The sequence below is a fragment of the Synechococcus sp. H70.2 genome (genome assembly GCF_047462275.1).
GTDB lineage: Bacteria > Cyanobacteriota > Cyanobacteriia > Thermostichales > Thermostichaceae > Thermostichus.
In genome coordinates, this window is sequence record NZ_JANSIU010000002.1 from 166,384 (window position 1) to 223,092 (window position 56,709).

Sequence of the window (56,709 nt, forward strand, 5' to 3'; positions counted from 1 at the left end):
CCAGAGCCACCAACACCCCTAGCGGTGCTGTGCGCGAGCGGCCATCGTAGGGGTGGCCAAAGATCACCAAGGGGTGGGGCAGATCCCGTTGGCGAAGGCGAGGGCCGTACTCGGCATAGGCATCCAACATACCAGCCAGCTCTTCGGCGGTGGGGCGCTTGATGCGGTGGGCAATCAAGAAGGCCCCAATCTGGGCCGGGGTGGCTTTGCCTGCAAGGAGCAGCCGAGTAGCCTGGGCGGCTTCGCCGCGGGTGAGATCCTCGTGGGTGTGGGTGCCACTGCCAATTTTCTTCAACAGCTCGCGAAACTCATGGCTCATAGCCTTGGCAGTCTGGAGCGGGGGAGGGTAAGTCTCCAACTAAGCCGACAGCACCTTGGCCGGGACCAACGCCTCGACGTCGGACCTCTTAGAAGGAGCAGGCGGGCGGAGCAGTTGGGCTGCCAACTGCAAAAAGCGGCGAATGGGTGGGATCTGATAGCGGTCACGGGTGGTAACTGCCACCACCTGTCGCTGCAACAAGGGGGGTTCAGTAGGCCGCACCTGGAGTTCTGGGTCGGCGTGGCAGTCCACCAGAGCCGATTCTGGCAGGAGGGCAATCAACTGCCCCTGGCGAACGACGCCGCGGAAGGCATCCAGCGTGTTCAGCTCCAGCGCTGCCTTGAGAGTTAACCCTTGGCGGGCCAGGTGGGATCCCACCCAAGCGCGCATAGCATAGCCATCTTTAAATACGGCCTGGGGGTACTCGGCCAACACTGGCCAAGGGATCCGCTCGTAGCGGCTAAGGGGATGGCTGGCGGCCATCAACACCTGAATGGGCTCCGAATACAGCGGCTCCACCACCAGTTCAGCCCCCCGCCTCAGCCAGGGATTTTCCATCACCAAAGCCACATCCACCAGCCCATCCTTGAGCACCTTCAAAGCGCGGTCGCTGCCCAGGGCCGTGACCCGCAACTGCACCTGCGGGTACTCTCGGCAGAACTCCTGGAGCACCGGCGGCAGTCGATAGGCAATCAGCGAGTGGATCCCGGCAACGCAGAGCTCGCTTTGCTCGCCCCGTAGCCATTCCCGAATGCTCTCTTGGGCCTGCTGCCACTCCTGACAGATGCGCCGGGCATGGGGTAGGAGCCGTTCCCCCGCCACCGTCAAAGCCAGCGGGCTCTTGCGATGCAGTAGCGGAGCGCCCACCTCTTCTTCCAAGGCCTGAATCCGACGGCTGATGGCAGACTGGGTCAAGCCACTGCAGCGGGCAGCAGCCAAAAAGCTGCCGCTTTCGACGACGTTCAGGAAAGCCTGCAACAGCTCCAAACGCACCGAGAACCTCTCCGGAGTGATGGCCCAACTGCTGTGGGATTTTAGCCAGGGATCCCTCGACTTGGTGTAGGTACCGCTACCAAACCGTGCTGTAAGACTCTGGTATTGGGGAGGAGCGCTGCTCGCCGTGCCGCCTTGACGAGACTGGCTCCCCCTCAATCCAAGACAAGGGCGGCGCGACGGTAGAGAAAGTCAAGGGCAGAGTTGCGCAATTCGTAAAATTCCGGCATTTCCATGATGCGCGCGCGGCTGCGCGGTCGCCCAAAGGGGATCGTCAAAATCTCGCCAATATGGGCAGCAGGGCCATTGGTCATCATCACCACCCGGTCTGCCAAGTAAAGAGCCTCGTCGATGTCGTGGGTAATCATCAAAACCGTGCAGCGGTGATCTCGCCAAATGGCCAGCAGCTCATCCTGCAGCTCTTGCTTGGTAATGGGATCCAAGGCCCCGAAGGGCTCATCCAGCAACAGTACTTCTGGGCGTACCGCCAGCGCGCGGGCAATGGCCACTCGCTGCTTCATCCCCCCGGAGAGCTGCTTGGGCCGCTTGTGGGCTGCTTCGGCCAAACCCACGAGTTCTAGGTGTTCTTGAACGATTTCCCTTTTCTCTCTGGGGGATTTATCGGGATAGACCTGGTCCACCACCAAATAAACATTTTCAAAAGCCGTCAGCCAGGGCAGAAGGGAATAGTTCTGGAACACCATCATCCGATCCGGCCCTGGGGCGGTGATGGGCTGGCCCTTGAGGGTAATGGATCCCGAAGTAGGAGCAGAAAACCCGGCCACCATGTTGATCAAGGTGGACTTGCCGCAGCCGGAGTGGCCGATGATGCAGACAAATTCGCCGGCGGCCACTTCCAAGTTGACATTTTCTAGCGCCACAAAGGCTCCCGCCGCCGTAAAGTAGGTCTTGCCCACATTCTGGAGGGAAAGAAGGGGCGGAACTGCAAGAGAAGAGGCTGAGGAAAAGGACAAAGAAGTTAAGCGAGAGTGGGTCATCATAAAGCCTTCCAGTTGAGTTCAGTAGAGCAAAAACTAGACCTTGCTGAGGGGGTATTCCTGCAGCTTCAGCTCCTGGCGAATGGCCACTGACTCCAGGTAGTCCAAGGGATCCTCGCCATCAAAGCGGGATCCGTCGGCAAAGAGCAAAGCCCCGCGATCGTGGGCCCGATCCGGCAGCCCCAGTTCTCTAGCAGCTAGGGCGTAGGTTTTGTCATCCAGCACTTGGTCGAGGACAGCAACCCAATTGCGAGGGAAGGGGCAGATGCCCCAGCGAGCCATCTGCGTCAGGATCCAGAGATGCTCCAAGCGTTCGGGGCAGGTGTTGCGCCCGTTGGCAAACTGGTGGAAACCGAGGATCACTTGCGACTCATCGGCGATGCCCCGCTGCAGGATGCCCCTCCACCCCGGCTCCAGATCGGCTGGGGCCACGCCCACATACTGGGGCTGGGCCAGCCACTCCAGGATCTGGGGACGGTGCTGCGGCTGATCGCAGTAGTGACAGGCCTCCAGCAGCGCCTTGACCAGGGCCACGTGGGTGCGGGGGTAGCTTTGGGCCCAGTCTTGGCGCACCGCTAGGACTTTCTCGATGTGGCTGGGCAAGAGTTCGGGAGTGGTGGCAACGATAACCCCCACCTGTTCCCGCACGGCGCGGGAGTTCCAGGGTTCGCCCACGCAGTAGCCGTCGATGTTGCCCGCCTTGAGGTGGGCCACCATCTGCGGCGGCGGGATCACCGTCAACCTCACCTCTCGATCCGGATCCACGCCGCCGCTGGCCAGCCAATGGCGCAAGAGGAAGTTGTGCATCGAGGCCGGGTGCACCACCCCCAGCGTATGAACCGTATCGGGAGTTTGGCGGAGGTACTGGCGGAGATCCCAGGGGCTCTGGAAGGCCTGCAGCAGGAGTCGGCGCCCAAAGGTGATGGCGTTGCCGCCGCGGGAAACGGTAAGTGCAGTTACCAAAGGCACTGGTACCCCACCCACCCCCAAGGTAGAGGCCAAGGGGATCCCGGCCACCACCAGGGCCGCATCCAGCCGACCGGAGCGGATCCCTTCCCAGAGGGTTTTCCAGCCCGGCTCCCTGACCAGCGTGACCTGTTCCAGGCCGTGCTTCTGAAACAGGCCCTTTTCTTGGGCCACCACCAGAGGGGCGCAGTCGTTGAGGGGCACAAAGCCAATTGCCAAGTTGACTTTTTCCAGCCCCCCCTTGGCGATGGCCACACGGGTAGGAGTTTTCTGGCGGGCCCGCTTTTGCTGGTTGAGAAAGTAGATCATCTCCCCCCGCAGGTTGTAGTACTCGGGGTGATTCACCACTTCCAACCGGTGGCGCGGCCGCGGAAACGGGATCCGCAAGATCTGGCCGATGCGGGCCTCCGGGCCATTGGTCAGCAGCACCACCCGATCCGAAAGCAGAAGCGCCTCATCCACATCGTGGGTAACCAAAATACAGGTGAGCTGCTCCGCCTGGGCAATCTCCATCAGTTGCTCCTGCAGGCTGCCGCGGGTGAGGGCGTCCAACGCCCCAAACGGCTCATCCAGCAGCAGCACCCGCGGGCGAATGGCCAAAGCCCGGGCAATGGCCACCCGCTGTTTCATCCCCCCCGACAGCTGGGCGGGCCGCTTGTCGGCTGCCCCCTGCAGACCCACGCGGCGGATGTGCTCTTCCACGATGCGGGCTCGCTCTGCTTGGGGAAGGGATCCCAGCACCTCGTCCACGGCCAGGGCGATGTTTTCCCGCACCGTCAGCCAGGGCAGCAGAGAATAGTTTTGGAACACCACCATGCGATCCGGGCCGGGCTCCGTCATCTGCCGGCCTTCCAGCAGCACGCCGCCGCGGGAGGGCTTTTCCAGGCCGGCAATGATGTTGAGGAGGGTGGACTTGCCGCAGCCGGAGTGGCCAATTAGCGAGACAAATTCCCCTTTTTGGATCTCCAGATGGATGTCTCTTAGAGCGGGATAAACCTCCCCATTGTCCAGGAAAAAGTCTTTGTCTACATGGTCAACTTCGATGTAGGGCTGAGTCTTCATGATGCCACCTAAGGGATCCCTTGAGCTTCATTTTTGAAAAGTGGGCAAACTGTCAGCAGCCAACTTCGGGCTCAGTCCAACCTAGTGATCCTCGGCAGCCACCAGCGAGCCAATCCAAGCCGTAACCCGATCCAACAAAAGCCCAACCAGGCCGACATAGATCAAAGCCACAATAATTTCGCTGATGCGGGAGCTATTCCAGGCATCCCAAATGAAGAACCCGATGCCCACCCCACCAACCAACATTTCTGCAGCCACAATCGCCAGCCAAGATAGGCCCACCCCAATGCGCAGGCCGGTAAAGATGTAGGGCACCGTGGCCGGAAAGACAATCTTAAAGAAATACTTCCAGCCGGACATGCGTAAAATTCTGGCCACATTGCGGTAGTCCTGTGGGATCCGCTGTACACCGGCAATGGTGTTGATCAAGATGGGCCAGAGGGCCGTGATGAAGATAACAAAAATGGCGGAGGGGTTGGCATCGCGAAAGGCGGCCAAAGAAATGGGCAGCCAAGCCAGAGGTGGCACCGTGCGCAACACTTGAAAAATGGGATCCAAAGCCTCGTACAGCCAGCGGTTGGCCCCGATCACCATACCGCCCAAAACCCCCACCAGACTGGCCAAGAAAAACCCAATGAACACCCGCTGCAGGCTGGCCCAGATTTGCCAGAACAGTCCTTTGGCGTTGCCGCCGTAGTCAAAAAAGGGATCTTTAATAAGGGGATCCCAGGTGTCCTGCCAAACTTGGAGCGGGGTGGGCAGGTTGGCGCCGGGCCGGCTGTAGAGGATTTGCCAGAGCAGGAGCACGATGAAAATTGCCGTAGCGGGCAAGAGAATGCGGCGCAGCGCTTGATGGATCCGGACTCGTTGCCTCCAAGCGGATCCAGAGCTCGTGGCAGAAGGGATCCCGGCCTGGGCCGGAAGAGAGGCACCTTGGCTCAGCAGCCAACGGCCTAAGCGGATGAGCAAAGGGAAGAGGTGGCAGCCCACCTTCAAGGCAAAGTGGAGAAGATGCATAGTTTGCTGAGAGTAGGGCTATGGTCAAAGTCAGCGTAGGGAAAGTGCAAGAGAGAAGAGGTTTAATTTGAACCTGTCTGGGGGCTCTTAGGGAAATCTCTCGGACAGGGGGCTTGCAGGTGTTCTGCAAGCCCTGGAAGGAGCAGGCTAGGCCAGCTTCTTGATGGCCAATTTCTCCAGATAGGCAGCCGGATTTTCGGGGTCGAACTTCACCCCATCGAAGAAGGTTTCCACGCCGCGAGAGGTGCTGGGGGGAATGGCGGCCTCTTGGCCAATGGCTTTGGCGGCCTCGCGCCAGAGATCTTCTCGGTTGACCTTGTCCACCAGGGCTTTGGTATCCGTGTCGGCGGGCAGATAGCCCCAGCGGATGTCTTCGGTCAGGAACCAAAGGTCGTGGCTCTTGAAGGGGTAGGAAGCATTGTCTTGCCAGAACTTCATCAGGTGGGGGCTGTTTTGCACCACTTTGCCGGTGCCGTAGTCAAAGGTGCCTTTGGCGCGACCCAGGATATCGGCCACAGGAACCCCCAGCCAGCGGCGGTTGCTGATGATCCGGCACATTTCCTCTTTGTTCTCCATTTGGTCGCACCAGATCTGGGCTTCTTGCACCGCCTTCAACAGCGCCAAGGTGGCTTTCGGGTGGGCATCCACCCAGTCGGCCCGCAGAGCAAAGGCTTTCTCGGGATGGCGGTTCCACAGCTCGCCGGTGGTGAGGGCGGTATACCCCTCTTTTTGGTTCACCAGTTGAGCATTCCAAGGCTCGCCCACACAGAAGGCTGCCATCGTTTTGGATTTCATGTTGGCCACCATCTGCGGGGGCGGCACCACAATGATAGAGACCTCGCTGTTGGGATCGATCCCGCCAGCGGCCAGCCAGTAGCGCATCCACAGGTCGTGGGTGCCGCCGGGGAAGGTTACCGCGCATTTGGGATCCCTGCCGGCAGCTCGCGCTTCCGCAAACTTGGCTTTGAGGGGGGAACTGTCCAGGCCAATTTGCAAATCCCGGTACTCGTTGGCAATGCTGATGCCCTGACCGTCCAAGTTCAGGCGGGCCAGAATGTACATCGGTACCGGCTTGCCATCGGTAACTTTGCCGGTGGTGATGAGATAGGGCATGGGGCTGAGAATGTGCGCCCCATCGATGCCGCCAGCAGCGGATCCCAGCACCAAGTTGTCGCGGGTGGTGCCCCAAGAGGCCTGCTTGACCACCTCCACGTCCTTCATGCCGTACTTGTCAAAAAACCCCTTCTCTTTGGCAATGATCAGGGGGGCGGCGTCGGTGAGAGCAATGAACCCCAGCTTGGCCCGCGTGGTCTCGGGAGTATCGGCCTGGGCCACCCAGTAGCCCTGACCCAAAGATCGCGATTGGGCGCGTGGGATCCCAGCCGCGGCTGCTCCTGCTGCCAGGGCGGCTGCCCCGGCCAAAAATTGGCGACGGGAGAACAGTTTAGACATCGGAACCTCCAAGATTTTGCACGACGCAGAGAGGAAACCTTCCCCAGACTTGGCCCCTACTTAGCAAGCCATCATGGGGGAAGCCGATGGACGCTGGCGCGGCCTGGCCCCGAAGTGCTCAATCAGCAGCTCCACCAAGACGGGCTTGAGGTCTTCGCAAGGGATCCCTCGACGCACACATTCGCCCAGCTTGGCGTCTTTGCCTACTTCTCCCCCCATGTAGATGTCCACCGCTTCCACCGGCTTGCCGTCCTTGCGGGCGGTGGTGCCCATGAGGCCGATATCGGCCACCTGGGGCTGGCCGCAGGAGTTGGGGCAGCCCGTCCAGTGGATGCGCACCGTCTGCGGGATCTCCAGCTCGGCTTCCAGCTCTTCCATTAGAGCCACAGCGCGGTTTTTGGTCTCGATGAGGGCAAAGTTGCAGAACTGGTTGCCCGTGCAGGACACCAGCCCCCGCTGCAAGGGCCCCGGGTTGGGGGAGAACTTTTTCAAGAGCGGCTCTTTAAGCAGCGGCGCCACCCGCGAATCGGGCACATTGGGGATGAGCACGTTCTGCTCCACCGTCAGCCGCAGCTCCCCGGAGCCGTATACCTCCGCTAGGCGGGCCAGCTCCATCATCTCCAGGGCATTCAGCCGTCCCACCGGCACGTGCAGGCCAACGAAGTTCAAGCCCAGCTGCTTCTGGGCATGCACCCCCAGGAGATCCCGCTTCTGCCAGACCACCTCATCTTTTTCCGCCGCCCTGGAGAGCGGATGGCCAATCTGCCGCTCCACAGCCGCCCGAAACTTCTCCAGGCCCCACTCGTCAATGAGCCACCTCAGCCGCGCCTTCTGCCGGTTGGCCCGCAGGCCGTGATCCCGGTAGACCAGCAGCACCGCCTCGCACAGAGGAACCACATCGCGGGGATCCACCCAGACATCCAGCCCGATGGCCTCGGCACAGCGGCGGGCCGAAAAAAAGCCCCCCACCAAGACGTTGAAGCCCAGCTTGCCCGCTTTGAAGGCCGGTACAAAGGCCAGGTCGTTGATCTCCGCATGAACGGAGTTGTCGCGACAACCGCAGATGGCGATGTTAAACTTACGCGGCAGATTGGTGAAGGAAGGGTTGCCCTCGCCGTTGTTGGTTACCATGTCCTGCACCTTGCGGGTGAGGCCGCGCACGTCAATCAGCTCATCTGGGTCAATGCCCGCAAGGGGGGATCCCGTAATGTTGCGCACATTGTCCATGCCCGACTGGATGCTGGTCAGGCCCACCTCCTTCAAGTAGCCCAAGATCTGGGGCATCTCCTCGATGGGGATGCCGCGCAGTTGCAGGTTCTGCCGGGTGGTGATGTCGGCTACGCCATCTTTTCCATAGGGATGGATGATCGCCGCCAACATCCGCATCTGGCCGCTGGTCAGGATCCCATTGGGCAGGCGCAGCCGCAGCATAAACTGGCCGGGCGTGCGCTTGCGAAAGAAGATCCCCAGCCACTTGAGGCGGTGATCCCGGTCGTCTTCAGGGATGTTCTCCCAGCCCATGCGGGCAAACGCTTCCAGCTCGGCTTTGACCGCTAGCCCGTCCTTTTCGCTTTTGAGGCGCTCAAATTGGTTCGCCATCGTCGCTGCCGTAGGGGAACACCGGCTACCTTAGCGATGGCCAACCGTTAACTTTGGTATTTGCCGTTACACTTCGTAACAAGTTATGCCGTTTTGTCATAACTCACTTGCGAGGAGCGCATAGCGGATCCGCCTGGCTTGCCCCCAGGGTGTCTCGGGGTCAACTCCCGATGACGGTGCTTGGCCCCCATCGCAAACCTCCTACTGTCCTTGGCCACAGGCAGTTTGCCCTCACCGCCCTGCCCAGGGAGAGGGGGAAGATCATAAATGGCCGAAGCCGACTAGCTTGGGTTGGAAGAGCCATCCTGAAGCATTGGCGCTATGACTTCTTCCGCTGCCCCTGAGCCCACTTGGGATGCCCTGCAGGTGGATCCCGCCCTGCTCACCCCCATGATGCAGCACTACGTAGAGCTGAAGCGGCAATACCCGCACGCCATCCTGCTCTACCGCCTGGGGGATTTCTACGAGATGTTTTTCCAGGACGCGCAACTGGTGTCGCGGGAGCTGGAGCTGGTGCTCACCGGGCGAGAGGCAGGGGCCATCGGGCGGGTGCCCATGTGCGGGATCCCTTACCACGCCTTTGACCGCTATGCCGCCCAGTTGGTGGCCAAAGGCTATGCCCTAGCCGTCTGCGACCAGATGGAGCCGGCGGATCAAGCCAAAGGCTTGGTGCGGCGGGAAGTGACGCGGGTCATCACCCCCGGCACGGTCATCGAAGAGGAGCTGCTGCAGGCGCGGCAAAATAACTACCTGGCGGCCATTGTCCGCCTGCGAGGCTCCAAGCAAACCGCCTGGGGCCTGGCCTACGCCGACATTTCCACTGGCGAGTTCTGGGTCTGCCAGAGTGAGGGGCAAGAGCAGCTAGAACAGGAGCTGGCCCGGCTGCAGCCGGCGGAGATCCTGCTGCCCACTGAGGAAGGGCTGGGCCTGGGCTTGATGCGGCCTGGAGATTCCCACGCTCCCCTGGGCCTACCCGGCCAGTACACCTATACCCTGCGCCCGGCGGAGCCCTTTGAGCTGGCGGTGGCGCGGGACAACCTACTGCAGACCTATGGCCTGCGCTCCCTGGAGGGCTTGGGCTGCGAGGGGCTGCCCCTGGCCATTCGGGCGGCGGGGGGATTGCTCCACTATCTGGAAGAAACGCAAAAGAACCTGGTGCAGCCTTCTCCCCAGGGAGGCCATCCGCTCCTGCGCCCGCCCCGCACCTACCAGCTCACCGACTACCTAATATTGGATGCCCAAACCCGCCGCAACCTGGAGCTGACCCAGACTATCCGCGAGGGGGCCTTTGTCGGATCCCTGCTCTGGGTCTTGGATCACAGCCGCACCGCCATGGGCGGGCGCACCCTGCGCCGCTGGCTGCTGCAGCCTTTGCGGGATCCAGAGCAAATCCGCCTTCGCCAGGACACCATCCAGGAGCTGTTGGAAAACCCCTCCCTGCGCACCCGCCTGGGATCCCTTCTAGACTCTCTGTACGACCTGGAGCGCTTGGCCAACCGCGTCGCCTCCGGCACCGCCAACCCGCGCGAGCTGGTGGCCCTGGGCTCCTCCCTGGGCAAACTGCCCCAACTGGCCGAGCTGGTGGCCGAAGCCCAAACTCCCCTTCTGCAGAGCCTACAGCAGGTGGATCCCGCTCTGGTTGACCTGGGCCGGCGCATCGAGCACACCCTCTTGCCCTCCCCGCCCCCTGTGCTCACCGAAGGGGGGCTGATCCGGCCTGGCGTAGATCCGGAGCTGGACAGGCTGCGGCAGCAGGTGGAGCAAGACCGCCAGTGGATTGCCCAGTTGGAGAAAACCGAGCGCGAGCGCACCGGCATCCCCACCCTCAAAGTCGGCTTCAACAAGGCCTTTGGCTACTACCTCAGCATCAGCCGCGCCAAGGCGCAGCAGGTGCCCAAGGAGTACATCCGCAAGCAGACGCTCACCAACGAAGAGCGCTTCATCACCCCTGAGCTTAAAGAAAAAGAAGCCCGCATCCTCACTGCCCAGACCGAGATCAACCAGCGGGAATACGAGCTGTTTGTGCAGTTGCGCCAGGAGGCGGGATCCCAGGCTGCCGCCATCCGCCAGGTGGCCCAGACCCTGGCCGCTGTCGACGCTCTGTTTGGCCTAGCCGAGGTGGCCGTGCAGCAGGGCTACACCCGCCCGGTGATTACTGCAGATCGCCGTTTAATCATCGAGGAGGGGCGCCACCCAGTGGTGGAGAAATCTTTGCCCCAGGGCTTGTTTGTCCCCAACTCGGTGCGGCTGGGATCCCCCCACGGCCCCGATCTCATTGTCCTCACTGGCCCCAACATGTCCGGCAAGTCCACCTACTTGCGCCAGATTGGGCTAATCCAGATCCTGGCCCAGATGGGCAGCTTTGTCCCGGCGCGGCGGGCGGAGTTGGGCCTGTGCGACCGCGTGTTTACCCGCATTGGCGCCGTGGATGATCTGGCCACAGGACAGTCCACCTTCATGGTGGAGATGAACGAGACGGCCAACATCCTCAACCACGCCGGCGAGCGATCCCTGGTGCTCTTGGACGAGATTGGCCGCGGCACCGCCACCTTCGACGGCCTCTCCATCGCCTGGGCCGTGGCCGAATACCTGGCCACCCACGTGCGCGCCCGCACCATCTTTGCCACCCACTACCACGAGCTCAACCAACTGGAGACGCTGCTGCCCAACGTGGCCAACTTCCAGGTGGTGGTCAAAGAGCTGCCGGATCGCATCATCTTTTTGCACCAGGTGCAGCCGGGGGGAGCCGACCGCTCCTATGGCATCGAGGTAGGGCGCATGGCCGGCCTGCCCCAGCCGGTCATCGAGCGGGCCAAACAGGTGCTGGCTCTGGTGGAAAAACACAGCCGCATTGGCCTGGGCCTGCGCAACCAAGGGAAAAGCCGCCCTTCTTCAAACAACCCCAAAAAACAGCCCAAGCAAGCATCCCATTCCAGCGGGATCCCCGACTGCGATGCCACAGCTGGGGATCAACTGTCCTTTTTCCCCAAAGAGCTCTAGGGCTACTCTCAACCTGGATCCCGTTCTTGCAGCCCCAAGGTAGTGGCCAGCACCTCCAGCTCCTCCCGCTGCCCCTCTACCCACAGGAGGGATCCGGGGGGCGGATCGGCCTCTTGCAACCTTAGGCGGAGCTGCTGCGGGCGGTGATTGCGCCGCCAGTAGTACCAGCCTGCCCAAGGGGAGACCAACAGCAGTGTCCAGGGCCAAACTCCCCAACCCGGCTCCAGCACCTGCAGCACCAAAGCCAGACAGGCCAGCCCCGCTCCCGCCAGCCCCGTCAAAAAAACGGCCAGTCCCACGCTAGGCCGCGCCTGACCCACAAAGGTGGCGATCCCCTCCGGGTCGGCAGATTGCAAGCGATAGGCGCGCCCCTCCAGGTGCTTGCGAAGGAGGGATCCCATTTCCTCCAGGTTGCGGCTGCTAGAATAGAAGCGGGTTTCAATGCGAGCTCTACCTGAGGCTCGTAGGAAGAAGAATAGGCCAATCCCGAGGATCAGCGTCAGCGTCAACGTGGAAATGGACTCTCCTTTCCAGGAGAGGAAGGAAGGTGCAGCGGCCCAATTCATGGGAACAAGACCTGTCCTTAGCTTGTCAAGGGGCTTGATCTGAGCTGGTGGCCCCTCCACCCTGGAGAAGAGGAGGAAACCGGCAGAGAAACGACTCATGGCAATTGACGGGCTACTTGGATAGTTTAGACCTTGCAAGAGGGTTGGTTACCCCTGGGAGCTCTCCCCGCCAGCAGGAGCAATGCGCTTCCTAGCAATAGCGACGACGGCTCAAGGGGAGAGGACTCTGCGCCAGATCTCATGCATCTAGGCCGGGAGAGGCAACTATAATAATTGTTGAGGTTATGATAAGGAACTTAGGCTTTACCAAGGGGCGGATCCCTGGGCAGCTACCTTTCCCTAGAAAGTTGGACTGAGCAAGAGGGGAACGCTGACGATAGCGTGAGCCACTGTCAGTGAAGAACCCTCAAGTTAGCCTTCTCTAATACTCCCTCTGCGTGACTGTCTCTGTAGCTATTTCATCCAACAGCACCTACATGTCTAGCTACGAACCTGAAGCCAACGACACTTTGTTTGAAACCCCCCTCGATCTCCTCGATCTAACCGAGGAGCAGGAGGAGGAGGAGTTTGCCGAAAGCGAGTACGTAGAGGAGGCGCCAGCTCGCCCCTCTACGGACCTGGTGCGCCTTTACCTCCAAGAGATTGGTCGTGTTCCCCTGCTGGGACGCGACGAAGAGGTGGCGTTGGCCCAAAAAGTCCAAGATTACATGAAGCTCTTGGAGGTACGCCTGCGCTTGCAGAAAGAGCTGGGGCGGGAGCCTACTCTAGAGGAATGGGTGGCCAGGGCCAACCAGTTCCCTGAGTGGGCCAACCTTACACCTGAAAAGCTGCAGCAGATCCAGCGCCTTGGCAAGCGGGCTAAAGAGCAGATGATCAAGGCCAACCTGCGCCTGGTGGTGTCGGTGGCGAAAAAATACCAAAACCGCGGCCTGGAGCTGCTGGATTTGATCCAGGAAGGCACGCTGGGCCTGGAGCGAGCAGTGGAGAAGTTTGATCCCAAAAAGGGTTATCGCTTCAGCACCTACGCCTACTGGTGGATCCGGCAGGGTATTACCCGGGCTATTGCCACCCAAAGCCGTACCATCCGCTTGCCTGTCCACATTACCGAGAAGCTAAACAAGATCAAAAAAGCCCAGCGCAAGCTTTCCCAAGAAAAAGGCCGCACCCCCACCATTGAGGACATTGCTTCCGAGCTGGAGATGACGGTGCCCCAGGTCAGGGAGCTGCTGGTACGGGTGCCGCGCTCAGTTTCTCTAGAAACCAAGGTAGGCAAAGACAAGGACACCGAGCTGGGAGACCTGCTGGAGACCGACGACATCTCCCCAGAGGAGATGATGATGCGCGAGGCCCTACAGCGGGATCTGCAGCAGCTACTGGAGGATCTCACCAGCCGCGAGCGGGATGTTATTCGCATGCGCTTTGGCTTGGGGGATGGCCGCACCTACTCGCTGGCAGAAATTGGCCGCGCCCTGGATCTGTCACGGGAGCGGGTACGGCAAATCGAGGCCAAAGCCTTGCAGAAGCTGCGGCAGCCGAAGCGACGCAACCGAGTGCGGGACTACCTGGAGGCCATTAGCTAGCCGGGCCGACTTAGGGTCTGGGTAGGGATCGCCGACTGGCAATCTTGGGCAGGCGGGTCTGAAGCTGGGCTGCTAGCCACTCCACTTCCGGGATCCGTAGATACAGGGCCCCTGCGGCAAACAAGCTGAGGCCTAGGCTGGCGGCTAGACTAGCCCCTAGGACGGCAGTAAGCAGCGGGGATCCCAGGAGCTCCTGGGAGCGCAGTTGTGTCCACAGCCAGGAACTGAGGCCCCCGGCCAAGGTGGTGATCCCCAGCAACGGCAGCAGGGCCTGCCCCATCTCCCCCCAAGGGATCCCCGGCAGGCGCTGGTGGAGGCGGATCCCTAGCCCAATCAGCGCCATGAAGTTAACACCTACCGTAGCCAGAGCAATGCCTGGCGCCCCAAAGGCTGGCAAAAGCAGGAAGTCCAGCAGGGCATTGAGGCCAATGGACAAGCCACTAATACGCAGGGGCGTAGCTCCGTCCTCCAGGGCGTAAAAGATGCGCACCAGCACATCCCGCAGCAAGTAAAAACTTATCCCCAGACCATAGGCCCTCAGCAGGGCCGCCACCTCTTGGGTCACCTCTGCCGTGAAGCGACCCCGCTGGTAGGCGATCTGGACGATGGGTTCAGCCAGGGCCACCAACAGCATCGCAAGGGGCAGGGTGAGGATGGCCGTAACCATCAGCCCTTGGCGGATGCGCTGGCGCAGCTCCGGCCAGCGGGATCCATCCCCTGCCAACTGGGCGTAGAGGGGCATCAGGGGCACCAGCACCATGTTGGAGAGGATCCCCAGGGGAGTTTGCACCAAAAGCTGAGCGTAGCCCAAGTTGCCAATGGTGCGATCCCCAGGCACGAAGGAGGCAAAAAAGAGATCCACGTAGACATTAATGTGGATCATGCCGGAGGAGATCACCGCCGGCAGCAGCAGTAGACCCACTGCCCGCACCGGCGGGGATCCCCACTCAAAGCGCAGCCGCAGCCGCCCCAGCCCCAGCCGCATCTGCAAAGGCACCTGCGCCAGCCACTGGGCAATGGCGCCGAGGAGCACACCCCAGGCCAGTAGAGTGGGGATCCCTGTCCACCCCAACGTGACCAGGATCCCGATGACGGCCAGGCTGGAGATCAAAGGGCTGAGGGCGGGCAAGAGGTAGTGCTCGGCTGCATTGAGTGCCCCAAAGCCAATGCCAATCCAGCCCGAGAGCAGGGCCAGCGGCGCCATGATCCGCAGTTGCTGGGCAGCGAGGGCATGCACTTCAGGGCTGGCCCCTGGGGCACTCAGGCGCACCACCCAGTCGGCTCCCCACCAGAGGCCCAAGGTTACCGCCAAAAGCAAGCAGCCCACCAGGGTAGAGATGGACTCCAGCCAGCGGGCTGGATCCTCTCTTCCCGGCTGCTGCTTTTTGAGCACGCTGACGATAGCGCTGTGGAAAGGTCCGTTGATCCCCCCCAGCAGGATTAACAAAAAACCGGGCAGGACGTAGGCTATGCCAAAAGCGCTGTACTCCGGCCCTGAGCCGTAGACTGCAGCAATTAAGGCCTGCCGGACAAACCCCATGCCCTTGCTAAGCAGCGTGGCCCCTGCCACCAGCCCCGCCACCGAGAGCAAGGAACGGGGTGGAGAAGACGCAGCAGAGCCCCCTGGGATCGCAGACTCCTTCCTGCCCCTAGCTCCCCACCGCCGCTTTGGCAATAAGCAACTGTCGGGATGCCTCGATTGTTCCTTCGCAGGATTCACCCACCAGCTCACAGCTGCTATCCTCTCGCTTCGGCATAGGGCAGCACCATTATCCCGAATTCTCCGAACCTCGAGAGGAAGGGCCAAGATGGAGCTTAGGCCAGCAGTCGTCGCTCCTGCTCCAGTTGATCTCCGCGGACCTGGGCGGAGCGGAGGCGCTCCTGCAGCCGGCTCAGCAGATGCTGCCGATGGGTTTCTTTGACTAGAGTTACCAAGTTCTTGCGCAGGGAGATAACCCCGCTTGCTGCCTTCACCTCCGGATTGAGGACAAGGCCTCGATAGATCAAGACAAAAGACTGCGGCAGTGCCACAGCCACCGATTGAGCTGACCAGCTCCACGCCAAGCCCCGGTACCGCGCTGGCACCTCCCGCCGCTGACAGGTTGCGGGGACAGAAGCGACAAAGGGGTGGGCAATGCCCCGCTAGATCAGCTGCATAGGAAGACTCCCCCACATGAACGGACGCCCCTGCGCCGGCCTCTTAGACAACCGCTCCAGCTTCCTAGACGCAGCTCAGAGGGTAAAACCCAACTTCATTCTGTATCAGCTTTAACATGAGGCCTTAGGTGTCAACTTTAGGTCGAGGTCGTCTTCCTAGCTCTACCTCTCCCTGCCCTAAAGGAGCTCGTCAATTAGCCGTAGCACCTGGTGTAGGTCAGGGCCAGCCTCTTTCCCGCGTCTAAGGTTCATCTCCACCAACTGCTTGAGGGCCAGCAGCTTGATGTTGGCCTCGACCGCTGCCGCTGCCATGGCTTGGGCTGCCGGCAAGTAGCCGCTAGCCCCCAAATCCAGAAGGGCAGCCCGCCGCAGATGGATGTTGGGGTGGCCCAAAGCCGCCAGTAGCGGCTGGACAAAAGTGGGATCCCCCGTCAGGCAGTAACAGGCCCGCGCTGCCGCCCACTGTAGGCGCATCGAGGGGTGCTCCAGATAGGGGCGGATCTGCCCCAGGGCAGCAGCCACCTGCAGCTGTCCAAGAGCCTCAATCAAAGCCTCCAAGGCAGCAGGCGCTTCTGTCTGCAAACCTTGCTCTACCCAGCGCAGCCCCTCGAGCAAAGCGGATCCCAGCTCTTCAGCTTGCCTGGGATCCCGGTCAAGATTATTGGCCAGGGCAATCTCCACCAAGGCCTGGGCGGCTGCCGCCACCACTTGGCCATCGGAGCAGCGTAAAGCCTCTTTCAGAGCCGGGATCCCCGCAGGGGAGGCTATTTTGCCAAGAGCACGGGCGGCATTGCGCCGCAGGGGATATCCTCCCTGCAAGGTGCGATCGGTCTCGTCAGCCAAAGCCTCGATGAGGGCCGGGATCCCCTCCACAACCCGCATGCGCCCCAGCCACCACGCCGCATAGTAGCGCTCCCCCGGATCCCCGTGGCGCAGCTTGGCGATCTGGCCAGCTGGGGTGAGATCGGTGGCTAAAGGGGGATCCGGAGGAACAGCCGTGGTCATAGCATCAACAGGCCAGAGCCCCTCCAGACGCCTCAAGCGCTATGGACGCTGACGATCTTGGCGCCCGACTTGAGCAGCCGCTGCATCGTTGCCGAGAGTTGATCGGCAGAGACAAAGATCTGCTGGTTGGATTTGCGCACTCGGCTGGAGGTGGCCAGGGCCGAGGGCGGGTTAAGCAGCCGCGTCACCTCAATGCAGAACATACGGTCGGACTGGCCCGTTGGCGGCCCCAAGTGTTTGGTAATGGGGCTGGGCGGCAGCAGCCCCCGCACCCCGATGCGGCGGATGGCCGGGGTAAAGCCAGTGGCAAGGGGCACCATCAGGCGCGGCCTGCGCCCCTGGGAGCGGTCGTTGTTGGCGTAGCCCCCGTAGAGGGCAAAGAGGTTGGTGAAGTCGCGGGTGGTATGGGCCTTGCGGTATTCAAACCCGCGCGGATAGGGGACAATGTTGTCGCCAAAGGCTTCCAGGTATTCTGGGCTATCGATATAGGAATCAATCTCCGCGCTGTGGCCCCCCGTGTGGTAAATGTCCAGGTGTCGGGCAATATCCTTGGGGCTGGTGGGAGCCCGCCCCAGCAGGTGCTTGAAGTTGAGCTCAATAGCTCGAGTCTGGGAGTTAGGGTACAGAAACCGCCTCTTATAGGCTTCGGACTTGGCAATTAAGCGCACAAACTCCCGCACCGTCAGGCTGCCTTGGCGTAGCAACGATTCTGCACTGGCCAGCTCCTTCCTGTCCGCCCCAAACAGGTGATCGTTGCCCAGCACCTGGCGATAGATGGCCCGCAGGATCGCATTGAGCTGATCCTGGCTGGCATTGGGGCGCAATTCCAAGGGAGTCGTCTCTGTGAGGCCCCGGATCCCCATTCGGCTTGCCGCTGTGATTCCACTCATGCTAATTCCTCATGATGAAACTGGCTGGACTGAAAAAAAGCTTAAAAGGGCTGCCTTGGCCCGCCTCTTAACCCCCCTCAGCAGCCTATGGGGTTGAAGCGAGAGCAACAGCAGCGCTTTCCCCCTCGCGAGAGAGGCCCCTGCAGGCTGGGGGGCCTCTTTCCCGCCACCGTTGCCCTCGCTATCCCCCGCAGGCGCTAGACTGGCTGCCTTGTCGAGGGATCCCAAGCTGCAGAGCTTAGCTGAGGGCGTTGATGGCGTAGTCGATGTAGGTGTTGGCTTCGGTGGCCGCTTGCCCCGTCAGGCCATGGTTAGCTTTGATGTAGCGTAGCGCTTCGATAAACCAACTGGGGGAGAGCTCAAAAGCGGTGTTGATCTCGCGGATCCCGGCCAACATACACTCGTCCAGGGGGCCAGTGCCACCGGCAACCAAGCAGTAGGTGATATAGCGCAGGTAGTGGCGCACATCGCGGGCGCACTTGTCTTTACCCGCTTGGGTGTGGCATTGTCCCCCCGGCTGAGTGGTGTAGGGGAACTTGGCATAGACGGCCTCCGTAGCGCCACGCACCAGCTCCTCAGCACGGCTGCTCAGGACCCGAGCTGCCTCCATGCTGGCGGCTGCCCGCTGAAAGCGGCCGCTGATAGCCTGCAATTCGCTGTTGCTGAGATAGCGTCCTTGGCTATCGGCAGTGGCAATGGCATCAACAATTGGGGTTTGCATGGTTCAAAACACTCCTTTACCTCGCCTCAAAAAATTAGTGCAGCCAATAACCCAAAAGATTCAAAGCCTAGCCTGCAAAATCCCTGCAGAAAAAAGTCAAGCAAGACTCTCGTCTACTAGACCACTGCAGCGGCAGCGCGATCGAAGTAGGACTCGATTTCAGCAATCAAAGCACTGCAGTCACCGCGGGTGATGCCATTGGGATCGTTTACCACTGCCACTGCTGCTTTTTTCATTTTCTGGATGCCCTTAGCCACAGAGCTGCCAGGAGTGCCAAGAGCTTGGTAGGTTTCCCGCAAGCCATTCAGGCAGCGCTCATCCAGCACGCTTGGATCCCCGGCCGCCACGGCGTAGGTAATGTAGCGGAGGATGATGTCCATATCCCGCAAACAGGCAGCCACGTTGCGGCTTGGGTAGGCGGGGCCCCCCGGAGCATTCAAGTGAGGCTCCTCGGCAAACAATTCGCGGACAGCATCGGTCACGATTTTAGAGGCGTTGCTGGTGAGGCGGTTCACTGCGTCCAAACGCTTGTTTCCCTCAGTAATTACCTGCTGCAGCGCTGCAAACTCGTTTTCTCCCAGAAAAGCGCCCTTAGCGTCGGCTTGGGCAACAACTTTGCTAAATACGTCGTTCATGGTTTTCCATCTCCTAGTGAAAGCAAAAGAGGTTATGAATTGACGCTTCCCACGCGAGGGGAACCCAGTAGCTTTTTGCAGCTTCTCTGCCAAAGAGCCCTATTAGCGCAAGCCCTTGCCCCAATAGGACCCTTGACAGGATAAGGTTTATAAGACCAGTAAGCCCCTTCCCATCTTCCTCTGCTCAGCTAACTCCAAAAATGAAGCCGCTTGCGAGCAGGCTTTGTGGGATCCGGGTGAAGCAAGGATTCTTCTACCCCTGACTACCTGCACTGGGTAAGTGAGGAAAAGCCAGCTTACCTTGCTTCAGTTCTTACTTCTACCGCGAGGGCGGGGAATCATTGAATCAAAAAATGTAAAGAAGCTTCACTGAATGCAAACAGCTCTAGATCCTGGAGTTCTAGTTAGCCTGGGCCTTTTTGTCCACCTCTTCCAGCTCTTGCTTTTACAAAAAACAATGTTACTTTACACAAGTTCGCAACATAAAGAACAGTAGCAACCCTACTTATGGCCTGCAGTCGGGAGGGCAGCCCGCTTCAGTATCCGAGTAAACCTTCTCATAAAGTACACATAATTTAACATTTATGCCCGTCTCCTAGGAGGAGCAAAGCCGAGGGAAAATCTAAGCAGGCTTTCCTCCCTGCCTGAAGTGTTGGTATTGGCTCCCACCCTAGCTTTGCGGTTATGGTGATCCAGTCGCAACCCACCTTCTCCCCTGAGCTGCTGCAAATGGCGCGGTGGCTGGCGGGAGACTTCAGCAACCAAGAGCAAGCTTGGGAGAACCCCCCCTTTTTTGCCTCCATCCGGGTGGCCTATCGCCCCTTGCCAACCGCTGTGCTGGCCGGGATCAGCTTCTATGTGGAGCAGGCCTACAGCGGCCATCTGGAGGATCCCTATCGTCAGGCGGTGGTGGAGTTGATCCAGGTGGGGGCTGAGATCGTGATTCGCAACTACCGTCCTCTGCAGCCGCAGCGGTGGCGGGGGTGCGCTCGAGAGAGAGCAGAGCAACTTAGCCAACTGAGCGCTGCCGATCTGGCCTACCTGCCAGGGTGTGATGTGCACGTGAGAAGAGAGGGATCCCTTTTTGTCGGCAGCACGGAGCCGGGGTGTCGCTGTTGGGTGGTGCGCAATGGCCAAACCACCTATTTGCAGACCACCTTGCAGCTAAGCGAAAGCGAGTTCTGCAGCCACGACCGAGGTCTGGATCCAGTTACCCACCGCCAGGTTTGGGGAGCTTTGGCGGGCCCTTTTCGCTTTCGCAAGGTCGTCGACTGGCAGAGGGAGCTACTGCAGTAGCTGGGCAGAGAACCCCTTGTCGGCGCGGCGGGCAAAAGATGATACGGTGGGAAAGGCAAATCTGGCCTGCAGCGGCAGGGATCCCTCTTGCTGCTTGGCTGGGCTAGCACGAGTGTATTAACTGGCTCCATGCAAGACGAACAGGACATCCTTCGCCAACAGCTGCTGACTCTCCAGGAAGAGGCCCTGACCCAAGTGGCGCAGGCCCCCGATCTGGGCGCGCTGGAGCAGATTCGCATCGAGTATCTGGGCAAAAAGGGGAAGCTCTCGAAGATCCTGGGGGGAATGGGAAAGCTGCCGCCAGCAGCAAGGCCAGCTATTGGAGCTTTGGCCAACAGCTTCAAAGAAGCCCTGCAATCCAGCCTGGAGGAGCGCAAACGGGCCCTGGCCGAAGCCCAGCTCCAAGCCCGCCTAGAGGCAGAGCGTTTGGATGTTACTATGCCAGGGCCGCGCCGGCCCCTGGGCCGGATTCACCCCCTGCAGGCCACCATCGACCGCATACTCGATATCCTTGTGGGGATGGGCTACACGGTAGTCCATGGGCCGGAGATCGAGACGGAGTACTACAACTTTGAAGCCCTCAACACCCCTGCCGATCACCCGGCCCGGGACATGCAGGATACCCTCTACCTTGAAAAGGGCTACCTCCTGCGCACCCAAACTTCTTCGGTGCAGGTGCGCTACATGGAGCAACACCAGCCGCCTTTTCGCATTGTCCATGCCGGGCGGGTGATGCGCCGCGACAGTGTCGATGCCACCCACTCTGCCGTGTTTCACCAAGTGGAGATTTTGGCCGTAGGGGAGAACCTCACTTTCACGGACCTCAAGGGCACGCTCAAAGAGTTCGTCCGCCGCTTATTGGGCCAGCGAGAAACCCGCTTCCGGCCTAGCTACTTTCCCTTCACAGAACCCTCTGCTGAAATGGACGTGCGCTTTGGCTCCAGGTGGCTGGAGATTTTTGGCTGTGGCATGGTGGATCCCAATGTATTCCAGGCGGTTGGCTACGACCCGGAGCGCTATACCGGCTTTGCGGCCGGGATTGGCGTCGAGCGGGTGGCCATGCTCCTGCACGGTATTCCGGATATCCGGCTGTTCTACAGCAGCGACCTGCGCTTTTTGTCGCAATTTTAGAGAGGCTGGGAGAAAGTGCGTTTATAAATCAGCTGCAGATGCTCCAACTTGTCCTTGCAGTTGGCGCGGCGCAGCAAGCGCATTTGTTCTTCGAGAATTTGGCGAGCTTCGTTGCGGCTAATTGGGTCAAAAACCAATTCTTCCACAGCAGACGGATCAGCATTGGGATCGGGAGTTTTGAAGTAAACGCGGAAAAATAGCCTTTGAGCATAAAGGGTGGTGAAGATAGCTTCACCTTCATTAATCTGACACAAGGCGTAGAGCAGACCAAAGGTCGGGTGGTTGAGATAGAGTTCACTCATACCCGGTAGCGTACCCTCGGTTATGGCTTTGCGTTTTTAATTGATTTCAACTCTTCATCTACTTCAAGATGCCGAAATGCTTCCTCCAATTTGTCCTCAGCAAATAGCCAGGGGTTGCAGTTTCCAGCCCACTTGCTGTCCTTCAGGGCTTGGGCAGCCTTGACCTCCAGCAGCTTGGCTTGCACCTCCTGCCGACGCTGGGCAATTTGCGGCAGCAGAGCTTCCAGTTGTTGAATTCTCTGCGTCAGCGCCTTCATTTGGTTCCACAGCTGGCTGCCTTTCTCGAGGAGCTGGGCTTCGCGTCGGCGGGCCCCCTCGGCTAGATCTGGGCGATTGGCTCTCTCAGCTTTCTCGATACGAAAGTGCCAGGTCTTGATTTCCTCTGCCAACTGGAGGATGCTTTGGCGCAGAGCTTGCTCCTGAATGCGGCTTTCTTGCAGTAGCTGTCGCGTCTCAACTTCCTGCTGCTGCAATTCCTCGGCAAGGAGCTGCAGCTCGATCTCCGGATGGGCCCTAAGGAATTCCTCAAGGCGGGTTTCTAAAAAGCGAATGATATCCTCAATCAGTCTCATAAGTTCGCGCTCAGGGGATTGTGTTTAGACTAGCGCAAGCTGGCGGGTTCTCTAGCTAGTCCTGCAGAGCCCAATTGCTGCAGCCAGATCCCTGGCTAGGGTAGCAAACGCCCGTCCCCCATGCGGATGAGGCGCTGGGCAGCTTGGGCAACCGCCAGGTCGTGGGTAACCACCACCAGGGTGATGCCCTGGTGATGAAGCTCGGCAAAAAGGTTGAGCACTTCCTGACCAGTCTGGCTGTCCAAGGCTCCTGTGGGCTCGTCAGCCAACAACAGTTGGGGTCGATTGACGATGGCGCGGGCAATGGCCACCCGCTGCTGCTGGCCGCCGGAGAGCTGGGCCGGGCGCTGGTGGAGTTTGCTCCCTAAGCCTACTTGTTCTAGGGCTTGCTTGGCCCGCCGGCGCTGTTCTGGCTCCGGAACCCCGGCGTAGGCCAAGGGTAGCATGACGTTTTCCAGGGCTGTTAGAACGGGCAGGAGATGGAACTGCTGAAAGACAAAGCCAATCTTTTGGTTGCGAATCCGGGCCAGCTCCTGATCCGTGAGGGTAGAGACTTCTATACCATCTAGCCAGTACCGCCCTGAGCTGGGCCGATCCAAACAGCCCATGAGGTTCATGAGGGTGGACTTGCCGGAGCCAGAGGGCCCCATGATGGCGCAATACTCTCCCGGCCAAATTGTTAGGTTAATGTCGTAGAGGGCCTGAAAGCTGCCTTCCGGCAGCGGGTAGACCTTGTTAATCCCCACCATTTGCACCACGGGCGGGCGGGGTGGGATCAAGGCATTGACTGCTCGCTCCAGGGATCCACCTGGACCTTGACGGCGAGCTGCCCAGGGTTGGGGCTCAAGCATGGTGGGTACCGCAACTGGCCCCATTCTAGCCTTTGGGCTGCTGGAGCTTCGGGGGCCGACTAACCGGAAGAGCGGATTTCTAGGGGCTGATGGTAAGGACAGCTCCCCTGGGGATCCACCTGGAGGCGGTAGAGGGGAGAGCGCTCTTGGTCGCAGCGCAGGATCTGGGTGTGGGCGGTCAAGATCTGGCGGGCAAAGCGGCAGCTGTGGCACTTCATGCTTCCTGGTAGGGGAGCCTGGTGGGGGCGAGGCACCCCAGTTGCGGGGATGGTGGTCTTGGCCGGGCGAATTAGCTCCCGCGGCGAAAGGCCGCGCAACACCAGTTCAGATCCCTGCCAGCGGGCCTCCACCAAGCCAGTCTCCGCCCAGGCGGCCCAGCGGGGATCCTCGGTAATCTGGGGTGGTAGGCGCACCTGCACCCCGGCCAAGGTGCGGGGCGAGCCATGTTCCTGCCAGATCTCTTCCACTTCCCCCTCGTAGCGCAAGGCGGGATTGCTAGGGAACGGGGACGGCTTGACCAGGGTTTGTAGGCGGCTGTCGGCCAGCTCTAGCCAATCGCCAGGCTGGGGGCAGTGGACATGGTAGCGGTTGCACAGCTCCGGCAGATCTGCTAAGTCCTGGGCCTGCTGGGGGTTGGCGTGCACCAGGACCAGATGTTGGGGGCGAAAAGTGTGAATGATCTGGGTGAGATGCCCAACGTCGTTGTGGCTGTGCCAGGTTAGCCACTCCACTTCTAGACGAGAGCGCAGGGGTAGTGGCCACTGGTCAAGGGGAGTGGCTAGCTTCACTTCCGGCAGCTGCACCAGCAGGCAGGAGCGCTGCGGCTGGGCTAACAATTCCGACCAGATGGGATCCCAGGCTTCAGGTCCGGCGTCGGCATCGCACAGCAACAGACCCTGGGGCAGGGGATCCGCCTCCGTCAGAGGCTGCACCCGCGGCTGCAGGCGGTCTTCCCAAAACAAAGCCTGATAGGTGGCGAAATTGCGCACTGGCCCTGGGAGGTAGGGGAGCAAGCGTTCGTAAAGGTTGCAGCCTGCCGCCAGCCCTGGCGCCACCCACACTGTCAGTTCTTGGGCAGCTTGGGTAAAGCGGTGGTGGGCTTTGAGGAGAAAAATCAACTCCTGGCCTAGTCCTAGCACTGGCAGCGGGAACAGCACCGTCTGTCCTGCTGCCAAGGCGCTGAACAACCGCTCCACCAGCCGATTTTCCAGCTGACGACGGGGCGGGTGGTGGGTGGCTCCCAAGGAGGCTTCGATGAGCAGCACATCCGGCTGCCAATGGCGCAAGGCACCTAGATCTAGGCCAGGGGCAAAGCGGGTTGAGGCCAGGGAACAGTCGCCAGTGTACAGGCAGGTTTGAGCTGGAGTAGTCTGGGTATTTTGCAGCAGGGTTGCCGCTGCCCCCGGCAGGTGCCCCGCAGCAAAGAAGGTGAGCATCAAGTGGGGCAAGATCTCCCGCGCCTGGCCGAAGGGCAGCGCCCGAAAAGGAGGAAAGCGAATCTCCCGGTTGTAGGCTGGCCAGATACCTCGCTCCCATAGACCGCTGGCCAAATGAGCCGTTACCGGGGTGGCGTAGATGGGCACCTGCGGATAGCGACGATAGAAGCCCGGTAGCCCCTGCACATGGTCAAAGTGGGCGTGGCTGCAGATAACAGCATCCGGGATCCCTGGCAGGGCCTTCAGGAGGGCGGAAGCAGGCAAGCCACAATCAAGAAGCAAACGGTAGGATCCTATCTCCAACCAGTAGGCACAGCCTTGCTGCCGAGGATCCGTGCCCAGAGGGAACAGTCGAAGGGGGGGTCTTTTTGACTCCACAGGTGGGTTGTCTTTACCATGAGATCCTCCCCGCGCCCCGCGCCCAGAGGAGGGGCTTCATGGCTTACGCCACGCTCTGCAAACGCTTCAGGGGAATCTGGCAGATACGGGAAGTGCCCGATTCCGGTACCGCCGTTTTGTATAGCCACGATCGTTGTAACACATCCTTGCGAGGGTGGCTGTATCCCGACACTGAGCTTACTGCTATAGGGCGGGGCCCCCGCTAGCTAAAAAGCCCGCTCCAGCTTGCAAACTCTGTCAAAGCCAAAGGGGCTCAGGCGGGGATACCGGGGACTCTGGGGCAGTCTCCAGCATAGCCTTTGGCCCCTAGACTGAGCTTTCGCAGGTTTTAAGCATCACCCCGGCGGCAGGCTTAGGGGCTGGGGAGCGCCTTTGAGGTCTCTTCTCCTGCCGCGCTGCTGTCCGGGGTAAAGCCGGCAAAATCGTGATCGTGGGGGCGCACTGACAGGATCAGCAGGTTGTAGAAAGCCCAGGCCAAACCAAAGATCAGCTCCGACCACGTCGGATCCCAGTTGCCGGCAAAGCGCAGGGATCCCACCCCCATAGCTAGCAATGTCAACCCAATAGCCAGCGCCTGCGGGCCGAGGGAAAGCTGGGAGGGCTGTTCAGGATAGGGGGGCACCCCTTGCAACGCCTGCACCAGCGCCTGAATGGACTGGAAAAACTGGCTACCTGTCTGTCGCTCGGACTGCCAGGCGGCCCCCCACAGAGAGGGAGGAAAAGCCAACAGCCAGGTAAGCCGCCCCAACAGGGCATAGGGCAAAAACCAGGCAAAAAAGGCCCTGTCAAAGGCTGGTACCGGCATCCAGCCCGTGCAGAGAAAGAGGATGGGCACTGCTAGATAGGCCAGCTCCGCCACCCCGCCAGCAGCCCAGAGGGTTAGCCAGAGGTACTGAAAGCGCTGCTGCTGCGTAGTTGGCTTGCCCCAAAAGGGGTTTTCTCGCAAGGCCGAAAAAATTGCTAGCAGGGCGACGCGGCGGTTGCGCAAGGGCAACAAAACGCCGGTGACCTGGGCCTGGCGCACGAGATGAGACTGCCAACCACGGCAGTGCAGCTGACACCCCAACTGCACAGGGCGGCGAATGTCAATTTGCGGGATCGCCTCCAAAGCCGCCCGCCGAATGAGACAGCCGGATCCCAGCAGCGGCGCCGCCTGGTAGCCTTGGGATCCCACCGCCAAAAGCTGCTGTAGGGGGTGAACGGCCTGGGGCCGACCCAGGGTGCGCAGCATCGCCTGCACAAAGCCGGTGGCATTGGCGATGGGAGCCCGCTCCGGTGAGTCATAAAACAGGGGCAACGTCTGCCACAAAAAATCCGGCTCGACAAAATGGCCCGGCTGCAACAGCAGCAGGTACTCTCCCTGCAGCTGGCCAGAGCCCAGCAGGTAGGCTAGGGGATCGGTCGCGGGGGTGGGGCAAGGCCAGTACTCGCAGGGAATAGCCCGCGCCACCTTGGCCATTTCCCCATCTTCCACCCGATCCACAATGTGGACAAACAGCCGCTCCCAGGGGTAGTCGAGGCGCAGGGCCGAGAGTACCGTCTGACGGGTTGCTTCCACAGAATCCCGCTGGCGTATCACCAGCACATCCACCCGCGGCAGTTGAAAAAATGCCCGCTGCAGCACCTCTGGCGCCGGCACTTCTTCTTGCGCCTCCTGGGAATAGCGGCTGAGGATAAAGCCCACTGCCGCCAGCCAAACGTACAGCTCCGCCCCCCAAAACAGAAGGGATCCCAAACCTGTCAGCCCGTCGGTGATGCGCCAGTAGAGGTAAGCCACCCCAGCAATGAGGTGCAGCAACCCCACCCAACGAAACAGGTATACCCGCACAGCCCTTAATCTCACAAGCGCTCTCCACAAGGTGGGCACTGGGCCAAGCCGGGAGCCCTCCCTTTGCCCAGGGGCAGACTGGGGGATGGGATCCGTTGATGGGCACTTGCCTGGAAAAACCCTTGCCTACTGGGCAGCCCTTTCAAGCGGGTAAACGCTCACCTTCTGCCGCCGTTTGCCGTAGCGCTCAAAGGTAACAATGCCTGTGGCTACTGCAAACAGCGTGTCATCCCTACCAATGCGCACGTTCACCCCTGGGTGGAACTTGGTGCCCCGTTGTCTTACCAGGATGTAGCCGGGATGCACCAGCTCGCCGCCAAAGCACTTCACCCCTAGGCGCTTGGAATTGGAGTCACGACCGTTGCGAGTGCTGCCGGTTCCTTTTTTGTGAGCCATAACACCTCCTAGGCAGTGGTCGCTAAAAACAGTCTACTTCTGGGCCACAGGGCTCCCTGTTGCTTCAGGAACTGGCTCTGGAGTGGTCTGGGAAGCTACTGGGGCAGTGGCTAGAGTCGTCCCGTTGAGTTCAATGGACTCAATCAGGACACGGGTCAGAAGCTGACGGTGGCCTCTTTTCTTGCGGGTTCCCTTCTTCGGCCTCATCTTGTAGACAATGATTTTGTTGCCGCGGCGGTGCTGCAAAACCCGCGCCCTCACCACCGCCTCGGGAACATAGGGACGCCCCAGGGTTACTTGTCCCTCGTGGTTAATCAATAAGACCTGGGAGAGGGCCAAAGGGCTGTTTTCCTCTGTGCCGGGCAGGCGATCGATGTCGTAAAAGCGCCCCGGCTCTACCCAAAGCTGCTTGCCACTGGTTTCCACAATCGCGTAGGTCATGCCTTTCCCTTGCCGTACAGGTGCCCTCGCGGGTCTTGAAACCTGATCCGAGCATTAACAGCGGTTTCTAATGCTAGCGCAAAGAACTGCCTCCTGTCAGCAAGGGCCCAGGAGGAGTGTTCCTCCGTCCCTTATTCAGTCAGCTTCTCCCAGGCGGCCTGGAGAGCAGCTTGCATGCGCTGGGCGGCCCGTTTGAGGCGCTGCTGCCAGGTTGTCCATTTTTGCTGCAAAAACTCTGCCGCCTCATCCAGCAGGGAGAGGTCGAACTTGCCCCCTTTGGCCAGCTCGTCCCGCACCTGCTTGACCTTGACGCGCACCACCTCCGGCGGGTCCTGGGGTCCAATCAAAGCCTTGAGGCGATCCCCCATGCGCTGGATGAGCTGCTTGACTTGGCGAGACTTTTCGCTCCAAAAGTTCTTTAGGCCCTCAGTCTCCGATTTGAGGCGCTGGGGAGCATCTTCCTTGACCACCACCGCATCCACGTCGATGGCCTCTACGTCCTCAGGTAAGAGGACGGCGCGCCCTCCCCAGGGCTCAGCAATGCTGCCCCCCAGAATATAGGCAGCAATAGATCCAGTCTCCCAGTCGAAGAGAAAATCCTCAATCCAGCCCACCGGCTGATCCCCAATGCGCACTGTGCGCCGGTAGAGGGAGCTAAGCGGCATTGCCGGGGTAGTGAAAAGGCTGGAGTAGGTTAGCAGCGCATCCGGCCCGATAAGCGAGATCTGCTCTAGGGGGGTGTAGCCTTGCTGGCTGCTGAAGTAGCAGACCCGTCCTTGAGAATCGACCCAGATTTCTTCGACAGTGCCCAAGGCCGTGGCGGTGCTGCCATCCAGGGCCAGCAGGCCCACCACTTGGCTGCGTCGGACGATCTGATCCATGAGGGTTTCTCCTAAAGGTAAAGGGGTTCAGTTGAGTAAGAGTTTCGGGATCCTCAAAAGCCGCGGTAGTGGTGGAGCTGCGCCCTAAGGCGGGCAATTTCCTGAGCCATGTCCAAAACCATGGCCGCTCCGACCCAGTTAAGGCCCAAGTCCCGATGCAGACGGATCATCTGCACCAGGCGCCGCAGTTGCTGGGGAGTGATGTAGCTGCTTTCGGCTTCCAGCAAGCCCTGAGCCAGCAGCCACTCCAAGAGGTGGGAAGGGATCCCAGTAACTTCGCTGGCCTGCTCAAAGGTATAGAGCCGTTCTTCCACCCGCACAATGGCCAAGCTCATAGCCTCACCTCCTGCAAGTAGGCGCGGGGATCCCAGCTCCGATGTTGCCGCAGTTTCTCGTAGAGATCCCGCTCAGTGGGGGAGAGGGATTTGGGCGTGACAACCTTCAGCCGCACCAGCAGGTCGCTCCGCTGCCCTTGGGGATCCCGCCAGCCTTGGCCGCGCAGCCGCAGGGTTTGGCCGCTATCGACGCCGGCAGGGATCTTCAGCTGCACCCGACCGGTGGGGGTGGGGACTTCCGCCGTGCCGCCCAAAACCGCCTCATCGGGCGTGATGGGCAGCTCGCAGAGCAGGTTGTCGCCATCAAAGCGGAAGAAGGGGTGGGGAGGCAGCTCCAGGGTGAGGTAGAGATCCCCCCTCGGTCCGCCGAAGGGGCTATATTGGCCCTTGCCCTTGACGCGGATGCGACTGCCCGGTTTGGCGCCGGGAGGAATGCGGATGGTGAGGGTTTCGCCATCCACGCTCAGCCGCTTTTGGGTGCCGTGGAAGGCCTCTGCCCAGGTGAGGCCTAGCGTGGCTTCTACGTCTTGCCCTGGCAGATCCACTGAGATGAACGGCCCAAACCCGGTGGTGAAACCCTGGAAGCCGCTGCGGCGGGATCCCATGCGGCCCAGCAGCTCGTTGATAAAGTCCTCGAAGGTGGCGTACTGGGCAAATCCCTCCATGCCCGGCCCTGCTGCGGCACCGCTGCCCACCCGTTGCCAGTACTGGCCAAACTGGTCGTAGCGCCGCCGCTTGTCTGGATCCGAGAGCACCTCGTAGGCTTCGTTGATCTCCTTGAAGCGCTCCTCGGCTGCCTTGTTGCCGGGGTTAACGTCGGGGTGATACTGGCGAGCCAGCTTGCGATAGGCGCGCTTGATCTCCTCCAAAGAAGCATCTCGGCTGACGCCTAGGATCTTGTAGTAATCCTTAAAATCACTCGCAGCCATGGGCTCACCTCTACCATCAATCAGTTAGGCTAAGGCTTTCAAAATAGCCAAGCAGGCTAAGACCAGAGCAGGGCCGGTAACTTTGCTTGTTTGAGGTCAACACTAGAACTTGCGCTTAGAGAAGATCCCTTTCTCGTCGCGGTTGAAAGCTTGTTTGACCTTTTCCCAAGCCTTGAGCAGGGCCTGGGTGACAGGGCTGCCCTCTGCCTTGGCCTGGTTATAGGCTTCCACAAAGGTTTGCTGGGCTTCTTCTGAGAGATCGGCGCGGATTTCTGGGGAGATGGTCTCCGGCGTCAGGTTGCCTTCTGGCTCGCTGGGCAAGTTCAAGTCGGCAGTGGCCACCTCTTCGCCGCCGGCACTTTGCAACAGCAAGTAGATTTCGCCGGCTTTTTCCTCCGGCACCTGCACCACCAACAAGAACTCACCCGCCTGTACCCGCGTCTGGTAGATGGCAGCCTTCTCCTGCGGCATGCCCAGGGCAATCAGGGCGGATCCCAGCCCCGCTCCCAACGCCCCGTAGAGAGCGCCACCGGTTGCCCCCAGCAGCGCCGCTCCCAAGGGCCCGGCGGCCACCACCGCCCCCAAAAAGGGAATAAACAGCACCCCTACCCCTGTAAGTAGCCCCAACAGGGAGCCAAACAGGGATCCATAAATGGCGCCGCTGGTCAACCCGTCGAGAACCACATCCTTGCGGGTGATAAAGCCGCTGATTTTGGCTTCCGTTTGAAAATTGCGGCCAATGATGGAGATGCGATCATTGGGGATGCCGCGGTTGAGGAGGCGCTGGATGCACTCTTGGACTTTGGCTTCTTCTTTAAAAACGGCAGAAACGCACTTTTTGGGGGCTTGGGCGAAGGCGCTCATAAAGTCTCCTGGGAAAGTTTTGGCCGGGAAGGCTGAGGGCAGCTTTTGGCAAGCTTTTCCCCTCTTTGCCTATGCTGCCCATTATCTCCCTCGGTTGCCCCAGCGGGGGTCGAGGGATCGCGAAACTCCTGGAGCGATCTCCGTACTGAGGAGGCCTGCCCAAGCGCCCCGCGCCGCTGGCCCTCACCCCCAGCTCCTCTCCCTCAGGGGGAGGGGAGTTGGGAATCGAGGTCGCGGCTAGAGGGATCCAAGACCTTGCCTCAAGCCGCGGCAGACCCCACTCAAAAAGTCCAGATCTAGGGTCTCAAGGGTGTCGCTGAGCTTGTGGTAGTGGGGGTTGCGCAAGAAGGCGGTGTCGGTCACCATAACTGCAGGGTAACCTGCATCCCAAAAGGGGGAGTGGTCGCTGAGGCGGGTAAGCGGCAGGATCAAACCCCGCTGGCCGGCTGGCAACCAGCAACACGGGATCCCCGCCTGCTGAAAACTGTGCTGCAGCCTCAGCAGATCCCCCAGGGCGGGCCAGTTGCCAATCAGGCCGATGTAATCCCCCCGGTCAGGGTAGAGCCGCTCCAGGCCAGCGGGGTAGCGCTGGGATCCGGGGGTGGGATCCCGGTAGCCCAGCATCTCCAAAGAGAGCATTAGCCGCAGGGGTTGGCGCTGTTGCTTGAGAAAGCGGGCGTAGGCTTTGCTCCCCAGCAGGCCCCGCTCTTCTAGGTCGAAGGCCACTAGCCACAGGGGGGAAAGGGCGGGATGGGTGGCAAAATGGCGGGCCAATTCCAGCAGCACCGCTACACCGCTGGCGTTGTCGTCGGCTCCAGGGGTGGCCGGGGCAGCGTCAAAATGAGCCCCGACCAGAATGGGCGATCGGCGGGGATGGGATCCCGGCAATTTCAAGATCCAGTTGCGGTGCTGGCAGCCCCGAGCCTCGAAGGAGAAAGATTCCACAGGGCCATAGCGGGAAAGCTCCTCTTGGATGTAGCGCTCCACCCGACTGTGGCCCAAAGGCGACCAGTCGGGATCCCGCGGCTGGGCCACTTGCTGCAGGTGATCCCGGAGGCGCTGTTGCAGATGGGGATCTTGGATCACTTTTCTTGCTCGGCAAGGGCTTGGGCATGAACCTGGCGGGCCAGCTCCAGGGTGAAGTAGCGGTGGGATCCTGCCCTTCCCGCCAGCACCTGAAACGGCAACTCCGGCTCCCCCAGGTGATCCAGCACCAAGGCTGCTCCGGAAAAGTCTTGCTCCCGAGTGTAATCGTTAACCGTCACCACGGCAGGGATGCCCGCCTGCTGGGCCGAGCGCAGCCCGTTTTCGGAGTCCTCAAAGGCCAGGCACTCCTGGGGGCGCAGCCCCATCTGTTCCAGCGTGTAGAAGTAGATGTCGGGGGCAGGCTTTTTGGCGGGGACAATATCGCCGGCAGCAATCACCTCAAACCAGCTCAGGCTCTCCGGCAGGGTGTGCTCCAGAAGGGCCGTCACGTTTTCGGGCGTGGTGGTGGTGGCGATGGCTAGGCGGATCCCGGCGGCCTTGGCTTCCTGCAAGAGGCGCTTGACCCCAGGGCGCAAGGGGATCCCTCCTTGGGCCAGTAGAGCTGTGTAGTGGCGGGTTTTGGCCTGGTGCAGCCGGGCTATTAGGGCCGTCAGGTCTTCCCCGGCAGGCAGCGGCGGCTGACAGGTCTCGACGAAGTGGCGAATGCGCTCTTTGCCGCCCGTAATAGCCAGGAGTTGGCCGTAGAGCTCCACCGACCAGTGCCAGTCCAAGCCTGCCTCGGCAAAGGCGGCGTTAAAGGCTACCCGATGGCCATCCCGCTCCGTGTCCGCCAGGGTGCCATCGACATCAAAAATAAACGCTCGCAGTTCCATGCCACCAGGGTCACGTCCAGACCCGGATACCGATAGGAGTTGCCGCCTGGATCAGCCCATCCCGGAAACAGCCCCAGGGGGCGACCCCATGCTACCGCATTCCTTGGCTGGGGTTGCGAGGAAGGTTGCGCGGCGGGTCTAGGAAAAGCGACAAGATGAGACAATAGAGCACCGGTTACCCACTTTTGCCATGAGCTTCGATTTTGACTTAATCATCATCGGTGCCGGCGTCGGCGGCCACGGCGCGGCGCTGCATGCTGTCGAGTCCGGCCTCAAAACCGCCATCGTCGAGTGCGCCGAAATGGGCGGCACCTGTATCAACCGCGGCTGCATCCCCTCCAAGGCTCTGCTGGCTGCCTCCGCCCGCCTGCGGGAACTGCAACACAGCTCCGAGCTGGGCATCCAAGTGGGATCCGTCCAGGCTAACCGGGAGGCCATTGCCAATCACGCCACCCAGGTGGTGGAGAAGATCCGCGCCGACATGACCCGCTCCCTGGAGAAACTGGGGGTAACACTCCTGCGGGGACGGGGCAGGCTGGCGGGATCCCAAATGGTTGAAGTCCAGGAAGAGAAGGGATCTCGAACCTACACGGCGCGGGACATTATCTTGGCCACGGGTTCCCAACCCTTTGTGCCGCCGGGGATCCAAGTAGATGGCCGCACGGTGTTTACCAGTAACGAGGCGGTGCGGTTGGAGTGGATCCCGGAGCGGCTGGCCATCATCGGCAGCGGCTACATCGGCCAGGAGTTTGCCGACGTCTACACGGCGCTGGGATCCCAGGTCATTCTCATCGAGGCCCTGGAGACCCTGATGCCGGCCTTTGACCCTGACATTGCCCGCCTGGCCCAGCGGGTGCTGATCAAACCCCGCCAGATCCAGACCTATGTGGGCGTGCTGGCCAAGCAGGTGATCCCTGGCCAGCCGGTGACGATCCACCTCTCTAACGGCGAAACGCTGCAGGTGGATGCCTGCCTGGTGGCCGCTGGGCGGATCCCGGTCTCAGAGGGGCTGGGCCTGGCGGAGCTGGGAGTGGAGTTAGACAAGCGCGGCTTTGTACCCGTAGATAGCCGTATGGCCACGGAATTGCCCCACCTCTGGGCCATTGGCGATGTGACGGGCAAGCTGATGCTGGCCCACGCGGCGGCAGCCCAGGGGCGGGTGGCCGTGGAAAACATCTGTGGCCGCCCTGCTTACATGGATTACCTGAGCATCCCAGCAGCGGTGTTTACCCACCCGGAGATGGGCTTTGTGGGGCTAACCGAGCCCCAGGCCAAAGCCGAGGGCTATAGCGTGGGCACAGTGCGCACCTACTTTGGCGGCAACTCCAAGGCCATTGCCTCTGGCGAGACGGAGGGCATGGTCAAGCTGGTCTTTGACAAGGAGACGGGTCTCCTGCTGGGATCCCACATCTTTGGGCCCCATGCTGCGGATCTCATCCACGAGGCGGCCCAGGCCATCGCCCGCCGCGCCACGGTGCAAGAGCTGGCCCGCCTGGTGCACGTTCACCCCACCCTGGCAGAGACGCTGGAGGAAGCCTACCGGCGAGCTGCCCACAGTTTAACCGCAGCCTAGCCGTGGCCTGCTGGCGACCGACACGGGCCGACTTGACGGCCAAAGCTGGTCTAATAGGATAGGGGGGAAGAGGTGGGAGAACGTGGCTTTGGCGAGCGAAGCGGAGATTACCCGAGCGGTGCAGGCCCAGTACGAGGCGTTTCCCTACCCGCCCGTCCCCTACGACCGGCCTTTTGAGGGCTTTTCCAGCCTAGGCAGCTACATCCTCGCCCAATATGCCCGCACCCGCACCTTGCAAGAGCCCACCGGAGCCAGATTTTTGGTGGCCGGCTGCGGCACCGGCTGGGAGGTACACGGCATTGCCGCCAGCAACCCCGGCTATGGCGCCGTGGTCGGGATCGATCTCAGCCGCCCGGCCCTAGAGATTGCCCAGAAACGGATCAAGTACCACGGCCTGCGCAACTGCTCGGTGCACTACGGGGATCTCATGGATCCCTCCACTTGGCCGGAGGGGAGCTTCGACATGATCAGCTCCTATGGGGTCATCCACCACACCGCCGATCCGGTCAAGGCTTTGAGAAACTTGGCCTCGCGCCTAGCTCCCGAGGGGGTAATGGCGCTGATGCTCTACAACCGTTCCGGCCGTTGGCATGTCTACCGCATTCGCCGCGCCCTGGAGCTGCTGGGGATTACTCCGCCGGCCACGCCGGAAAAGATTGAATTTGTGCGGCAATTGTTAAAGGCAGCCCATCCCAATTCCCTGCTAGCCCGGCATGCCAAGGCCCACGAGGAATACTACTCGGCAGACGAAAACATCGTCGACAACTTCTTCCACGCCAACGACATTCCTTTTGACATTGGCGAGATCCCTGACCTTTTGGCCCAGGCGGGTCTAGAGTTTATCGATGTCGCCCCCTACTTGGACTACTGGAACGCCAAGCCCTTAATTGCCGCCACCCACCCGGAGTTCCACCGCCGCTACGAAGCCCTTTCCCGCATTGACCAACTGCGGGTCATCGAGTACTTGGAGCCCCTCTACCACACGCAAAATCTCTTCTGGTGCTGCCACCAGGGCCAGAAGCTGGCCAACTGGGATCCCTTCACAGCCGAGTTTTTCCGCAGCTCCCGTTGGCAGCTCAACCCCCTCTTTCTCCAGCACGGCCAGGTGCGCTACTGGGATCGCAAAATCCCCTTTTCGGATCTGCTGGGCAAGGTGGATCCCGCCCAGATTGTGGCCCAAAAGCTGGACATCTTCTGGCCCATTGCCCGGATCCCGGGCAAGATGATTGCCTCCAGCCGCTACCAGGTCGTGGAGCTGCTGCTCCCCTTAGCCAAGCAGGCCCGCTCTGGCGCGGAGATTTTGAACCAGCACGCCGAGAGAGCCGAGCATGTTCTCCGCCTCTTTCGCGAATGGGAAGCCGACCGCCTGGTTCTAAGAGTTGCTCTCTAGGTGGAGGCTAAGCGCTCTGCCGGCCGCCCACAATAGCGCGGCAGCGGATATAGGGCCCTCCAGCATCCACCTTGGCCGGCTGACCCTTGCCGCAGTGGCCGGATCCCAAGTCCCACAGGAAATCCCGCGACACAGCATCCACCGACTGCAACACCTCAAAGGCATTGCCGGTAATGGTAACCCCTCGCAGCAGCTCTGCTAGCTTGCCGTTGCGAATGCGGTAGGCCCGCTCCACGCCAAACATGAACTCACCCGTGGAGTCGGCTTGCCCATTCCTGGCCCCCTCCAGGAAGTAGCCGTCAGGTGTGCTGGCAAGGATCTCCTCCAAGGTTTGGGATCCCGGCTCAAGGTAGGTGTTGCGCATGCGGATAAGCGGCTCGTCGGCATACTCCCAGGCGCGGGCGTTGCCGGTGGGCTCGACGCCAAAGTAGGCAGCCGTTTCGCGGTTGTGCAGGTAGCTCACCAAGATGCCGTTCTGGATGATGGTGGTGGTTTGGGTGGGAACGCCCTCATCGTCCACCGGCAGCGTTCCCCCTGCCCCTGGCATGAATTCCGAACGGCCAGAGTCCTTGAGGGTAACCAACTCGCTGGCTACCCGCTGCCCCAGCTTGCCGGCTGCTACCGAGCCCGCCAGGACAAAATCCGCCTCGACCGTGTGGCCAATGGCCTCGTGCACCAGCAGCCCCACGATGGAAGGGGACAAGATGACTGTGGCCCATCCCCCCTCGGCGTAGCCTGCAGAGAGGAGATCGACCGCGGTGGCAGCTGCCTTCTCCGCCATCTGCAAGGGATCCGTCCGAAAAAGGCAATCCCACCCCCCGGTAACACCAATGGACTCGGCGCCGCTGCTCAGTTGGCCATCCGCCTCGGCCACCGCCTGGATCCGCAGTTCAGGGCGCACCAGACGAAAGGCCACATCCGCCCCATCTGTAGTAACAATGGCTTTTTCCTCGTAGATCTCGTTGTAGGTGCAACTGGCCGAGGTAATGCGAGCAGAGGACTTGCGGGCTTGGGCTTCCGTTTCCAAAACCAACTGGATCTTGGCCTCTAGGGGCTTGTTGACCACCTCCTCCACGCCGGGCTCGCAGAACTCTCCCTGGGCCAGGGCTACGCTGGGCAAAGCCTTCAGCTTCTGTTTGCGGCAGTCGGCGCTGGCACGGGCCGCCTGCTGGGCTTCGGCAATGGCCTTGCGAATGGCGGCTGGGGAGAGATCCCCGGTGGCGGCAAAGCCCCAGGTGCCGGCCTCCAGCACCCGCACCCCCACCCCTGAGCGCCGCCGAACCGCCGTCCGCTCAATGCGGCCCTTTTCCGCCGTAACGCTGCGAAAGACTTTGCTGTGGTAGCGCAGTTCCACAAAGCCGGAGTAATCCCGAAGGATGTCGCGCAGGAGATCTCGCATGGCCCTAGGGGGGAAGGACGGTACTTCCAGCATACCCTTTTTGGCTAACCCGCCGCTCGCGCTAGCGGGACCTAGTCCTTGAAGCCCCGCTCTGTGCTCCCTATATCCCCCCCGTACACGGGGAGAGTGGGGGGCCGGTCAGAGTCGCTTGGGAGAGGCAGGAGTGTATTGCCGCAGGACAGAGACAGTCACTCCCTCGCATGAAGCAATAAGAGTAGATGTTACAGCCTGTTAATTTAAATGGGGTACAGGTTTCAAGAGGAAGGAGAGGAAGAGATGCCAACCCATTCTTTGGATCTACGGCAAAGAGTTGTAGCAGCTTATCGGGTCAGGTAAGACCTCTATCCGCCAGGTAGCCGAACGGTTGATGGTGACCAAGAGAACAGCGCACCGCTGGGTATGACAGTACCAACAAACTCAGGACTTAACCCCCAAGAAAGTAGGCACCAAGCGAGTGGGTATTTTGGAACGGCATCGACAGGAAGTGATGGCAATCATTGCAGAACATCCCGACTTCTATCTGTGGCAATATAAGAACTGTTGCGGAGGCGCTTAGGGATTGATGTAAGTACTTTCACGATACACAACTTTTTGAAAGAGCAAGGAATGACTCTAAAAAAAGACTTACCGCAGCGCGAGAGTCCAAGAAGAGGAGGGGCAAAGAGAACGACTAGCTTATAGTCAAGAGGTCAGAGATATTCCAGCGGAGGATTTGATTGCCCTTGACCAGACAGTGGGAGGGAATGGAACGGGGAGTAGCTCGGAGTTTAAGCGGTCTCAGAGATACAAGGGGGAGAAGCATCCTATTATTGGAGCTATTTCCGTGAGAGGGGTAGTTGGCTGTCGCGTCATCAAGGGTGGGATAAAGAAAGAGGATTTTTTGGAGTTTTTGAGAAGCAAGTTATGTCCGAAGTTAGATGCGAGGAAGGTTGGGAGTATGGACAACTTCAATATTCATAGGAGTCGGGAAGTTGAGGAACTGATTAGGGGAACAGGAGCGAGAATCTTGCACCTGCCTGTGTATGCACTGGAAGTGAATCCTATTGAGACGATGGGGCCGGTGTTGAAGCACTTTGTTCGGCAGTTTTCCAGAGTTGGGAAGTAGAGCATGGATCAGAGGGTGCAGACTTCTTTACTCCTGACTCACAAATGATGGAGATGGTTTTGATAATAAATCCCTTGCATCTGGCCTTCCCAGATTGCTGTCCGACCAATATCCCCTCCCTCGCATACCAAAAGATCACGGGGCTGTAAGGCAAATTTTTGCTCTTCTTCAGTAAAATCCATTTCATCCAACTTCGACACATCCAGGTAACCCCAATTGACATTTGATGTGCGAAGAAAAGGATGCGGGCGAATTCCCTTGTTTTGCTTCGCTGACAAGGATTTGCCTTGCGTAATGTCAAACAAATACCTCCCCCAACCTCACCATCCGCCACTCCTTGGGCAGGGGGCCGAGTAAGGACTCTGGTCCGCTGACGCGAACGGTCATCTGGAAGTCGTCGGGCAGAATCTCGCTCATATTTGGCTCCCCTCGTCAAGTTGATTAAGCAGGGTTTTGACCTTCTTGCGCAGCATGGGGACATCCTCGGTGGCTGTGACCCAGACGATCCGCCAATCTATGGCAAAGTACTCGTGGACAGCGATGTTACGGAAAGCCACAATATCCGCCCATTCGATGTGTGGATGTTGCTCCGTGAAGCTTCGCGGCAGGCGCGCGGCTGCCTCGCCGATCACAATCAGCTTTTGCAAAACAGCGCTCTGGACAAGCTCGTCTTGTGTGAAAGCGATTTCATCCGTTCGTTGGAGAAAACGGTCAATCGCCCAAGTAAAGCCGCTCAGGTCGCATAGAGCACGACCTCTTCCTTCAGGATTTGCTCACGGATGGTCGGCTTCAGACCACTGCGCAGCACCAGGTCAACGGGACGGTGGAAAATCTCTGACAGCTCGCGCTGCATGCGGCTCAATTGCAGGAAACCCACCCGTGCATCGGGTTGAAATTCGACCAGCACATCCATGTCGCTTTGCGGCCCGAAGTCCTCCCGCACCGCTGAGCCAAAAAGCGAAAGCCGCTGAACCTGATACTTGCGGCAGAACGCTTCAATGGTGGGATAGGGAATGTCCGTCAAGCGCAGCATGGTTTGCCTCCTGTGCCATTTTATGATCCATTCGCCAATAAGCCGAGTTGGACCAAGACTTCATTCAGTGCCCGGTCGGCCTCGGCGCGCTCCTCTTCCGCCTCTAAAAGGCGCACCATAGCTTCCTCCAGCGGCAGGATCTCTTCCTTGCCGTTCGTGCTCACATAGCGGCTGGGGGAAAGATTGTAGTCATTGCGGGCCGCTTCTTCATTGGTGATGATGGCATGGATTGGCGAATGGTTATTCGCCCCTGCCAACCATTGGTGATAAATTTCGGCGATGCGGGCGATGTGCTCCTCAGTCAGGTAGTTCTTAGGGCGGCCCTTGGCGAATTGCTGGCTGGCGTTGATGAGCAAAATCTCCCCGCGGCGCGGCTTGCGGCGATTGACCACCAGGATGACCCCGGGCGCAGCGGTGTTGTAGAACAGGTTCTCCGGCAGCAGGATCACCGCCTCGATCAGGTCGCGCTCGACGAAGGCTTTGCGGATGTCGCGCTCGCGGTTGGAGCCTTGATTACCGCTGCCACGCGAGACGGCGCCCGTATCCAGCACCACCGTCATCTTGCCGCGCTCGTTGAGCGACGCCAGCATGTGCTGCAGCCAGCCCCAATCCGCGGTGGAGGAGGGTGGTGTGCCCAGCCCGAAGCGGTCGTATGGGTCGTTTTCGTATGTTTCGACGGGAAATCTTTGATTCCACATCGGGTTGGCGGTCACCCGGTCGAAGGTCTGCAAGCGGCCGGCGGCGTCTTTGAAGGCCGGATGACGCATGGTATCGCCGATGCGGATGTCAGCCTGCAGGTCGTGGATGACGGCGTTCATGCGTGCCATGGCGAAGGTGGCCGGGTTGATCTCTTGTCCATGGAGGCGCAAAGGAGCAACGCCTCGTGGAAGTTTCCGACGGCCGTTTTCTTCAACACCATGGGTTTCCAGCAGCCGTAGATGGCACTTGATGAGCAGCCCGCCGGAGCCGCAGGTGGGGTCATAGACGCTCATGCCCGGCTGTGGGTCGAGCAGGCGCGCCATCAGGATGGCCACCTCGCGCGGGGTGTAGAACTCGCCGGCGCTTTGCCCCTGCCCCTCGGCGAACTTGCGCAGCAGGTACTCGTAGGCGCGGCCCAGGATGTCCGGCTCCACATCGTGCAGGCCCAGACGGTGGCGGGAGAGCACCTCCACCAGCGCGGCCAGATATTCATCCGAGATAATACGCTGACCGGCGGCGGTGGCGTTGAAATCCGCCATGTCGATCACGCCCTGCAGCGACGGATTCTCCCGCGCCACCTCACGCACGGCATCAGTGAGGAATTGCCCCAGGCCGCTGATCCCATGTTGGCGGATCGCTTCCCAATGGGCATTTTTGGGGATGTAAAAGCGCACCAGGTGCACCTCCCTGGTTTCCCGCTCCTGCTCCAGCAGTTGCAGGGCCAGGTTCCGACTGCCGAATTGGTCACTCAGGCGCTCGATTTCATCATCGAACACATCGGAAAGCCGCTTGAGAAACACCAGCGGCAAGATATAGTCTTTGAACTTGGGCGCGTCGACTGGCCCGCGAATGACACACGCTGCATCCCACAGCCAGGTTTCTAGGCTTTGAATGTCGATCATCCCTAACTTGCGGGCGCCTTCGCCCTCTCCTCTGCTTCGGAATACTCTACAAGACAAAGCTAGGCCGCAAAGCCACTTTGCTAATGGCAAGAGGCGGGCCTAGGCAATCCTGAAGTAGATCCTCTCGGGATCAACGCCCGCCCACGGTGATGGAGTCCACCTTGATGTGGGGCTGGCCCACAGTAACGTAGATGCTGCCGCTGACAGAACCGCAAAAGCCAGGTGCCAGGCGGAGATCCTTGGAGCACATAGAGATCTTGGTCAAGATATCCTTGGCTTCTCCAATCAGCGTGGCTCCCTTGAGAGGCTTGGTGATTTTGCCATTTTGGATGAGATAGGCTTCTTCCACGGCAAAGTTAAATTGGCCGGTGGGGCCGACGCTGCCGCCCCCCATGCGCTTGCAGTAGATACCTTTGTCAATAGAGGCAAACAGGTCGTCCAGTTCGGCGTCGCCGGGGGCGATGTAGGTGTTGCGCATGCGGCTGGCAGGGGCAAAGGTGTAGTTTTGCCGGCGGCCACTGCCGGTGCGGGGATGGCCGGTGCGCATGGAGCCGGCCCGGTCGGCCAGAAAGTTTTTCAATATGCCCTTTTCAATAAGCAGGGTGCGCTGGACGGGCATGCCCTCGTCGTCCACGTCCAGGCTGCCAAAGGCCCCCTCGGAAAGCCCCTCGTCCCAGGCGGTGAGGTTTTTGTGGGCAATTTTCTGGCCTTTTTTGTCGGCAAAGGGAGTGGTTTTGCGCTCGATCTGGGTCGTCTCCAAGAGATGCCCACAGGCCTCGTGGAAGATGACACCGCCAAAGGCGTTGGACATTACAATCGGGTAGGTGCCCGATTCCACATAGTCGGCATAGAGCATCTGGCCGGCGGCTTCTGCCAGCTCCTGGCTGTGGGCTACGAGATCCCAGCGGCGCAAAAAGTCGGGATCCCCGGTGCCGCCTGCGCGTTGGCTAACGGAAGCGCGATGATCCCCATCGGCACAGAGCAGGGTAGAACTAACCGACTGGGTAAGGCGGATGTCGCGCACAAAGGTGCCGTCGCTGCAGGCTACCAGGATCTCCTGCCAGTCACGGAAGTAGTTGGTGCGGCGGGACTGGACGTGGTGAGCTTGCCGCTTCAGCTCTGCGTTGGCCCGCAGCAGGATCTCCCCCATCTCGGCAAGGGAGCTGCATTCCTTGAGCCAGCCGTCTTTACCGCGGCGCTCGGCGTAGTCCTGGAGCAGCCCTAGGTTGACGGTGGAGACCAAAGCAGCAGGGCCAGGGGGGGTGAGGCCCATCAAGAGCAGGCCTTTTTCTAGGGCAGCTTTGAGGCCGGCAAAGGAGAGATCGTTGGTGCTGACGTAGCAGTCGGCCAGGCCGCGAAACACCCGCACCCCCGCGCCGGTGGCAAGCCGAGGGGTGATGCTGGTGAGGGTGTCGTCTTCTGCCAGGCAACTGATGGAGTTAGCCCGCTCCAGGAAGATCTCCACCAGATCGGCGCCGGCAGCCCGCCCCCAGCCCAAGAGAGTTGCAAGGGGATCCCGCCAGTCCTCGTCAAAGCGTTGCAGGGTGGGGCGGTAGTCGAGGTTGGGCAGTTCTTTGGATAAAAGCAGCATAGTAGGCCGAGAGCACTTAGCTGAGATGCCGCCATCTTTTGCTCCCTCAGTTTAACAAGACGTAAAGGCTGCCCTTTTGGGGAAAGAGACGCCAAGCTTGACAAGGGCAGAGGAGCAGCCGAAGATCGCTGCACAAGGATCCCTTACCTTGCAATGGCTGCCAAGAAAAGACCCTCGGAGCTTCAGCCCAGCCTATTTGACGATCCCCTAGAGCCACCTGCCTCTGCAACGGAGACGCTTCCCCAATGGGATCAGATCCCACTCTCGGCTCAGGTGCCCATTCCCCCCGGCACCTATCGGGATCTAGAACAACTGGAGCAGCACTGCCGGGTCTGCCAGCGCTGTGAGTTGGCGGCCAACCGTACCCATGTGGTGGTGCACCGAGGTAACCCTAAAGCCAAGATCGTGATTGTTGGCGAGGGGCCGGGGGAAAACGAAGATCTGCAAGGCCTGCCCTTTGTGGGTAAGTCCGGCCAGTTGCTGGACAAGATCCTGGCCTCGGTGGGGCTGGATCCCGAGCGGGATACCTACATCTGCAATGTGGTCAAATGCCGCCCCCCCAACAACCGCGTACCCACCCAGGCGGAGATGGATGCCTGCCGGCCCTATCTGTTGGAGCAGATTCGCCTAGTGGATCCCTGGATCATTTTGTTGACGGGGGCTACCTCGGTGCGCTCCCTTTTGGGGGATAAGCGGGGCATTACCAAGATCCGGGGCGAGTGGATCCAGTGGCAGGGGCGCTGGTGCATGCCCATCTTTCACCCCGCCTACTTGCTGCGCAACCCTGACCGCACCCCCGGCAGCCCCAAGTGGTTGATGTGGCAGGATATTCAGGCGGTAAAGCAGAAGTACCTAGAACTTGCCGGCGCAACGCCACCCCAGCGGGACTTTTGAGCGAAGATGCCACCTATGGTCTTTTTGGGGTAAAGGCGCTGGTCTGCCGGGCCAAGTAGGATGTTTCTCCCTCCTAGCCCTGGAGGCAGCCTGGCAAAACCCCGATTAAGCTGGGAAAGTGGACTCTTGTTGCCGCTGGGATCTTGGCTACCATGGCCTCCGGGCCGCTGGCGCGAACGGAATTTGCCCTGGAACAGCTTCTCTTCACCCCGGCCACACCTGCGCCTGACGCGGTGCGGGTCATCTACGCCTTTCCCAATACCTACTCCGTGGGGATCACCAGCCTCGGCTACCAGGTCATCTGGAGCCGGCTGGCCAGCCGCCGCGAGGTGGCGGTTGCCCGCCTGTTTACCGACCTGGCCGAGCCGCTGCCGCGGGATCCGGAGCTGATGGGCTTTTCCCTGTCCTGGGAGCTGGACTATGTCCATATCCTGGATCTGCTGGAACGACAGGGGATCCCCCTCCAGGCCGAGGCGCGGGGGGAGGCGGATCCCTTGGTTTTTGGCGGCGGCCCGGTGTTGACGGCCAACCCTGAGCCCTTTGCTGCGTTCTTTGACTTTATTCTGCTGGGGGACGGGGAAGGCCTGGTGGAGCAGATGATCCAGACCTACCGCCAGGTGCGGCAGGGATCCCGGGCCGAAAAGCTGCAGGCGCTGGCCCAGGTGCCAGGGATCTACGTGCCCAGTCTCTACGAAGTGCACTACCGCGGCCCCGACGGCCCGGTGGAAAAGGTCATTCCCAAGCGGGACGGGATCCCCAGCTTCATCCGCAAGCACACCTTCCGCGGCAACACCCTCTCGGTGTCCACCGTGGTTACCCCCAAGGCGGCCTGGGAGAGCATCTACATGGTGGAGGTGGTGCGCAGTTGCCCCGAGATGTGCCGCTTTTGCCTAGCCAGCTACCTAACTTTGCCCTTTCGCGCTGCCGATGTAGAAGGGCATCTGATCCCGGCGGTGGAGCGGGGGTTGCAGGTTACCCAGCGGATTGGCCTTTTGGGGGCTTCGGTAACCCAGCACCCCCAGTTTGAGGAATTGCTGGAGTACCTGGCGCAGGATCGCTTTGAGCAGGTGCGCCTTAGCCTGGCCTCGGTGCGCACGGGCACGGTTACGCCTCGCCTGGCGCAAGTGCTTTCCCGCCGCGGCAGCCAGTCCATTACCGTAGCCATTGAAAGCGGCTCAGAACGGCTGCGCCAGGTCATTAACAAGAAGCTAACCAATGAAGAAATCTTGGCGGCGGCCGCCCACGCCCAGGCCGGCGGCCTGAAGGGGATCAAGTTCTACGGCATGGTGGGGATCCCGGCGGAAACCCAGGCCGACCTGGAGGCCACCGTTGCTCTTTTCAAGGAGCTCAAGAAGGTGGCTCCCCGCCTGCGCTTGACTTTGGGCTGCAGCACCTTTGTGCCCAAGGCCCACACCCCTTTCCAGTGGCAGGGGGTGGATCCCCAGGCTGAGAAAAAGCTGCAGTGGTATCAAAAACATCTGCGTCCCCTAGGCGTGGAGTTCCGTCCCGAAAGCTACAGTTGGTCGGTCATCCAAGCCCTCATCTCGCGGGGGGATCGGCGGGTGGCCCGAGTCTTGCAGCTAGCCCGGCAGTGGGGCGAGTCCCTAGGCAGCTTCCGCCGCGCCTTCAAAGAGCTGCAGGGACAACTGCCGCCCTTGGACTACTACGTGCACAGCAACTGGGATCCGGCGGATCCCCTTCCCTGGCAGCACATCCAGGGCCCCCTCAGCCTGGAGCGGCTGGCCCAGCACCGCCAAGAGGCCTTCTCCACGTAGCCCAGGATCTAGGGATGGGGGCCTGCAGCGGCCAGAAACGCCTCGATCTCGGCGCGGTGGGGCAAACTGGGCTGGGCCCCAGGGCGGGTTACACACAAGGCCGCAGCGGCATTGGCAAAATGGAGGGCTTCCCTCAGGGATCCGCCAGCAGCCAGGTAGGCGGCCAAAGCACCGCAGAAGCTGTCGCCGGCAGCAGTGGTATCCACCACCAACACGGGGTGGGCTGGCAGATGGCCCCTTTCCTCCCCATCGGCCCAGACCAAGCCCGCTCCCCCCAAGGTGATGATCACTGTCGGGATCCCCTGCTGTTGCAAGGCTTGGGCCACTTTTTCGGCTTGCGCTGGCGTCTCCACTGGAGATTGGGCAAGGGCAGCGGCTTCCCTTTCGTTGAGCACCAAGTAGCGCACCTGACGCAGGAGGGATCCCGGCAGGGGAGCCACAGGGGCGGGATTGAGGAGGACAGGGATCCCTTGGGCAAAGGCCTGCTCCGCCACCGCCTGCACGGTGGCTAGGGGGATTTCCAGTTGCAACAGCACTAGAGCCGCCGGCGTCCAGGGGGGCAGATGCTCTGGCAGGTAGCGACCATTGGCCCCGGGGCTAACCACAATCCGGTTTTGCCCTGCTTGATCCACGGTAATTAGAGCAATACCGCTGGGCCCTTCCAGCTCCCGTACGTAGTGGGTAGCAACGCCGTTTTGCTCCAAGTTCTCCTTTAGCAGGCGGCCAAAGCCATCGGATCCCACCGCCCCCCACATCTCCACCTGGGCTCCTGCCCGGGCTGCTGCCACCGCTTGGTTGGCCCCCTTGCCCCCAGGGTAGGTGGCGTAGTCCGATCCCAGCACCGTCTCCCCCGGCCCCGGCTGGTGTGGCACCTGCACCACCAGGTCTAGATTTAAGCTCCCCACGACGCGAACGAGGGTCGTCATTGGCTGGCTGGAAAACGTTGCCTCCAGGGTAGCCAATTCTAGCTCCCGCTACAGTCTAAGAACTCCCCACCTTGGAGCCTCTCGGCTAGCTTAGGGAGGAGGTGACGCGGAGAACGAGCCATGCTGCTAGCTACTACAGACATGCTCCAAGGTAAAGAGGTGGAGCGCTACCTGGGCATTGTTACTGCCGAGGTAGTTTATGGCACCAATGTTCTGCGGGACTTCCTTGCTGCCCTCCGCAACATTATCGGGGGACGCACAAGAACCTACGAAGAAGTGTTCGAGAATGCTCAGAAAAAGGTTTTGGAAGAGTTGGAGCAGCGAGCCAAACGTTTGGGAGCAAATGGCATCCTAGGCGTTACTATTCATACCAACATGAGCACGACGCTGATCCTCGTTACCGCTGCCGGCACCGCTGTCAAGTTGCGCTAAGCCTTTCCCCTTAGGCCAGGCTCTCCATCACTGCCTCGTCAATCTCGAAATTGGCGTAGACATTTTGCACATCGTCCAAGTTGTCCAGCCGTTCCATGAGGGTTAGCACCAGCTTGGCCGTCTCGGGATCCTCCACATGCACTTCTGTGGAAGGGATCCAACGGATGGCCGCCTCCTGCACCCGGTAGCCCTCTTTTTTAAGGTAGGTGGCCACCTGGTCCAGCAGGGTGTAATCGCAATAGACCTCTGCGCCGGTCCCCTCCACCTTGAGATCCTCCCCCCCTGCTTCGGCTACCGCTAGCAGCAGAGCTTCGGGATCTGTCACCTCCTCTAGGGTGATCACCCCTTTTTGCCGAAACAGCCAGCTCACGCAGCCGCTTTCCCCCAGGCTGCCGCCGACTTTGCTGAAGGCTTCCCGCACCTCGGCAGCCGTGCGGTTGCGGTTATCGGTCATGGCCTCAATCAAGACAGCCACACCCCCAGGGCCGTAGCCTTCGTAGCGGATTTCCTCCAGGGGGCTGTCGTCGGTCCAGTTGCCGGATCCCTTGGCAATGGCCCGTTCAATGTTCTCGGCGGGCATGCCTGCCGCCTTGGCTTTCTCTACCGCCGAGCGCAGCCGAAAATTGGCTTCCGGATCCGGCAGGCCGCTGCGCGCTGCCACAATGATGGCGCGGGAAAGTTTGGTAAATAGGCTGCCTTTTCTGGCATCTACGCGGGCTTTTTGCCGCTTAATGTTGGCCCACTTGCTGTGTCCTGCCATAGCTGCACACTGGTCAAGCAGTAGGAGGGAAGAGATCCCCTTAACTCCGAAGCCTAGATCACCCCAGGCCCAGGACTCAACCCCACCCCAGCTCCAGAACCCTAGCTTGGATCCCCAAGCAAAACCCCATGAACAGCAGCCAGCCCTATCAAGGCTAAATGGGCTGCCGCTCGATGACATCCCCCGGTGGCGGTGGAGCTTCGGGGGTTGGCGAAGCTTCTGGCGTTGCTTGCGGTGTGGGCGTTGGTGTCTCTCCAGGAGCTGGCGTGGGAGGTAGAGGAGGCCCAGGCTCTTCAAGCACAGCCCCAGGCGGAGGGGTCGGGGTTTGCGGCCGAGTTAAAAAGGGCGTTACCTGTTCCAGCAGCTCGGCATAGAAGATTCCATCCTGCTCTAGCCCAAAGCGACCCACCGCCCAGCGGTGACGGGGCACAAACAACGTTTGCAGCAGTACTTCCCGACTGGCGAAAGAGGGAGTGCCCACAAAGACATAGCCATCGACGATAACACGGTTCAAGTCAGGCCGAGTTTGAAACACCCGATCCACCTCCCGCAGCATCTCCGTATCCAGCCGCTCCAGCAGAGTTTCCAGAGTATCTTCAGGCCTGACCAAAACCCGCACGGGGAAGCGATAGCCTTCGCATCGGTAATCTCCGCAAAGTTTAACCAGCTCGTTCCGAACTCGGATCTGCACCGCCGGATCGAGGTCTCTCACCGGTAGGGGGACTTCTGGCTCTGGCTGCTGTTCCGCTTCCTCAGCCCAAGTTAGAAATCGGCCGCCCCCTGCCCCCAATAGCAGCGATCCGCACAACAAGCCGAGTCCCAGACCCTGGAGGGGGAAGCTCCGGCCTAGGTTGCCCTGCCTGGAGCGCTGTGAAAAGCAATCCCGATTCGGGCTACTCGGCGGGTTGTTCATAGGTTAACCAATACGGCAGCGATGGCTATCGCCAACTCTACCCGACATCTGCCTAAGAGGCACTAGGCCAGGGAAAAATGGAGTTGCTCTTGCTGGGTATCGCTGCTCTAAGGAGGCAGACTAACTAGATCGGAAGGGCATCCTGGTTTGCTGCAGCTTGCCGAAATGGCTGTAGTCTGGAGAAGTTAATGATCCTGTGGCAGAGGAGTGTCTATGTCGTCATTGCCGGCATCGAAGGTTGAGGGATTGCAGGTGCGTTTTTTCTGGGGCCTTCTAGCCTCGACTCTCCTTCTAGCAAGCTGTGGGGGGTCTGGGGGGACAGTGCCACCGCCGGTCAATGTCTGCGAGCAGGCCTTTCCAGCGATTTTTGCTGCCAAGAGTTTGCGCCCAGGAGAGAAGCGCAGTGGAACCTTGGGGCCCAATAGCGACTTGGAGATCTACTTCGATGAGAAAGACAATGTGATAAATGCCCGGGAAGTCCCACCCCCCCCTGGCACCTTTACCTTTTACGTTGACGGATTCCTTTACTTTCCTTCTGCAGCTAATGTTACCGGAGTTACTATCCGCCTAACCAGTTCAGTCTTCGATCCTCTGCTGGTCATCCTTGGCCTTGATGCCAACAGGAATTCTGATCCGGAACTCATCTTTATCAACGATGACGCAGCTCCTGGCAATTTCACCACCTCTGAGCTGACGATCCCAGTACGGCAAGACCGCTGTTACTTAGTGCTGGTGGAAAGCTACTGGGCCCAGAATGCCCGCAGCTCTGCTCCGGGTAGCCCTGGCCGCGGCCCCTACACCCTCGAGGTGGTCAGGGAAACCTCTGCCACTCCTCCTCCTCCCCCTGCCATCCAGCAGAAGCCGGAGGATCCGGAGAACGGCGGCGGCGGCGACCGAGGCGGCGGCGTGGGTATTTAACTCTGGCGGATGAGCCTGATGGCAAAGCTGGCGCTGCCACAGGTGGCTGTGCCGCGAATGGAGCGCCCGTCAGGGCTGACAGTGCCACTCCACGTGATGGTTGGAGTACCGCTGCCCCCTATCCTGCCGCTGACAGAAAATTGGTTGCCGATGAGCTGGCCGCTGCGCTCCTCAAAACTGGGAGAGGAAACCCTGAGCTGGGTGCCGTCTTGACGAATGGAGACGGTTTCCTGGATACCGGTTGCAACATTAACCTTACACAGGGATCCCTGCCAGACAAAGGATCCTCCCTCGTAGAGCCACTGGCCGCTCAAGGCAAGCTCTGGCACAGGCATTGGCGTTGGTGGAAGTGGTGTCGAGGTGGGCGGCGGGGGTGGAGTTGGGGTAGGGGTAGGAGTGCGAGGAACAAGCGGCGTCAATCGAGGGGTAGGAGTAAGCGTTGGTGTTGGCAACGGAGTGGGAGTGGGTGTCGCTGCCGGAGTTGGAGTAGGCGTTGCCACTGGAACGGGAGTGGGTGTCGGTGCCGGAGTTCGAGTAGGCGTCGCCACCGGCGTGGGAGTGGGTGTTGGTGCCGGAGTTCGAGTAGGCGTTGCCACCGGAGCGGGAGTAGGTGTTGGTGCCGGAGTTCGAGTAGGCGTTGCCACCAGAGTGGGAGTGGGTGTTGGTGCCGGAGTTCGAGTAGGCGTTGCCACCAGAGTGGGAGTGGGTGTCGCTGCCGGAGTTGGAGTAGGCGTTGCCACCGGCGTGGGGGTGGGGACGGGCTCGAGGGTAGGTCTCGGGGTGACTGCGGCGGTAGGGATCGGCTCCGGCTCTTCCTGGGTATCGCGGGTTGCTGGGCGCGGCCAGAGCAAAAACGCGGCCAACAAAGCCACAGCGCCTCCCCCAGCCAAGACCCACTTGAGGCTGCTGCCAGAAGGCTGGAGAACCGTTGGGGGGGCAGCTCGCGGCAGGGGGCGGGTGCGGGGGGTATCCGTCCGTGGTGGGACGGGGGGATCCTGAGGAGGAGCAGCCGGACGAGTGTTGCTGGCTGGGAGGACTGTAGAGGGCGTTTTGGCAGTTTCGCCTGCAGCTTGAGAGGAGGGATCCGGCGCAGCTTCTGCCGAGGTAGTTGAGGGGAGAGGTGCCCGCTCGGCGATGTAGTAGGGGATCCCTACCCCTGGAGGGGAGACCGGCTCCTCTTCAATGAGATCCAGATCCTCATCGCGGATATCTTCAAAGGCTCCAGCAGTTGATCCTGTATTGCTGGTGGTTTCGATTGGCGGCCTGGGAATAGAAGAAGGTGGAGCATGGCCTTGAGCCTTGGCACCGCTGGTGGGAAGAATCACGGTACTGGCCTGGCTGCTGGAGAGTTGAGTGGCTACCGTCAGCTCATAGGCTTGCAGCAGCCGCTCCCCTAGCTCCTGCATCGTCTGCGGCCGCTCGTCGGGGTTTTTCTTGAGACAATCCATCACCACCGCTGCCACCGCAGGTGGGATTGGCTGCGGGGTTGTTGCCGAGGTGAGCTCAATCGGGTTTTCGTAGCAATGGGCGTGGATCCAACTGTGCAGAGTGTCGGTTTCCAATTGAAAGGGCATGGATCCCGTCAGCATCTCGTAGAGCACCACCCCCAGGGAGTAGATGTCTGAGCGGGCATCCAGAGACTTGCCCCGTATCTGTTCAGGAGAGGCGTAGCGAGCGGTGCCGATAAATCCGCCCCCCTTTTGGGTGCCCAGGCTAAGGGTGTGATCCGCCAAGGTTTTGGCTACGCCGAAGTCGAGGATTTTCAGTTGCGACGTAAGCTGGCCATCTCGAAAAACCCGCTCAACAAACAGGTTGCTGGGCTTGATGTCGCGGTGAATCACGCCCCGAATCTCGCGGCCCTCGACCTTGGCGTGAAATGTATGGGCAAAGTGCAGCCCCTCACAAGCCTGCAGGGCCAGCCGAAGGGCTTGCCGGAGCGGCAGAGCCCCTTTTTCTCGAATCAGCTTGCCCAGATCCTGCCCCTTGAGGTATTCCATCACCAAGTAGGCCTGCTCCCCCTCTTGGCCGTGATCCAAGACTTTGACGATGCGGGGATGCTGGCCCAGAAGGGTGCTGACGCGAACCTCTTCGGCAAAGCGGCGACGCAAATCGGTCTGGGCGTCACCCCGGCTCAGCAGCATAGGGGCATGCAGGATCTTAACAGCCACCTCTTGGCGGTTGTTGTGCAAGTCCAAAGCGCGAAAGACGGATCCCATGCCGCCGCCACCGATTTCTTGAATCAGTTGGTAGCGGCCACCCAAAATGCGATTGGTGAGTTCGGAAGACATAAGGAGGCAGCTTGGGCAGGGATGTCCATACGATAAACCAATTGCTGGAGTTTATACCCGCTCCTTTCCCCGTCCAACTCAGGGATCCCAATCTTTGACGCTCTGGGAACTCTGCGCTGCTCAAGCCCTCACCCCCGGCCCCTCTCCCTCTGGGAGAGGGGAGCTGAAGCGGCGCGTTCGCGGCAGCGCTGCCTAGTAATAACGACGCGACGAGCCGTTTTTTACTGCTACTTGGAATAACCATTTAGAGATTTTCTTAAGGATCCCTAGTAAATGTGAAAAAAAGTGAGAGGGAATGCTGGGGAAATGAGGCCTTGTGGGCAACCTTCGGCCTGAAGAGGGATGATCGGAAGGGATCCCTGCGCGAGGGCTTATGGACTTGGGCTTGGTGGTGATTGCCTACAAGGAGGGGGATCGGGAGAGCAAGGCCGCCTGTCAATTGTGTGCGGAGCAGTTGCGTCGGCGCGGCGTTACGGTGCTGACCGCTCCCACCGGCTTGCACCACAACCCCTACCCGGTCTTTTTGGAGGCCACTTCGGATCCCATCGATCTAGCTGTGGTACTAGGGGGAGATGGGTCGGTGTTGGCGGCAGCCCGCCACTTGGCCCCGCACGGGATCCCGATTTTGCCCATTCAGTCGGGGGGCAGGCTGGGGTTTTTGGCTCAATCAGAGCGGGTGCTGCACCAGGATCCCTGGGATCGCATTCAGGCAGGAGACTTCGTCCTGCAAGCCCGCATGATGTTGCAGGCCCAGATTTGGGAGCAAGCGCAATTGGGGCAAGGGGCTATCCCTGGGGAGGGCAAGCGGCAGGGCCGCCCGGTCAGCGAAGTCTACTACGCCCTCAACGAAATGTGCCTCAAGCCCATCAACCGGGAACGCCTGCCCGCCGCCATCATGGAAATCGAAGTCAATGGCGAGATTTTGGATCAGTACCACGGGGATGGCGTGCTGGTGGCCACGCCAACGGGATCCACTTCCTACACTTTGGCAGCCAATGGTCCCATCCTGGAGCCTACCTTTGAGGCCATCATCATCACCCCCATTTGTCCCCTCAGCTTGTCCAGCCGGCCCATTGTTATCAGCGGCACGGCCACGGTGGAGATCTGGCCCCTTGCTGATCCGGAAGGGCTGACCCGCCTCTGGACTGATGGTGTCTTGGCTCAATCGGTCAACCCCGGCCAGTGGGTGCAAATTCAACGGGCTCCCCTGCCGGCCAAGCTGATGATCCTAGAAAAAGACCTCTCCTACTTCCGCACCCTGCGAGAAAAGCTGCAGTGGGCCGGCAGCCGCATCTACATCCCCACCACCAACCACCGCCCCGCGGGGGAGTAGCGGAGTTTAACCCCCCTGGAATCTTCTCCCCTGAGCCTCAGACTTTACCTACTCAGACACGGGGAAACCCCCTACAGCCGTTCCGGCAGCTTTTGTGGCGCCCTTGATCCCGACCTCACCCTCGAAGGCCAGCCGATGGCAGAAGCCTTTGCCGCCGCCTATGCTGGGATCCCTTGGCAGGCCCTCTACGTCAGCCCGATGCGGCGCACCTTGGCTACCCTCAGGCTGCTGGCAGAGAAGACGGGGTTGGAGATAGGGAAATCCATTACAGCGAGTGGGAGGGCAAAACCCACGCCGAGGCCAGCGAAGCCCATCCCGAAGCCTACTGGCGCTGGAGGACCGAGCCGGCCTGGAACGCCCCCAGGTGGCGAAACCGCTGTGCAAATTGCCAACCGCGCCCTGCCGGTTGTGGCGGAGATATCGTCTCCCACAAACAAGGCCACCCTTCGGATTCTTCTCTGCAGCCTGCTGGGCATTCACCTGGGCCGCTACCGGGATCGCACCGAGGTTTTGGCTGCCTCGGTCAGCGTGGTCAAGTTCGATCGCTATGGGCCCCTGCTGGAAAGCTTGGGGGAACGCGGCTATCTGGCGCCTAATCTGCAGCAAAGGGTAGGCACCTAAACTTTCAAAATGGGTCTGAAGTTCACTCAATGGGGATAAATTGCAACAGCAACCCTGGGTGGATGAGATGAACCGGGGCAGATTTTCCATCCTGGTCGGGATGGGCCAGCAGCACACAGCGATCTTGAGGGGTGAGGTTAAACCCGGCAGAGGGATCAGCCAGTTGAGAGTTGAGTTGGGGATCCCCGACAAACGTTAGTTGGGCCAACAGAGTTAACAGCCGGTCTTGGTGGGCCAGATCCGCTCCAAAAGCAGTTCGCTCCTGCAAGGTGGCCAGCGCTACAGGATAGCCTTCTCGAATCAAATAGGTGAGGATCCCGGCACAGCGCTCTACGGCCCGCTCCAGCTTGTTGCGATGGGCTTCAGGGCTTTCTCCCCGCGGCTGCCAGCGATTTTCAAAACAGAGGACGATGGCCTGGGAACGGGGGCGCTCCAGCTCCCGCACAACCAGTTGATCCCGTTTGGCGGAGATCTTCCAGTGCACCGAGCGCAGATCATCCTGGGGACGATAGGGCCGCAGGCTAAGGTAGTCCCCCTCCTGGCCGGCCTGAGGGCGCAACTGGCTACCGCCGCTCAATTGTTCCCACAGCAACAGGTTTTGGACAGGGGCAGGCCGAGGAAACACAATTACTGTCTGCGGGTCCTCGATTTCCAATGCCTTGCGGAAGAGTTCAAAGGGAAAGCTGGTGGCAATCTCAAAACCCTGCAACTGCCACACCCCTCGCCTTGAAAAGGTGTGTTGATAGAAAGTCTCCACCCTGCTGCCGGGATCCAGCCGCAGCACATAGCTGGAAGGCCAATCCGTCTGCTTCAACCCCTCGATGCGTTCCCTTACCTGGAGCGAAAAACTGGGCAGGCGCCGTTTGCGATTGACCAGCGTCAGCCCCACCAAGACCGGCTGGCCGGCAAAGATGCGGCTGGGCAACCGCCGGCTCACCTCCAGATCTTTGAGGGTGAGCTCGGAGAGAAGGCCGCTGAGGAGAATGAGGCTAAGCAGCATCCCCAGCACCAAGTAGAGAGGATTGTTGCCGGTGTTGAAGGCGGCAATACTCACCAGGAGGGTGATCCCGACAAACCGACCCCCGATGCGGGTAAAGCGGAAGCGGCGCAGAAAACGAACCCGCTGCCTCAACTGGGGAGAGCGGATCCCCAACTTCCACCGCCATCGCAAGGATTGGAAAAGTTGAAATGCTGCTTGGCTAAGTTTTGGTAACACTGGCATCCCTTCTCCGCCGCCCTGTGCCGCTAACTCTTGCCCCTCAACCCTCCGCTGGAGTTAGGGGGAGTACTGGACATTCTCAAACATTGAGCTACGCGATAGGGCAAGTCCCGCAAATAAGTTGCTCGTTACTGGTCGGATCCTTCCTGCCATTCGCGTCAGCAGGACGGAGTCCTTTCGAGTGCGGTGGCACAGCAGTTACAGGCTAGCGATGGTGCTCTGGGGTTTTTCCTCAGACCTTTGAGGGATCGTCCGAGACAAGGTAGCTATCGTTGCGTTGGCCGGAGAAGGGGCAGGGTTGTTCTGTGAGAATTTCGGCAATGGCCGCGGCCACTCGCTCTTGTTGCCGGAGGGTCAGCTCGGGAAAACAGGGCAAAGACAACACCTGGGCAGCACAGAGCTCGGCATTGGGCAAGTCCCCAGGTTTGTACCCCAACTTTTTGCGGTACACCGGCTGCAGATGCAGAGGAAGGGGGTAATAAACGCGGCTGGCAATGCCCCGCTCCTGCAACTGCCGTTGCAAAGCATCACGCCGCCGTGAGTCGGTTGGGTGGGAGCCAGGCACCCGCACCGTGTACTGGTGCCACACCGAGTTGCCCCCCACCGCCACCTGGGGCAGGATGAGGCCAGGGATCCCCTGCAACAAGCGGTGATAGGACTCGGCAATGGCCTGCCGCCGCCAGTTCCACTCCCGCAGGTAAGGCAGCTTAGCCGTGAGGATCACGGCCTGCAGCGCGTCGAGGCGGCTGTTGAGGCCAATGTATTCGTGGTGGTACTGACAGACCTGGCCGTGTTCTTTAAGGATGCGCACCTTGCGGGCCAGTTGCGGATCCCGGGTTACCACTGCCCCGCCATCCCCTGCTGCCCCCAAGTTTTTGGTGGGAAAAAAGCTAAAGCAGCCGATATCCCCCCAGGTGCCCACCGGCCTGCCCCCCCAGCAGGCTCCTACCGCCTGGGCACAATCTTCCACTACTGCCAACCCATGCCGCCGCGCAATGGCCAGGATCTGGGTCATGTTGGCTGCCTGGCCGAACAAATGCACTGGGATTATGGCTTTGGTGCGGGGGGAAATGCTCTTTGCCAGAAGCTGGGGATCCAGGTTAAAGGTGCAGGGATCCACATCCACGAACACCGGGCGTGCCCCCACCAAATCAATAGCCTCGGCGGAGGCAAAAAAGCTAAAGGCAGTGGTGATGACCTCATCGCCCGCTTGGATTCCCAAAGCCCGCAGGGCCAATACCAAAGCATCAGTGCCGGAATTGCAACTGACAGTCTCTAGGTCGCCGCCGCCAAGAAACTGGGAGAATAGCTCCTCAAAGCGCTGCACCGCCTCTCCCCCGATGTACTGGCCAGAAGCCAGCAACGCCTCCACCTCAGGCAGAAGGGATCCAGCCAGAGCGCGGTATTGCAAAGTTAAATCCAGCAGCGGGATTGGCTCATCCGTCATGGTGCTGCCTTTTGGGGGGTAGCGGCCACAGCCCATCATCGAGGATAAGAGCCGGTGGAGACAACGCTCTGGCACCAAATTGGGCTTTTGTGGAGCTCAGTTGCTGAGCGAGCAGCTGGGATCCAGCCTCGCTCCGGATTGATCCTAAGCTAGAGTGAACGCGGTACATTTCTGACCAGGGATCCCCTAGGCTGGATACAGCTACCGCTATCGACAGGATGCTCTATGCAGGTTGCTTCTCAACAAGTTGGCGGCAAAGCGCCTTTAGCACCCCGAATTCTAGCTTTGGTGCCGGGAGGGATTGGCGACCAAATTCTTTTTTTTCCCACCCTGGCGAGTTTGCGACAGCGCTTTCCAGAAGCGGAGCTGGAGGTGGTGGTGGAGCCACGGGCAGCAGCTGCCTACGAGCTCTGTCCCTCGGTGAATCGGGTGCTGACCTTTCCATTTAAAGAGCAGCTTTCGTTGGGAGATATCAGCGATCTGCTGGGGCGAATCCGAGAGCGGCAGTACGACGCTGTGCTGAGTCTGGGCAAAAGCCTGGGGGTCAAGCTGCTGCTTTGGCTAACTGGGATCCCGAAGCGAGTTGGCTATGCTCCGCCAGGACCTGGACGACCTTGGCTAACTGACCCAGTACCCCTGAAGCCAGCCCAGTACGCCGCCAGCATGTACCACGACTTGCTGCAGGGGTTTGGCATCACTGCGCCGGCAGGCTTGCCTCAGATTCGCCTCAAGAAGACAGACCTGGAGTGGGCCGAGCAGGAACGCAAGCGCCTGCTGGGGAATGCTGCCCAAGATTACGTGCTGCTGCACCCTGGCGCCAGCCAACTGTCCCAGGAGAAGGGAATTCAGAAGATCTACCCCCCCGCCAACTGGGTCAGGGTCATTAAGGGTTTCCGGGAAAAGCGGCCGGAGCTGCCGCTGGTGCTGCTGTTGGGGCCAGAAGATGAGCAGCTGGCGGAGGGCTTTCTGTCGCAACTGCCAGATCTGCCGGTAAGCCGCCCTCCCCAACTG

At 60.4% G+C, this 56,709-nt stretch carries 51 protein-coding genes and 2 pseudogenes (2 of these 53 cut by a window edge); 14 read left to right on the forward strand and 39 right to left on the reverse strand.

Annotated elements, in window-relative coordinates; all coding sequences use genetic code 11:
• From NW822_RS03040 to NW822_RS03070, 7 genes are all read right to left on the reverse strand, one after another.
• Positions 1–319, reverse strand: partial view of an anthranilate phosphoribosyltransferase family protein gene (locus NW822_RS03040; RefSeq protein ID WP_414403480.1) — the 5' end (the start) only. The gene continues 722 nt to the left of window position 1, outside the view; only the first 319 of its 1,041 coding nucleotides appear in the window; the start codon lies at positions 317–319; its stop codon lies off the left edge, out of view.
• 39 nt (positions 320–358) lie between these two features.
• Positions 359–1,312 carry a LysR family transcriptional regulator gene (locus NW822_RS03045; protein WP_414360891.1) on the reverse strand — a complete coding sequence of 318 codons (954 nt, stop codon included), beginning with the start codon at positions 1,310–1,312 and terminating at the stop codon, positions 359–361.
• Positions 1,313–1,467: 155 nt separating this feature from the next.
• Positions 1,468–2,310 (reverse strand): ABC transporter ATP-binding protein, encoded by an 843-nt coding sequence (locus NW822_RS03050; RefSeq protein WP_414384856.1) that lies wholly within the window; start codon positions 2,308–2,310, stop codon positions 1,468–1,470.
• 36 nt (positions 2,311–2,346) lie between these two features.
• Entirely contained in the window at positions 2,347–4,338 is a 1,992-nt protein-coding gene (locus NW822_RS03055; protein ID WP_414403481.1) for a nitrate ABC transporter ATP-binding protein, read from the reverse strand.
• A gap of 81 nt (positions 4,339–4,419) precedes the next feature.
• The gene (gene ntrB, locus NW822_RS03060; RefSeq protein ID WP_414360896.1) at positions 4,420–5,355 is read right to left on the reverse strand and encodes a nitrate ABC transporter permease; all 936 of its coding nucleotides are present in this window, start codon (positions 5,353–5,355) and stop codon (positions 4,420–4,422) included.
• Positions 5,356–5,502: 147 nt separating this feature from the next.
• Positions 5,503–6,807: a CmpA/NrtA family ABC transporter substrate-binding protein gene (locus tag NW822_RS03065; protein ID WP_414403482.1), complete on the reverse strand. Its 1,305-nt coding sequence runs from the start codon at positions 6,805–6,807 to the stop codon at positions 5,503–5,505.
• Between the two features lie 60 nt (positions 6,808–6,867).
• Positions 6,868–8,406: a ferredoxin--nitrite reductase gene (locus NW822_RS03070; RefSeq protein WP_414403483.1), complete on the reverse strand. Its 1,539-nt coding sequence runs from the start codon at positions 8,404–8,406 to the stop codon at positions 6,868–6,870.
• A 321-nt stretch (positions 8,407–8,727) separates the two neighbouring features.
• On the opposite strand from NW822_RS03070, the gene mutS reads away from it, so the two are divergent.
• Positions 8,728–11,406 (forward strand): DNA mismatch repair protein MutS, encoded by a 2,679-nt coding sequence (mutS, locus tag NW822_RS03075; RefSeq protein ID WP_414360905.1) that lies wholly within the window; start codon positions 8,728–8,730, stop codon positions 11,404–11,406.
• An 8-nt stretch (positions 11,407–11,414) separates the two neighbouring features.
• Here mutS and NW822_RS03080 read toward each other — a convergent pair whose 3' ends face one another.
• Complete coding sequence (locus tag NW822_RS03080; RefSeq protein WP_414403484.1) at positions 11,415–11,972, reverse strand: cofactor assembly of complex C subunit B; 558 nt, start codon at positions 11,970–11,972, stop codon at positions 11,415–11,417.
• 476 nt (positions 11,973–12,448) lie between these two features.
• Between NW822_RS03080 and sigC the strand changes: the two genes are divergently transcribed.
• Complete coding sequence (sigC, locus tag NW822_RS03085; protein ID WP_414360911.1) at positions 12,449–13,552, forward strand: RNA polymerase sigma factor SigC; 1,104 nt, start codon at positions 12,449–12,451, stop codon at positions 13,550–13,552.
• Positions 13,553–13,562: 10 nt separating this feature from the next.
• Here sigC and murJ read toward each other — a convergent pair whose 3' ends face one another.
• The 6 genes from murJ to NW822_RS03115 all read right to left on the reverse strand — a co-directional run bounded on the left by murJ (position 13,563) and on the right by NW822_RS03115 (position 18,960).
• Positions 13,563–15,134: a murein biosynthesis integral membrane protein MurJ gene (gene murJ, locus NW822_RS03090; RefSeq protein WP_414360914.1), complete on the reverse strand. Its 1,572-nt coding sequence runs from the start codon at positions 15,132–15,134 to the stop codon at positions 13,563–13,565.
• Between the two features lie 233 nt (positions 15,135–15,367).
• Positions 15,368–15,637 (reverse strand): hypothetical protein, encoded by a 270-nt coding sequence (locus NW822_RS03095; RefSeq protein WP_414360917.1) that lies wholly within the window; start codon positions 15,635–15,637, stop codon positions 15,368–15,370.
• Between the two features lie 249 nt (positions 15,638–15,886).
• The gene (locus NW822_RS03100; RefSeq protein ID WP_414360919.1) at positions 15,887–16,714 is read right to left on the reverse strand and encodes a HEAT repeat domain-containing protein; all 828 of its coding nucleotides are present in this window, start codon (positions 16,712–16,714) and stop codon (positions 15,887–15,889) included.
• Between the two features lie 32 nt (positions 16,715–16,746).
• Entirely contained in the window at positions 16,747–17,604 is an 858-nt protein-coding gene (locus NW822_RS03105; protein WP_414403485.1) for a phycobilisome rod-core linker polypeptide, read from the reverse strand.
• Between the two features lie 238 nt (positions 17,605–17,842).
• Positions 17,843–18,325: a phycocyanin subunit alpha gene (locus NW822_RS03110; protein WP_414360923.1), complete on the reverse strand. Its 483-nt coding sequence runs from the start codon at positions 18,323–18,325 to the stop codon at positions 17,843–17,845.
• Positions 18,326–18,441: 116 nt separating this feature from the next.
• Positions 18,442–18,960 carry a phycocyanin subunit beta gene (locus tag NW822_RS03115; RefSeq protein WP_414403486.1) on the reverse strand — a complete coding sequence of 173 codons (519 nt, stop codon included), beginning with the start codon at positions 18,958–18,960 and terminating at the stop codon, positions 18,442–18,444.
• 684 nt (positions 18,961–19,644) lie between these two features.
• On the opposite strand from NW822_RS03115, the gene NW822_RS03120 reads away from it, so the two are divergent.
• Both NW822_RS03120 and pheS read left to right on the forward strand, forming a co-directional pair.
• Positions 19,645–20,256 carry a chromophore lyase CpcT/CpeT gene (locus NW822_RS03120; protein WP_414403487.1) on the forward strand — a complete coding sequence of 204 codons (612 nt, stop codon included), beginning with the start codon at positions 19,645–19,647 and terminating at the stop codon, positions 20,254–20,256.
• 129 nt (positions 20,257–20,385) lie between these two features.
• Positions 20,386–21,387 (forward strand): phenylalanine--tRNA ligase subunit alpha, encoded by a 1,002-nt coding sequence (gene pheS, locus NW822_RS03125; RefSeq protein ID WP_414360929.1) that lies wholly within the window; start codon positions 20,386–20,388, stop codon positions 21,385–21,387.
• Here pheS and NW822_RS03130 read toward each other — a convergent pair.
• The 13 genes from NW822_RS03130 to NW822_RS03190 form a co-directional block, all read right to left on the reverse strand.
• Positions 21,384–21,689: a PipX family protein gene (locus tag NW822_RS03130; RefSeq protein WP_414360930.1), complete on the reverse strand. Its 306-nt coding sequence runs from the start codon at positions 21,687–21,689 to the stop codon at positions 21,384–21,386. The genes pheS and NW822_RS03130 overlap by 4 nt on opposite strands.
• 20 nt (positions 21,690–21,709) lie before the next feature.
• Positions 21,710–22,261: a TIGR04376 family protein gene (locus NW822_RS03135; RefSeq protein WP_414403488.1), complete on the reverse strand. Its 552-nt coding sequence runs from the start codon at positions 22,259–22,261 to the stop codon at positions 21,710–21,712.
• Between the two features lie 95 nt (positions 22,262–22,356).
• Entirely contained in the window at positions 22,357–23,112 is a 756-nt protein-coding gene (locus tag NW822_RS03140) for an ABC transporter ATP-binding protein (protein ID WP_414403489.1), read from the reverse strand.
• Between the two features lie 59 nt (positions 23,113–23,171).
• Positions 23,172–24,926, reverse strand: a complete 1,755-nt coding sequence (locus NW822_RS03145) for an MBL fold metallo-hydrolase (RefSeq protein WP_414403490.1) — start codon at positions 24,924–24,926, stop codon at positions 23,172–23,174.
• Between the two features lie 373 nt (positions 24,927–25,299).
• Complete coding sequence (locus NW822_RS03150) at positions 25,300–26,790, reverse strand: cellulose synthase (protein ID WP_414403491.1); 1,491 nt, start codon at positions 26,788–26,790, stop codon at positions 25,300–25,302.
• Between the two features lie 111 nt (positions 26,791–26,901).
• Positions 26,902–27,171, reverse strand: a complete 270-nt coding sequence (rpmA, locus tag NW822_RS03155) for a 50S ribosomal protein L27 (protein ID WP_414403492.1) — start codon at positions 27,169–27,171, stop codon at positions 26,902–26,904.
• Positions 27,172–27,204: 33 nt separating this feature from the next.
• The gene (gene rplU, locus NW822_RS03160) at positions 27,205–27,612 is read right to left on the reverse strand and encodes a 50S ribosomal protein L21 (protein WP_414403493.1); all 408 of its coding nucleotides are present in this window, start codon (positions 27,610–27,612) and stop codon (positions 27,205–27,207) included.
• Between the two features lie 131 nt (positions 27,613–27,743).
• On the reverse strand, positions 27,744–28,493 hold the full coding sequence (locus NW822_RS03165; RefSeq protein ID WP_414360949.1) for a photosystem reaction center subunit H: 750 nt from the start codon (positions 28,491–28,493) through the stop codon (positions 27,744–27,746).
• A 53-nt stretch (positions 28,494–28,546) separates the two neighbouring features.
• Entirely contained in the window at positions 28,547–28,828 is a 282-nt protein-coding gene (locus NW822_RS03170; protein WP_414360951.1) for a chaperone modulator CbpM, read from the reverse strand.
• Positions 28,825–29,757: a DnaJ C-terminal domain-containing protein gene (locus tag NW822_RS03175; protein ID WP_414360954.1), complete on the reverse strand. Its 933-nt coding sequence runs from the start codon at positions 29,755–29,757 to the stop codon at positions 28,825–28,827. The genes NW822_RS03170 and NW822_RS03175 overlap by 4 nt, the downstream gene beginning before the upstream one ends.
• A gap of 102 nt (positions 29,758–29,859) precedes the next feature.
• Positions 29,860–30,621 carry a ChaB family protein gene (locus NW822_RS03180; protein ID WP_414403494.1) on the reverse strand — a complete coding sequence of 254 codons (762 nt, stop codon included), beginning with the start codon at positions 30,619–30,621 and terminating at the stop codon, positions 29,860–29,862.
• 237 nt (positions 30,622–30,858) lie between these two features.
• Positions 30,859–31,707, reverse strand: a complete 849-nt coding sequence (locus NW822_RS03185; RefSeq protein ID WP_414403495.1) for a M28 family peptidase — start codon at positions 31,705–31,707, stop codon at positions 30,859–30,861.
• Positions 31,704–32,480: an HAD family hydrolase gene (locus NW822_RS03190; RefSeq protein ID WP_414403496.1), complete on the reverse strand. Its 777-nt coding sequence runs from the start codon at positions 32,478–32,480 to the stop codon at positions 31,704–31,706. The genes NW822_RS03185 and NW822_RS03190 overlap by 4 nt, the downstream gene beginning before the upstream one ends.
• A gap of 190 nt (positions 32,481–32,670) precedes the next feature.
• Here NW822_RS03190 and lpdA point away from each other — a divergent pair, with 190 nt between their 5' ends.
• Both lpdA and NW822_RS03200 read left to right on the forward strand, forming a co-directional pair.
• Positions 32,671–34,053, forward strand: coding sequence for a dihydrolipoyl dehydrogenase (lpdA, locus tag NW822_RS03195; protein ID WP_414360962.1), 1,383 nt, complete (start codon positions 32,671–32,673; stop codon positions 34,051–34,053).
• An 82-nt stretch (positions 34,054–34,135) separates the two neighbouring features.
• Positions 34,136–35,443 (forward strand): class I SAM-dependent methyltransferase, encoded by a 1,308-nt coding sequence (locus NW822_RS03200; RefSeq protein ID WP_414360965.1) that lies wholly within the window; start codon positions 34,136–34,138, stop codon positions 35,441–35,443.
• 7 nt (positions 35,444–35,450) lie between these two features.
• Here NW822_RS03200 and NW822_RS03205 read toward each other — a convergent pair whose 3' ends face one another.
• Positions 35,451–36,842, reverse strand: coding sequence for a TldD/PmbA family protein (locus NW822_RS03205; protein WP_414403497.1), 1,392 nt, complete (start codon positions 36,840–36,842; stop codon positions 35,451–35,453).
• A gap of 276 nt (positions 36,843–37,118) precedes the next feature.
• Between NW822_RS03205 and NW822_RS03210 the strand changes: the two are divergent.
• Positions 37,119–37,944 (forward strand): annotated as a pseudogene (locus NW822_RS03210) (IS630 family transposase); the annotation flags it as partial.
• A gap of 41 nt (positions 37,945–37,985) precedes the next feature.
• Here NW822_RS03210 and NW822_RS03215 read toward each other — a convergent pair.
• The 5 genes from NW822_RS03215 to NW822_RS03235 all read right to left on the reverse strand — a co-directional run bounded on the left by NW822_RS03215 (position 37,986) and on the right by NW822_RS03235 (position 42,172).
• Entirely contained in the window at positions 37,986–38,252 is a 267-nt protein-coding gene (locus NW822_RS03215) for a hypothetical protein (protein ID WP_414403498.1), read from the reverse strand.
• A gap of 108 nt (positions 38,253–38,360) precedes the next feature.
• A complete protein-coding gene (locus NW822_RS03220) occupies positions 38,361–38,684 on the reverse strand; it encodes a DUF86 domain-containing protein (protein ID WP_414403559.1) in 324 nt (107 codons plus the stop codon).
• Positions 38,681–38,980 carry a nucleotidyltransferase family protein gene (locus tag NW822_RS03225; protein ID WP_414403499.1) on the reverse strand — a complete coding sequence of 100 codons (300 nt, stop codon included), beginning with the start codon at positions 38,978–38,980 and terminating at the stop codon, positions 38,681–38,683. The genes NW822_RS03220 and NW822_RS03225 overlap by 4 nt, the downstream gene beginning before the upstream one ends.
• Before the next feature lie 20 nt (positions 38,981–39,000).
• Positions 39,001–40,581, reverse strand: coding sequence for an N-6 DNA methylase (locus NW822_RS03230; RefSeq protein ID WP_414403500.1), 1,581 nt, complete (start codon positions 40,579–40,581; stop codon positions 39,001–39,003).
• Positions 40,582–40,711: 130 nt separating this feature from the next.
• Positions 40,712–42,172: a TldD/PmbA family protein gene (locus NW822_RS03235; protein WP_414360987.1), complete on the reverse strand. Its 1,461-nt coding sequence runs from the start codon at positions 42,170–42,172 to the stop codon at positions 40,712–40,714.
• 273 nt (positions 42,173–42,445) lie between these two features.
• Here NW822_RS03235 and NW822_RS03240 point away from each other — a divergent pair, with 273 nt between their 5' ends.
• Positions 42,446–43,066, forward strand: a complete 621-nt coding sequence (locus NW822_RS03240) for a uracil-DNA glycosylase (protein ID WP_414403560.1) — start codon at positions 42,446–42,448, stop codon at positions 43,064–43,066.
• Between the two features lie 152 nt (positions 43,067–43,218).
• Positions 43,219–44,841, forward strand: a complete 1,623-nt coding sequence (locus NW822_RS03245) for a B12-binding domain-containing radical SAM protein (protein ID WP_414403501.1) — start codon at positions 43,219–43,221, stop codon at positions 44,839–44,841.
• An 8-nt stretch (positions 44,842–44,849) separates the two neighbouring features.
• Here the strand turns inward: NW822_RS03245 and rbsK are convergent, their stop codons facing one another.
• A complete protein-coding gene (gene rbsK / locus NW822_RS03250) occupies positions 44,850–45,767 on the reverse strand; it encodes a ribokinase (RefSeq protein ID WP_414403502.1) in 918 nt (305 codons plus the stop codon).
• A gap of 120 nt (positions 45,768–45,887) precedes the next feature.
• Here rbsK and NW822_RS03255 point away from each other — a divergent pair, with 120 nt between their 5' ends.
• Complete coding sequence (locus NW822_RS03255) at positions 45,888–46,199, forward strand: YbjQ family protein (RefSeq protein WP_414360996.1); 312 nt, start codon at positions 45,888–45,890, stop codon at positions 46,197–46,199.
• Between the two features lie 10 nt (positions 46,200–46,209).
• Here the strand turns inward: NW822_RS03255 and NW822_RS03260 are convergent, their stop codons facing one another.
• Together NW822_RS03260 and NW822_RS03265 are read right to left on the reverse strand one after the other, a co-directional pair.
• Entirely contained in the window at positions 46,210–46,959 is a 750-nt protein-coding gene (locus NW822_RS03260) for a YebC/PmpR family DNA-binding transcriptional regulator (RefSeq protein ID WP_414403503.1), read from the reverse strand.
• Between the two features lie 154 nt (positions 46,960–47,113).
• Positions 47,114–47,671, reverse strand: coding sequence for a hypothetical protein (locus NW822_RS03265; protein ID WP_414361001.1), 558 nt, complete (start codon positions 47,669–47,671; stop codon positions 47,114–47,116).
• 522 nt (positions 47,672–48,193) lie between these two features.
• Between NW822_RS03265 and NW822_RS03270 the strand changes: the two genes are divergently transcribed.
• On the forward strand, positions 48,194–48,790 hold the full coding sequence (locus NW822_RS03270; RefSeq protein WP_414403504.1) for a hypothetical protein: 597 nt from the start codon (positions 48,194–48,196) through the stop codon (positions 48,788–48,790).
• Here NW822_RS03270 and NW822_RS03275 read toward each other — a convergent pair.
• The gene (locus NW822_RS03275) at positions 48,787–51,078 is read right to left on the reverse strand and encodes a serine/threonine protein kinase (RefSeq protein ID WP_414403505.1); all 2,292 of its coding nucleotides are present in this window, start codon (positions 51,076–51,078) and stop codon (positions 48,787–48,789) included. The genes NW822_RS03270 and NW822_RS03275 overlap by 4 nt on opposite strands.
• A 373-nt stretch (positions 51,079–51,451) precedes the next feature.
• On the opposite strand from NW822_RS03275, the gene NW822_RS03280 reads away from it, so the two are divergent.
• Both NW822_RS03280 and NW822_RS03285 read left to right on the forward strand, forming a co-directional pair.
• Positions 51,452–52,411: an NAD(+) kinase gene (locus NW822_RS03280; protein ID WP_414403506.1), complete on the forward strand. Its 960-nt coding sequence runs from the start codon at positions 51,452–51,454 to the stop codon at positions 52,409–52,411.
• 30 nt (positions 52,412–52,441) lie between these two features.
• Positions 52,442–53,032 (forward strand): annotated as a pseudogene (locus NW822_RS03285) (histidine phosphatase family protein).
• A 22-nt stretch (positions 53,033–53,054) separates the two neighbouring features.
• On the opposite strand, the gene NW822_RS03290 reads toward NW822_RS03285, so the two are convergent.
• Both NW822_RS03290 and NW822_RS03295 read right to left on the reverse strand, forming a co-directional pair.
• Positions 53,055–54,203: a DUF58 domain-containing protein gene (locus tag NW822_RS03290; RefSeq protein ID WP_414403507.1), complete on the reverse strand. Its 1,149-nt coding sequence runs from the start codon at positions 54,201–54,203 to the stop codon at positions 53,055–53,057.
• 280 nt (positions 54,204–54,483) lie between these two features.
• On the reverse strand, positions 54,484–55,698 hold the full coding sequence (locus NW822_RS03295; protein WP_414403508.1) for a DegT/DnrJ/EryC1/StrS family aminotransferase: 1,215 nt from the start codon (positions 55,696–55,698) through the stop codon (positions 54,484–54,486).
• Between the two features lie 225 nt (positions 55,699–55,923).
• Here NW822_RS03295 and NW822_RS03300 point away from each other — a divergent pair, with 225 nt between their 5' ends.
• On the forward strand, positions 55,924–56,709 hold the 5' portion of the coding sequence (locus NW822_RS03300; protein ID WP_414403509.1) for a glycosyltransferase family 9 protein. 228 nt of this gene lie beyond the right edge of the window; 786 of the gene's 1,014 nt are visible here — the first part of the coding sequence; its start codon is at positions 55,924–55,926; its stop codon lies beyond the right edge, outside the window.

What these genes read in the sequence shown, in the direction of transcription:
- NW822_RS03050 (WP_414384856.1), bottom strand. Translation starts at nt 2,310, where the DNA reads ATGACCCACTCTCGCTTAACTTCTTTGTCCTTTTCCTCAGCCTCTTCT.
- NW822_RS03055 (WP_414403481.1), bottom strand. Translation starts at nt 4,338, where the DNA reads ATGAAGACTCAGCCCTACATCGAAGTTGACCATGTAGACAAAGACTTT.
- ntrB (WP_414360896.1), bottom strand. Translation starts at nt 5,355, where the DNA reads ATGCATCTTCTCCACTTTGCCTTGAAGGTGGGCTGCCACCTCTTCCCT.
- NW822_RS03065 (WP_414403482.1), bottom strand. Translation starts at nt 6,807, where the DNA reads ATGTCTAAACTGTTCTCCCGTCGCCAATTTTTGGCCGGGGCAGCCGCC.
- NW822_RS03070 (WP_414403483.1), bottom strand. Translation starts at nt 8,406, where the DNA reads ATGGCGAACCAATTTGAGCGCCTCAAAAGCGAAAAGGACGGGCTAGCG.
- mutS (WP_414360905.1), top strand. Translation starts at nt 8,728, where the DNA reads ATGACTTCTTCCGCTGCCCCTGAGCCCACTTGGGATGCCCTGCAGGTG.
- NW822_RS03080 (WP_414403484.1), bottom strand. Translation starts at nt 11,972, where the DNA reads ATGAATTGGGCCGCTGCACCTTCCTTCCTCTCCTGGAAAGGAGAGTCC.
- sigC (WP_414360911.1), top strand. Translation starts at nt 12,449, where the DNA reads ATGTCTAGCTACGAACCTGAAGCCAACGACACTTTGTTTGAAACCCCC.
- NW822_RS03100 (WP_414360919.1), bottom strand. Translation starts at nt 16,714, where the DNA reads ATGACCACGGCTGTTCCTCCGGATCCCCCTTTAGCCACCGATCTCACC.
- NW822_RS03105 (WP_414403485.1), bottom strand. Translation starts at nt 17,604, where the DNA reads ATGAGTGGAATCACAGCGGCAAGCCGAATGGGGATCCGGGGCCTCACA.
- NW822_RS03110 (WP_414360923.1), bottom strand. Translation starts at nt 18,325, where the DNA reads ATGCAAACCCCAATTGTTGATGCCATTGCCACTGCCGATAGCCAAGGA.
- NW822_RS03115 (WP_414403486.1), bottom strand. Translation starts at nt 18,960, where the DNA reads ATGAACGACGTATTTAGCAAAGTTGTTGCCCAAGCCGACGCTAAGGGC.
- NW822_RS03120 (WP_414403487.1), top strand. Translation starts at nt 19,645, where the DNA reads ATGGTGATCCAGTCGCAACCCACCTTCTCCCCTGAGCTGCTGCAAATG.
- pheS (WP_414360929.1), top strand. Translation starts at nt 20,386, where the DNA reads ATGCAAGACGAACAGGACATCCTTCGCCAACAGCTGCTGACTCTCCAG.
- NW822_RS03130 (WP_414360930.1), bottom strand. Translation starts at nt 21,689, where the DNA reads ATGAGTGAACTCTATCTCAACCACCCGACCTTTGGTCTGCTCTACGCC.
- NW822_RS03135 (WP_414403488.1), bottom strand. Translation starts at nt 22,261, where the DNA reads ATGAGACTGATTGAGGATATCATTCGCTTTTTAGAAACCCGCCTTGAG.
- NW822_RS03140 (WP_414403489.1), bottom strand. Translation starts at nt 23,112, where the DNA reads ATGCTTGAGCCCCAACCCTGGGCAGCTCGCCGTCAAGGTCCAGGTGGA.
- rpmA (WP_414403492.1), bottom strand. Translation starts at nt 27,171, where the DNA reads ATGGCTCACAAAAAAGGAACCGGCAGCACTCGCAACGGTCGTGACTCC.
- rplU (WP_414403493.1), bottom strand. Translation starts at nt 27,612, where the DNA reads ATGACCTACGCGATTGTGGAAACCAGTGGCAAGCAGCTTTGGGTAGAG.
- NW822_RS03165 (WP_414360949.1), bottom strand. Translation starts at nt 28,493, where the DNA reads ATGGATCAGATCGTCCGACGCAGCCAAGTGGTGGGCCTGCTGGCCCTG.
- NW822_RS03170 (WP_414360951.1), bottom strand. Translation starts at nt 28,828, where the DNA reads ATGAGCTTGGCCATTGTGCGGGTGGAAGAACGGCTCTATACCTTTGAG.
- NW822_RS03175 (WP_414360954.1), bottom strand. Translation starts at nt 29,757, where the DNA reads ATGGCTGCGAGTGATTTTAAGGATTACTACAAGATCCTAGGCGTCAGC.
- NW822_RS03180 (WP_414403494.1), bottom strand. Translation starts at nt 30,621, where the DNA reads ATGAGCGCCTTCGCCCAAGCCCCCAAAAAGTGCGTTTCTGCCGTTTTT.
- NW822_RS03190 (WP_414403496.1), bottom strand. Translation starts at nt 32,480, where the DNA reads ATGGAACTGCGAGCGTTTATTTTTGATGTCGATGGCACCCTGGCGGAC.
- lpdA (WP_414360962.1), top strand. Translation starts at nt 32,671, where the DNA reads ATGAGCTTCGATTTTGACTTAATCATCATCGGTGCCGGCGTCGGCGGC.
- NW822_RS03205 (WP_414403497.1), bottom strand. Translation starts at nt 36,842, where the DNA reads ATGCGAGATCTCCTGCGCGACATCCTTCGGGATTACTCCGGCTTTGTG.
- NW822_RS03225 (WP_414403499.1), bottom strand. Translation starts at nt 38,980, where the DNA reads ATGCTGCGCTTGACGGACATTCCCTATCCCACCATTGAAGCGTTCTGC.
- NW822_RS03230 (WP_414403500.1), bottom strand. Translation starts at nt 40,581, where the DNA reads ATGATCGACATTCAAAGCCTAGAAACCTGGCTGTGGGATGCAGCGTGT.
- NW822_RS03235 (WP_414360987.1), bottom strand. Translation starts at nt 42,172, where the DNA reads ATGCTGCTTTTATCCAAAGAACTGCCCAACCTCGACTACCGCCCCACC.
- NW822_RS03245 (WP_414403501.1), top strand. Translation starts at nt 43,219, where the DNA reads ATGGCCTCCGGGCCGCTGGCGCGAACGGAATTTGCCCTGGAACAGCTT.
- rbsK (WP_414403502.1), bottom strand. Translation starts at nt 45,767, where the DNA reads ATGACGACCCTCGTTCGCGTCGTGGGGAGCTTAAATCTAGACCTGGTG.
- NW822_RS03255 (WP_414360996.1), top strand. Translation starts at nt 45,888, where the DNA reads ATGCTGCTAGCTACTACAGACATGCTCCAAGGTAAAGAGGTGGAGCGC.
- NW822_RS03260 (WP_414403503.1), bottom strand. Translation starts at nt 46,959, where the DNA reads ATGGCAGGACACAGCAAGTGGGCCAACATTAAGCGGCAAAAAGCCCGC.
- NW822_RS03275 (WP_414403505.1), bottom strand. Translation starts at nt 51,078, where the DNA reads ATGTCTTCCGAACTCACCAATCGCATTTTGGGTGGCCGCTACCAACTG.
- NW822_RS03280 (WP_414403506.1), top strand. Translation starts at nt 51,452, where the DNA reads ATGGACTTGGGCTTGGTGGTGATTGCCTACAAGGAGGGGGATCGGGAG.
- NW822_RS03295 (WP_414403508.1), bottom strand. Translation starts at nt 55,698, where the DNA reads ATGACGGATGAGCCAATCCCGCTGCTGGATTTAACTTTGCAATACCGC.